The following is a 44025-nucleotide window of genomic DNA, read 5'->3' on the forward strand; positions in this document are numbered from 1 at the left end:
GCGTCGGCGTCGTCCTGCCGAACCAGCCCTCGGCGAAGCACCGCGAGGCCTACGCCTGCGACATCACCTACGGAACGAACAACGAGTTCGGTTTCGACTACCTGCGCGACAACATGGCCCACTCCAAGGAGGGCCTCGTCCAGCGCGGGCACAACTTCGCCATCGTCGACGAGGTCGACTCGATCCTCATCGACGAGGCGCGCACGCCGCTGATCATCTCGGGCCCGGCGGAGCACTCCTCGCGCTGGTACACCGAGTTCGCCAAGATCATCGCGCGACTCAAGCGCGACGACGACTACGACGTCGACGAGGGCAAGCGCACCATCGCGATCAGCGAGTCCGGCGTCGCCAAGGTCGAGGACCGTCTCGGCGTGGAGAACCTCTACGAGGCCGGCAACACGCCCCTGGTCGGGTACCTGAACAACGCGATCAAGGCCAAGGAACTCTTCAAGAAGGACAAGGACTACATCGTCCGCGACGGCGAGGTCCTCATCGTCGACGAGTTCACCGGCCGCATCCTGGCCGGGCGCCGCTACAACGAGGGCATGCACCAGGCCATCGAGGCCAAAGAGGGCGTGCAGATCAAGCAGGAGAACCAGACCCTCGCGACGGTCACCCTGCAGAACTACTTCCGTCTCTACGACAAGCTGTCGGGCATGACGGGTACGGCCACCACGGAGGCCGGCGAGTTCAACAAGGTCTACAACGTGGGCGTCGTGGAGATCCCGACGCACCGCTCGATGGTCCGCGACGACCGCTCCGACGTCATCTACAAGACCGAGACGGCGAAGTTCGACGCCGTCATCGAGGACATCGCCGAGCGTCACGAGCTGGGCCAGCCGGTGCTGGTCGGCACGGTCAGCGTCGAGAACAGCGAGCTGCTGGCGTCGATGCTCACCAAGCGCGGCATCGCCCACGCCGTCCTCAACGCGAAGTACCACGCGCGTGAGGCCGAGATCGTCGCCCAGGCCGGCCGGAAGGGCGCGGTCACGGTCGCGACGAACATGGCCGGCCGCGGTACCGACATCCTGCTCGGCGGCAACCCCGAGTTCCTGGCCGCGGCCGAGCTGCGTCAGCGCGGGGTCAGCGAGGACGACGAGGAGAAGTACGCCAAGGAGTGGGACGAGGCCCTCGGCAAGTGGACCGAGGAGTGCGACATGGAGGGCGAGGAGGTCGTCGACATCGGCGGTCTGTACGTCCTGGGCACCGAGCGCCACGAGTCGCGCCGTATCGACAACCAGCTTCGCGGTCGCGCCGGACGTCAGGGCGACCCGGGCGAGTCGCGCTTCTACCTGTCCCTCGAAGACGACCTGATGCGCCGGATCAACGCCGCGGCCGTGCAGGCGGTCATGAACCGCCTGAACATCCCCGACGACGTGCCGATCGAGTCGAAGATGGTCACGCGCCTCATCCGTAACGCGCAGAGCCAGATCGAGCAGCAGAACGCCGAGCAGCGCAAGAACGTCCTCAAGTACGACGAGGTCATGAACAAGCAGCGCACGGTGATCTACGACGAGCGCCGCCTCGTGCTCAACGGCGAGGACGTCAACGACCAGGTCACGAACATGATCGACGACGTGGTCACCGCCTACGTGCGGGGCGCCACGTCCGACGGCTACGCCGAGGACTGGGACATGGAGGAGCTGGGCAAGGCCCTCAAGCTGCTCTACCCGGCCGGGATCGACTTCGAGAAGTACGACGAGGAGGACGGGCGCGACGACCTCGACGCCGACGGCCTGCTCGAAACGGTCCTCGAAGACGCCCACGAGGCCTACGCCAAGCGCGAGGAGACGATCGGCGAGGAGGTCATGCGCGACCTGGAGCGCCGGGTCCTCCTGCAGGTCATCGACCGCAAGTGGCGTGAGCACCTCTACGAGATGGACTACCTCAAAGAGGGCATCAACCTGCGCGCCTACGCGCAGCGCGACCCGGTCGTGGAGTACCAGCGCGAGGGCTTCGACCTCTTCACCGCGATGCTCGACGGCATCAAGGAGGAGACGGCCCGCTTCCTGTTCAACATCGAGGTCAAGGTCGAGGAAGCCGACGAGGAGGCCGACGAGGCCACCGCGGCGAAGGTCGGCGCCGGCCCGCAGGTCGGCGTGAAGGCCAAGGACATCGCCGCCGAGGCCAAGCGCAAGCCCTCGCCGCGCGTCCAGGTCAAGGGCCTGACCGAGCCGCGCAAGCCCGAGCGTCTCCAGTACTCCTCGCCGACGATCGACGGTGAGGCCGGTTCGGGCGGTGTGCAGATCGAGTCCGACACCCCGGCCGCGCTCGGTGGTGGCGGCACCCGCAAGAAGGGCCCGTCCTCGACGACCGCGACCGGCGGCAAGCAGGCCGCGTCCGGGCAGAAGGTCGGCTCCGGTCCGTCGCGCAACGGGCCGTGCCCGTGCGGCTCGGGCAAGAAGTACAAGCGCTGCCACGGCGCCCCCGGCGGGGAGTAGACGGCGGCGAGCGTGTCGTGAAAGGCGCCCCGGCTTCGGCCGAGGCGCCTTTTCGCGTGCCGCGCTCAGGCGACGGCGATCGCCTCGATTTCGAGGAGCCATTCCTCGGCGTAGATGTCGGTGATGATGATCGTGAGGGCCGGCCGGTGCTCGCCGAGGACCTCGGCGCGGATCTCGCCGTTGAGGGCCCGGTAGCGGCGGTCGGACAGGTAGATCGTGACCTTCGCGAGGTCGGCGACGCCCATGTCGGCCTCGGCGAGGACGGCCAGGACGTTGCGCCAGGTCATCCGGCACTGCTCGGCGAAGTCGGTGGGGACGACGCCGTCCTCGTCGCCCCACGGCACCTGGCCGCTGACGAAGACCACGCGCCGCGGGTTCTCGACGAGGGTGCCGTGGGTGTAGTTGCCCGTGGCGGCGGGGAGGACGGCGGGATCGAGGTTGGTGATCACGTGGGCTCCAGGGGTGCGTGGGGCCCGGCGACGTGCATGACGGTGTAGTACACGCACTCGACCGGGCCGTCGTTGGCGAAGGCGTGGGTCCGGTCGCCCGCGTAGTACAGCGAGTCGCCCGCCCGGAGCCGGTGGGGAGTGCCGCCGACGGTCACCGTCAGCTCGCCCGACTCCACCGCGATGTACTCGCGCGAACCCGTGGCGTGCGCGGTGAACTCACCGACCTCGACCCCGGGCGGCACGAGCGTCCGGATGAACTCGAACTCCACCCCCGCGAGGTTCGGCGAGAGGACCCGCCGCTCCCACCCGCTCGCCGCGACGATCACCGGCTGATCGGCCCGGGCGACGTGCACGACGCGCTCACCCTGGTCCTCGCCGAGCAGACGCGAGACGGTGGCGCCCAGGGCCGTCGCGACACGGGCCAGCACGAGCACCGTCGGCGCCTTCGCGCCCCGCTCGATCTCGGAGATCATGCTGCGGCTGACCCCGCTCGCCTCGGCGAGCGCGTCGAGACTCAGACCGCGCTCGCGTCGCCGCGCGCGCAGGCGCGAACCGAGGGCGTCGAGAAGTTCGTTCTCCACGGCTTCCACTATAGCGTCGGCTTCTCCATTATCGAGGAGGCTGGAGCGCGATCTGGTAGAGGATGAACCCGCGGTTGTCCGCGACCTTGTCGTACAGCGCCCGGGCCGTCGCGTTCGTCTCGTGCGTCGACCAGTACACGCGGCTGCACTCGCGCTCGCGCGCCCAGTCCGCGACGGCCGCGATGAGCGCCCGTGCCACGCCCTTGCCGCGCGCCTCGGGCGCGGTGAACAGGTCCTGGAGGTAGCAGACGTCGGCGGCGGTCGTGCTCGGGTGGACCAGGAAGTGGGTGATCCCGACGAGCTTCCCGTCGGCCTTCGCGCCGAGGGCGTGCATGCGGGTGTCGGCCTGGAACTCCGTCCAGGCGCGGTCGAACAGCGCCTCCGGTACCTCGGGGCGGCCGTAGAAGGCGTTGTAGCCGGCGAACAGTTCCCGCCAGGCGGTGCGGTCGTCGGGGGTGAGCCTGCCGATCGTGATCATGGGGGGATGGTGCCACGGCGGCCCGGATCCCGTCATCGGGATCCGGGCCGCCGGGTCGGTACTCAGACGAGCTGACGGTGCCTATGTTCAGACGAGCTGACTATGCCCACGTTCAGACAAGCTGACGGTGCCTATGTTCAGACAAGCTGAAAGCGCGTGCACCACCACTGCCCGCCGCGCAGTTCCTGCGCGGCGGCGAGGGCCCGGTCGCGCCGGGCTCCCCGCAGGACGGCGACGATCTCGACGCGCTCGCTGGTGCGCATCCGCACCGAGGACAGCCGGGCCGAGCCCGGCCGGTCGCCGTCGCTCGCGAGGAGCGTGCGGACCTGCGTGAACTCCTGGTAGGCGGTCTCGCTCATCAGTTGACGCAGCACTTCGGGCCCGCAGCGGGCGCCGAGCACGGCGGTGGACACCTCGACGAAGCGTTGTGCGGCCTTCCACACCGACTTCTGCACCGTCGGCGGACCGTGGCCGGGGCTGCGCCCCAAGGCCTTGGGCACGGGTGGGGCGTCGGAGGCGGGGTAGGCGGCCACGGCGGCGTCGTAGCTGTTCTCGGTCGCGAACGCGCCGTACAGCCCGATGACCCGCGGGCCCTCAAGGGGCCAGTCGGCGGTTGAGACAACGGTCAAGGTGTGCCTCCACGGTTTGTATAGATTGTTTCGGCGTTTTCGTGTAAACGCCAGTCCTGTCACACGAAAGACGCGAAAGTTACTCGGGAGTAATACTCTAAGTGTCGGCACCATCACGGTCAACGAACATTACGCGCGTGTCGCCGACCTCGGCTGTTAGAACGCGGCCACGCCCCCCGAGATACGTACTGACGGACCGAAAGGTTCAATGATCGGTGTGACCCGCATCTACCTGCCCGCGACGGCCGCCGACCTCGCCGAGCTGAACGCCACCGGCGTCCTCCCGGTCGGTGACGCCTACACCGTCACCGACGGCCTGCGCGCCGAACTCGCCGACGGAGCCGGGGAGGCCGACGACGAGTCCTGCGAGTACACCGCGCTCACCTCGGCCGCCTACGCCTCGCTCTTCCGCATCGCCGAACACACCGGCACCGCCCGCAGGCGCGTCGTCGTGGCCGCCGACGTCCCACCCGGCACGGTGCGCGGGGTCGAACTCGCCCTCGTCGAGGTCACCACGCCGGTCGAGCTCGCCGCCGTCGCCGCCGTGCACGTCGACGCCGACGTGCCCGAGGTGACGCGACTCGTCACCGAAGCCGCGGCGGCGATCGCGGCGGATGAGGACGCCGAGGCTACGGCCGATTCTTTGGACGGGCACGATCTGGAGTGGTACGCCCCTTCTGAGCTGGGCGACCTCGTCGATTCGCTGAGTTAGCCGGTTTCGCCGGCTCCTCGGCGACCGGCTTGCCCTCAACGGTGGCTTCCTCACCGACGGTGGCCTTCTCCTCGGCGCTCGCCTTCTTCGCGGGCCCACCGGATCTCGCCGTGCCGTTCTTGGTGTTCCCGCCTTTGCCCGCGACGGTCTTCTTCGCCGTGGTCTTGCGGGGCGCGGGCACACCGCGAGCGGGTTTCCCCTTCCCCTTCGTGACGATCATGTCGTCCTTCGGGGTGAGCAGCCCGACCGCCAGCAGCGAGGTCATCGCCCCGGCGAACAGGACCGCGAGCGCGCCGTTGAACTGCGCCTCGCTGGCCAGCCCGACGCTGGTCTCGTCGAGCACACTGAGCTGTCCGGCGAAGGACAGCAGCTGGTTGCCGACGACCCACATGAACAGTTCGGCCATCAGTGCGAACAGACCGGGCAGCGCCCCGGCGAAGACGTGTCCGAGCAGGGTCAGCCTCGCCCGGCGCTTGCGCAGGTAGAAGTGCACGACGAGGCCCACGACGAACCCGGCGAGCAGCGAGGTGCTCAGCCCGTACCAGCCGTAGGCGTTGAACTGGTCCCGCGCGGTCGTCCCGGCGTTGAGCAGGTCGAGGATCCCGTCCTGCACGGAGCGGTACCCGCGGATGAACCAGACCACCAGCAGCGCGACACCACCGAGGAGGCCCGCGGCGACCATGATCTGGGGTCGCATGGCCGAGATCAGCCCGCCGACGATGGCCGTGACGCCGATGACCCCGCCGACGAGCGCGGCCACGCCGACCTTGTCGGCGAAGGTCCAGAACACCAGCCCGCCGGCGATGACGCCGACGAGGAAACCGCCGGCGGCACCGATCACGTAACGGGCCTGCCTGGCCGCCCAGGTACCGGGCCGCGACTCCAGCCACCACAGCAGGATCGTGCCGCAGACCGCGCCGGCGAAGGTGCTGCCGACGAGGATCCCGGAAAGGTAGATGACCAGCTGCACGACGCCCTGGGGGTCGTCGACGACGACCAGGCGCAGGAGTTTGCGCAGGCCGTCGAGCTGGAGGCCCACCCACAGGGCGGCGACGATCGCGAGCGCGCTGAGCGTCGTGCCACCGGGAAGCGGGGGAGCGGGGGCCTTCTGCGGGGACTTCACGGACCGTTCTTTCGTGCTAGCCACGCACGTCAGGGTACGGGGACTCACAGTCTCGCCTCGCTCCGCACCGAGAACCGAGCACGCGTGGCAGCATGAGCACTGCCAGAAGATCCCCGACAACGCCGTCGAACCGCGAGGAGAAGCAGCAATGGACGCCCTGTTTGAGGTGCCGACTCCGCGTAACGAGCCGGTGGGCACGTACGCGCCGGGCAGCGCCGAGGCCGCGAGCCTTCAGGCGAAGCTGGCCGAACTGGCCGCCGTCAAGCACGAGCTCACGATCACCGTCGACGGCGAGCAGCGCGCCGCCGGTGGCGACCCGATCGAGGTCGTGCAGCCGCACAACCACCAGCACGTCCTGGGCGTCACGCACAACTCCACCGACGCCGACGTGGCCGACGCCGTCGCCGCCGCGAAGAAGGCCGCGCCCGCCTGGCGCGCCCTGTCCTACGCCGACCGGGCCGCGATCTTCCTGCGCGCCGCCGAGCTCATCGCCGGTCCCTTCCGCGACACCCTCAACGGCGCCACGATGCTCGGCCAGTCGAAGACGGTCCAGCAGGCCGAGATCGACTCCGCCTGCGAGCTCATCGACTTCCTGCGCTTCAACGTGGCCTTCGGTGAGCAGATCATCGCCGACCAGCCGCGCTCCTCGCCCGGCGTGTGGAACCGCTTCGACCACCGCCCCCTCGAAGGCTTCGTCCTCGCGATCACGCCCTTCAACTTCACCGCCATCGCCGGGAACCTGCCCAGCGCACCGGCGCTGATGGGCAACACCGTCGTGTGGAAGCCGTCGCCGACGCAGCAGCTCGCCGCCCACTACGTCATGCGCGTGTTCGAGGCCGCCGGGCTGCCCCCGGGCGTCATCAACATGGTGACCGGCGACGGGCAGGCCGTCTCCCGCGTCGCGATGGTCGATCCCGACCTCGCCGGCGTCCACTTCACCGGCTCGACGGCCGTGTTCCAGCACCTGTGGCGCACCATCGGGGAGAATATCTCCAACTACCGCGCCTACCCGCGCCTGGTCGGCGAGACCGGCGGCAAGGACTTCGTCATCGCGCACACCAGCGCCGACGCCGACGCGCTGGTCACCGCCCTGGTCCGGGGCGCCTTCGAGTACCAGGGCCAGAAGTGCTCGGCTGCCTCGCGCGCCTACATCCCGCGCTCGCTGTGGAACTCCGGGGTCCGCGACCGGCTCGCCGACGTCGCCGGTTCACTGACTTACGGCGACGTCACCGACTTCGCCAACTTCGGCGGCGCGGTCATCGACCGTCGCGCGTTCGACAAGCACACCGCGGTCTTCGACCGGATCCGCAACGACGCCACCTGCACCGTGCTGACCGGCGCGACGGCCGACGACTCCGTCGGGTTCTTCGTCCGCCCAACCGTGGTGGAGTCGACGAACCCCGACCACGAGCTGTTCAACACCGAGTACTTCGGGCCGATCCTGGGCGTGCACGTCTTCGACGACGGCGACTTCGACTCCGTCGTCGCGCAGGCCGCCGACGCCGCCCCCTACGCCCTGACCGGGGCCGTCTTCGCCGACGACCGCGCGGTCCTGGCGCGGGCGGGCGACGCGCTGCGCTTCTCGGCGGGCAACTTCTACCTCAACGACAAGCCGACCGGCGCCGTCGTCGGGCAGCAGCCCTTCGGTGGGGCGCGCGCGTCGGGCACCAACGACAAGGCCGGTTCCTGGCAGAACCTGATCCGCTGGGTGTCGCCGCGGACGATGAAGGAGACCTTCGTCCCGCCGACCGACCACCGCTACCCGCACATGGGGTAGAGCTCGCACGTGCGGAGGCGGGTGGCGTTCGCGCCGCCCGCCTTCTTCGTGCCCCGGTCACGCGCTCGTTCGTCCCCGCGACGACCGTCACCGAGACGCGCTACCGTGATCTCGTGACCGATGCACCCACCACCCCCCGGTTCGGCGAGCAGGGCGGCGTACTGACCTACGGCAGCTACCTGCGCATCCCGCAACTCCTCGACCAGCAGCACCCCGCCTCCGACCCCGAGGCGCACGACGAGCTGCTGTTCATCACGATCCACCAGGTCTACGAGTTGTGGTTCAAGCTGCTCCTGCACGAGCTTGACGACGCGCGCGACCAGATGCTCAAGGGCGACGCCTACGTCCCCCGGGTGCGTCTGACCCGCTGCCACGCGATCCTGCGCGTCCTGGTCGGGCAGGTCGACGTGATCGACACGATGACGCCGCAGGACTTCCTGCAGTTCCGCAACCGGCTCGCGCCGGCCTCGGGTTTCCAGTCGGTCCAGTTCCGCGAGGTCGAGTTCATCTCCGGCATGAAGGACCCCGGGTACCTCAAGCGCTTCCGCGGCCTCACCGACGACGAGCGCGCCAGGCTGACCGCCCGCCTGGAGGAGCCGTCGCTGTGGGACGGGTTCCTCACCGCCATGCGCCACGCCGGGTTCAAGACCGACACCGAGGACCAGCGCGTCCAGGCGTACCGGACCATCGCGGGCGACCGCGCGGCCCACGGGCAGCTGTGGGACCTCGCCGAGGCCCTCGTCGACCACGACCAGCTCCTGTCCATGTGGCGCGCCCGGCACGTGCTCATGGCCGAACGCCAGATCGGCACGAAACCCGGCACCGGGGGCAGCGCGGGCGGCGCCTACCTGAGGTCGAGGGTCGAGCTGCGGTGCTACCCGGAACTGTGGGAACTGCGGAGCATGCTCTAGCCGCGCGGGGGCTCACTCCCCCCTTCGTGCCACCCTCTCCGCCGCCGCGGGCGTCCCGCCCTCCGTCGCCATACCGTGGACCGGTCGGCGGGACAGACCAGACGCACCCACCCCGCCGTCGGAACCGGGGAGACACCATGACCGAGCGGCTGGCCGACAGGTACGTCCTTGAGACCGAGCTCGCGCGCGGAGCCGCCGGCACCGTCTACCGTGCGGTCGACACCGCCACCGGCGAGAAGGTCGCCGTCAAGGTCCTCCGGCACGAGGCCGCGGCCGAACCCGGCGTCGTCTCCGCCTTCCTCGACGAGGCCGAGGTCCTCGCCGAGATCGACCACCCCGGCATCGTCCGCCCCCGCGACTTCGTCGCCACCGACGAGGTCATGGCCCTCGTCATGGACCTCGTCGAAGGCGTCGACCTGCGCCGCCAGATCCGCGAACGCGGACCGCTGCGTCCCGCCCAGGCCGCGAGGATCGTCAGCCAGCTCGCCGCCGCGCTCGCCGCCATCCACGCCGTCGGGATCGTCCACGGCGACGTGAAGCCGGGCAACGTGCTCGTCCCCTTCGCGGGCGGATCGGTGCGTCTGGCCGATTTCGGCGTCGCGCACCGCAGCACCGCCGAATACGGCCCCACGCACGGCACTCCCGAGTACGTCGCGCCCGAGATCATCGACGGTGCGGGCAGCTCCGGAAAGGCCGACGTCTACGGCATCGGCCTGATCCTCTACGAGATGCTGTCCGGCCGCAGCCCTTACCGCGGCGGCCCGGTCGACGTGGTCCTCAAACGTCACCGGGAATGCGCGCCGGCGCCATTCCCGAACTGCCCGCCGCAGTTGTGGTCGCTGATCCTGGCGTGCACACAGGTCGACCCCGAACTGCGTCCCGACGCCGCCGATCTGCCCTCCCGCGTGCAGCTGGCGATGCCGTCGCTTGAGACCCTTCCGCCGCTTCCCGTGATGCCGGCCGACCTCCCCACGTACCAATCCCGACAGGTGGGCACGAACCGTCCAGAGGGGACGGTCCCGCCGGTCGAGATGAGCTATCCGGAACCCGCCGCGGCGACCTCCGTGATGCAGATCGCAGCGACCACTTCCAGTGTGGAGGACAGCGCGGCGCGTGAGCGGCGAAACCGCCGGGTCCTCATTGGAGCCGGCGTGGGGGCCGTGGTGGCTCTGGCGACTCTTGGTGCGTATGTCCTTTTCGGAGGGAACTCCGGCGACGGCCCGGGCGATCCTGGGCAGCAACCGGCCGCGGTCACCTCCGAGAATCCCGAGATCCCTTCTCCCACAACGGATCCGACCGATCCGGAGACGGACTCGGCGCCCTCGCAGGATCCGACACTGGGGCCGGAAACGGACTCTACAGAGGACGACACGCCGACTGATCCCGGTGATGGCAATGACAATGGTGAAATTCCGTTGGTCCCGGGTCAAGAGCAACTTGGGTCACCGTTGCCGCAGTTCCCCTGATTTCCGTTCCCTCGCGGCAAATCGACGGTCACTCGACAGTGGACCGAGCGTCACCGCAGTTCAGCGTACGAGTGAGACGGTGCACATTGGATCACCCAAATGTCAACCTCCGAGATGGGGCTATGGCATTCTTGATCACATGGCGAAAAAGAATGTGAATGCCACTGCCGCGGCGCTGCTCGGACTACTGCACGACGGCCCGATGACCGGTGGTCAACTCATCGCGGAGGCCAACCGCCGTCTCGGTCCGTTCTGGAGCATGACGCGCAGCCAGGTTTACCGCGAACTCCCGGCCTTGGCCGAGGAGGGCTACGTGAAGGTCGGCAAGCCCGGCCCGCGGGCCAGTGTTCCGTACAAGATCACCGCTACCGGCAAGAAGGCGTTCACCCGTTGGCTCGGTGAGGAGACCGGCTTCGAGCAGCTCCGCAACCCCGTCGCCCTGCGCACGGCGTTCTCCGAGCACTTGTCCCCCGGTGACATCAAGTCGATGTACGAGTCGGCGACCGAGTACCACAAGGCAGCTTTGAACGACGTCCGCGCCGAGGCCAAGGAGCGCGGCGACGACCCGCACGCCGCCGCCGCGCTGGAGTTCGCCGTCGGCTACCACAAGGCCGCCCTCGCGTGGCTCAAGTCGGTCTCCTAGAAGACGCCTTCGAAGATCATGGTTTGCGGTGGGCGTAGGGTTGACGGTTGTGACCAGCCATGATCTGACCGCCGAACTCCGCGATCTGGACTCGACACTGCGGACGGTCGAGTCGGTGCTCGACCTCGACGCCCTGGCCAAGGAGAAGACCGAGCTGGAGTCCATCGCGGCCGAGCCAGGCCTGTGGGACACCCCTGACAAGGCTCAGAAGGTCACGTCACGGCTCTCGTACGTGCAAGGCGAACTGAACCGCGTCACGGGTCTGCGGCACAGGCTCGAAGACGCCGAAGTGCTCCTGGAACTGGCCGCCGACGAAAGCGACGAAGGGACGCTGTCGGAGGCCCGTCAGGAGATCGCGAATCTGCGCAAGCTCGTCGACGAGTTGGAGGTTCGTACCCTCCTGTCCGGCCCGTACGACGAGCGCGAAGCCTTGGTCACCGTCCGCTCCGGCGCGGGTGGTGCCGACGCCAGCGACTTCGCCGAACAGCTCATGCGGATGTATCTGCGCTGGGCCGAACGGCACAAATATCCCACCGAGGTCTACGACGTCTCATACGCGGAGGAGGCGGGCATCAAGTCCGCCACCTTCGCGATCAAGGCGCCCTATATCTACGGGACCCTCTCGGTCGAGCAGGGCACGCACCGGATGGTGCGGATCTCGAAGTACGACAACCAGGGCCGCCGCCAGACCGCCTTCGCGGCCGTGGAGGTCGTGCCGGTCGTCGAGACCACCGACCAGATCGAGGTTCCCGACGACGAGATCCGCGTCGACGTCTACCGCGCCTCCGGTCCCGGCGGGCAGGGCGTCAACACCACCGACTCGGCGGTCCGCATCACGCACCTGCCGACCGGTCTGGTCGCCTCCTGCCAGAACGAGCGCAGCCAGCTCCAGAACAAGGCCAGCGCGATGGCCGTCCTTATGGCCAAACTCCTCCAGCGCAAGCGCGCCGAGGAGGAGGCCGAGATCAACGAGCTGCGAGGTGACGTCACGGCGTCGTGGGGCGACCAGATGCGCACCTACGTGCAGCACCCGTACCAGATGGTGAAGGATCTGCGAACGGGTTGGGAGACCAACCAACCGGACAGTGTTCTCGACGGCGATATCGACGGTCTCATCGAAGCGGGCATCCGCTGGCGCAAACAGCGCGAAACGGCCGAAGCGGCCGAAGCGGGGACCAAGGATTGAGCCCTTTTCGGCCGAAAGGCTGAACGCGCCCTAGGAAGTACGAGCCTGTTTGCAGATATCCCCAAGGGGTGTGGTGCCGCTCGCAGGTGGCGCGCGTAGACTCTCGACCCGTGATTCGCCTTGAGCACGTGACCAAGAAGTACGCGCGGGCCAGTAGGCCGTCGATCGAGGACATCAACGTCTCGATCGACAAGGGTGAGTTCGTCTTCTTCATCGGCCCGACGGGTGCCGGCAAGTCGACGATCATCAAGCTGCTGCTCCGTGAGGAGACGCCCAACAAGGGCAAGATCTGGGTCAACGACAAGGAGGTCGTCGGCATGCGCTCGTGGCGGGTGCCGGCCTTCCGTCGGTCGCTCGGCTGCGTCTTCCAGGACTTCCGGCTGCTGCCGACCCGGACCGCCGCGGAGAACGTGGCGTTCGCGCTTGAGGTCATCGGCAAGTCCAAGGCCGTCGCCCGTCGCGTCGTCCCCGAGGTTCTCGAACTCGTCGGTCTGGGCGGTAAAGAGCACCGCTACCCCCACGAGTTGTCCGGTGGTGAGCAGCAGCGCGTGGCCATCGCGCGCGCGTTCGTCAACCGCCCACTGGTGCTCCTCGCCGACGAGCCGACCGGAAACCTCGACCCCGACACATCCGTGGAGATCATGCGGCTGCTGGACCGGATCAACCGGACCGGCACCACGATCGTCATGGTCACCCACGACTCGAACATCGTGAACCAGATGCGCCGCCGCGTCATCGAGATGGAGGGCGGTCACGTCGTCCGTGACCAGTCCCGCGGCGTCTACGGCTGACGGTCGAGGCAGGAGAATAGAGAAGCGATGCGCGCGAAATATGTCCTGTCCGAAGTACTGGTCGGCCTGTGGCGCAATGTCACGATGACCATCGCCATGATCGTCACCATGGCGGTCTCGCTGGCGATGCTCGGAGCGAGCCTCCTGTTGTACTTCCAGGTGAGCGACATGGAGGAGTACTACTACACCAAGCTTGAGGTGTCGATCTTCTTCGACAAGGACGCCACCCAGGCCCAGATGGACGCCATCGGCGCCGAGGTCGACGCCGACCCGCTGATCGCGGAGTGGGACTTCGAGACCAAGGACGAGGCCTACAAGCGCTTCCAGGAGATGTTCAAGGAAGCGCCCGACCTGGTCAACGCCGCCCAGCCCGAGTCGCTGCCGGCGTCGTACCGCGTCAAGCCCGTCGACCCGGACAACTCCCAAGCCCTGATCGAGAAGTACAAGGGCAAGGAAGCCGTCGCCAACGTCGTCGACCAGCGCAAGGTCCTGGAGAAGATCTTCGAGATCTTCGGCGGCATGCAGAAGCTCGCCCTCGTCATCGCGATCGTGCAGGGGCTGGCGGCCCTGCTCCTGGTGGCCAACACCATCCAGGTCGCGGCCTTCTCGAAACGGCGGGAGGTGGCGATCATGAAACTGGTCGGTGCCTCGAACTGGTTCGTCCAGGCGCCCTTCGTCCTTGAGGCGGTGTTCGCCGGCATCATCGGCGCCATCCTGGCCTACCTGACGCTCATCGGGGTGAAGATCTTCATCATCGACGGGACCTTCAAGAGCCTGTTCCAAAGCACGGTCCTGACACCGATCCCATGGTCGAACGTGCACCTCATGTTCCCGATCCTGGCGGGCATCGCCGGGGTGGTCAGCGCCGTCACGGGCTGGGTCACCCTGAGATTCCAGATCAAGGTCTAGTCCGGCCGAACGGACACAAAAGACGGTGGCCCGCGCGTGCAGCGCGGGCCACCGTCTTTTGTGCATAGCGGATAAATCCACATCAGACCGGCCAATGCGAGTAAGTTGTGGCACATGCGTCACCGTTGGTTTACCGGAGCCACCGCCACCGTCGCCATCGGACTGTTGCTGCTGACCGCCGGGTCGGCGCACGCGGATCCCGCCGACGACAAGGCGCGTGTCGACCGCGAGCTCGCCAAGGCCGAGGCCGCCCTCGAAGGAGCCACCGAACGGGCTCAGGAGGCCGTCAAGGCGCTCGCGGAGGTGAAGGGCAGACTGCCCGGGGCCAAGGACGCTCTGGCCGAGGCGGAGGGGATCCTGGCCGCCGCGCGCATCGCCGCCGAGGCCGCCACGGAGAAGGCCGAGGCCGCCCAGGTGGTCTACGAGAAGGCCAGCGACAAGATGGCCGCCGCCGACCAGGCCGTCGACGACGCCCAGGAAACCGTCGGCGACAGCGTGTCGGCCGCCTACCAGGGCCTCGGGGTGGTCGCCTTCAGCAGCGTCCTCAACGCCCGCAGCCCGGGCGAGGTCGTCGACCGGCTCACCTACGTCGACAAGCTCGCCGACAGCCAGGACGAGGCCCTCGACGAGGTGCTCAAGGCCGGCCTGGTCGCCAAGGAGCGCCAGAACGAGACCCTGGTCGCCAAACAGGAGGCCGACGACGCCCGCGAGGCCGCCGAGGACGCCGTCGCGGCCGCCGAGACGCGCGCCGCCGAGGCCGAGGCCTACCAGGCCGCCCTGAGCGAGCTGTACCGCACGCGTGACGCGGCCGCCGCCGTCGCCGAGGAAGAACGCGACGAGAGCCTCGCGCGTTATGACCGTCTCGAAGAGGAGAGCGAGCGCATCGAGCGCATGCTCCAAGCCGCCGCGTCGTCCAACAACGGCAACGGCAACGGGAGTGGTTCCGGCGACAACGGCAACGACGACGGCCCGCCGCCGTCCTCGCACGGCGCGCGCCTGTCGATGCCGGTCAGCGGCTGGAAGTCCTCCGACTTCGGGATGCGCTATGACCCGTACTACAACGTGTGGCAGCTGCACGCGGGCATGGACCTCGCCGCGGGTGGCGGGGCGCCGATCCGCGCGGCGGCGGGCGGCCGTGTCGTGCAGGCCGGGTGGAACGGCGGCTACGGCAACTACACCTGCATCTACCACGGCAAGGGCATCTCGACCTGCTACGCCCACCAGTCGTCGATCGGGGTGTGGGTCGGGCAGCACGTCAAGCGCGGCGAGTACATCGGCAGCGTCGGCACGACCGGCGCCTCGACCGGCAACCACCTGCACTTCGAGGTCCGGGTCAACGGCAGTCCGGTCAACCCGGACGGCTGGCTGCCCGGCTGCCTGTGCTTAACGGCGGTCCCGCGTTATCCGATCGCCGGTGATCGACGGTTTGGATAGGATGTCGGGATGCCAAGGGAGAAGGGCCAGAAGGTCATCGCGTCCAACAAGAAGGCCCGTCACGACTACACGATCCTCGACACCTACGAGGCGGGGCTGGTGCTCACCGGCACCGAGGTGAAGTCGCTGCGGGCGGGTCGCGCCTCCCTGGTCGACGCCTTCGGGGACATCCGCAACGGCGAGTTGTTCCTGCACAACGCGCACATCCCGACGTACGTGGAAGGCACCTGGAACAACCACACGCCCCGGCGGCCCCGGAAGCTCCTGCTGCACCGCGGCGAGCTCGACAAGCTGATCGGGAAGGTGCACGAGAGCGGACTCACGCTCATTCCCCTGTCGCTGTACTTTAAGGACGGCTGGGCCAAGGTCGAGATCGGCCTCGCCAAGGGTAAGAAGAGCTACGACAAGCGGCAGGACATCGCCAAGCGCGACGCCGACCGCGAGATCGCCCGTGCCATGGGCCGTCGCGGCAAGGGAATGACCGACTAGGCAACCCCCGCCGGTCCCCGGCGCATCGAAGAGTGTGTGCGCATCAGGGAAGTGTGGAGTCTATGAGCGGTGCCCGCCGTAGGTGGACCTTCGGAAGCTGGCCGTCCATCATCACGGTCTTCACCGTGCTCACCGTGGTGTTCCTCGCCGTCTGGCTGATCAGTCAGAGCAGTGCCGGAGCACCCCGGCCGGAGGGCAACGACGACTTTCCCGTCGTGCCCGACTACATCGGGCCGACGCCGGATCCGCGCGAGTCCGACGCCGAGGGTTCGCTGTCGCCCGCCTCGCCTTCCCCGTCGCCGTCCTCGAAGTCGCCGACGCCTCCGCCGCCGCCTCCGGAGGAGCCGGATCCGGAGCCGTTGCGGGCGGACGTGTCGACGGGCGATCCGGACTGGCTCGGTGAGGTCGACAGCACGGTCGTCGTGGCCAACCCCAACGACGAGGACGTCGACGGTTGGACCGTCGTCATCGTCCTTTCCGACGGCATGACGGTCATCGACGCCGAAGGCGCGACCTACTCGGTCGACGGGCAGAAGGTGACGTTCAAGCCGGACGGAAACGCCGTCGTCCCGGGTGGCGGGGACATCGAGTTCTACTTCAGCGGCCACGGGTCCGACGACAGCTCGAACGACGTGCGCTCCTGCCGGATCAACGGCCACCGCTGCTGAGGACTTGACGGCGGCGCCGTCGCATGATCCACTCTTCGGCAGCGTCGCAGTGCACCCGGCATATTGTCCGCCGAGGGCGCGGAGGCGCGGTACGCAAGGAATCCCACGTGTCCCACACCGACCACAATGGACGCCTGTCCGCTTTCGGCGGCCAGCTCGTCGCCGTGCACATCTGGCTCCGCGAGGAGCTCGCCGCGCTGCGCGAGGGCATCGGCTCATATCTCGACGGCGGTGAACGCCCCCGTGAGCTGGGCCTCCACTGCCTGACCTTCTGCTCTGTCCTGACCCGGCACCACTCCGAGGAGGACGGCGAGGTCTTCGGCGCCGTCGCCGCCGAGTTCCCCGAGCTGGCACCGGTTCTCGACGAGCTGCGCGCCGACCACGTCATGGTCGCCGCGACCCTCACCTCGGTGCGGGAGCTCGTGGAGCGCCTGGACGGCGAGACCGGAACCGATGGGGCCGAAGGGATCGAGCGCGAGCTCGACACCCTCGCGGCCCTGCTGGAGACGCACTTCCTCTACGAGGAGAAGAAGATCGCCGAGGCCCTCGACCGGCTCGGCGCCGGCGGTCTGCCCGCCGACGCCATCTCCCGCGTCCTGCCGGAGACCTGAGCTCAGGCCGGCCGCGGGCGCAGGGCGGCGCAGTCGCAGCCGGGATCGTCGGGCAGCGAGCCGAGCAGGGCCGCCAGGACCGCCCGGAGCCGGTCGACGTTGCGCGCGAAGGCCGCGAAGACCTCCTCCTGCGTCACGCCCGCGCCCGCCTCGACACCGGCGTCGTAGTCGGTGACCAGGCACAGCGGGATGTAGCAGAGGCCCAGCTCGCGGGCCAGGACGACCTCGGGGTGCGCGGTCATGCCGACGATCGACCAGCCCTGGGCGGAGTACCAGACCGATTCGGCGCGGGTCGAGAAGCGCGGGCCCTGGATGACGACCTGCGTGCCGCCGTCGACGGCCGGCCAGCCGGCCGCGGCGGCGGCCTCGACGGCGCTGCGGCGGCCGGTGGGGCAGTAGGGGTCGGCGAAGGAGGCATGGGCCACCCCGGGGCCGTCGAAGTAGGTCTGCTCGCGGCCGGTGGTGCGGTCGACGAGCTGGTCGGGGACGACGAGGCTGCCGGGCGGCAGGTCGGCGCGCAGGCTCCCGACGGCGCCGACGCCGATGACCCGGCGGACGCCCTGGGCCTGGAGGGCGAAGAGGTTGGCCCGGTAGGGGACCTTGTGCGGCGGGTGCTCGTGGCCGCGTCCGTGCCGGGGCAGGAACACGACCTCGCGGTCGCCGTAGACGCCGGTGGTGAGCCGGTCGCTGGGGTCGCCGTAGGGCGTTTCCCGGCTCTTCTCGGCGGGCGTGTCGAGCAGCGAGTACAGGCCGGAGCCGCCGATGACGCCGATGGGCGCGCGGGGTGTGGTCGACTGGTTCACGCCGCCCAGACTACGGACCGGGACGTGCCCGATTCCTTACGAATCCCTGACGGCCCGCCGATTCGGGGGTGGCGGCCGTTGAGCCGCAACTAGCGTGCGGGGCATGCGGGTACTGGTCACCGGCGGTGCCGGGTTCATCGGTTCACACATCGTGGGCGCGTTGCGGGACGGCGGGCACGAGGTCGTCGTGCTCGACGCGCTGCTCCCGACGGCGCACGCCTCGCGGCCGGAGTTGGGCGACGGCGGGCGGTGGGAACGGGCTTCGGCCGGCGAAGGAGGAGCGGGGCGACCGAGCGGCCACAACCGTGGCGCCCGACCCGAACCGCCCGGTGGCGTGGCCTGGCTGCACGGCGATGTCCGCGACCGCGCGACCGTCGACAACGCGCTGGAGGGTGTGGACGCCGTTTGCCACCAGGCCGCGATGGTCGGCCTCGGCAAGGACTTCACCGACGCGCCCGACTACGTCTCCTGCAACGAGTTCGGCACCGCCGTGCTGCTGGCGGGCATGGCCGCGGCGGGCGTCGAACGCCTCGTGCTCGCCGGATCCATGGTCGTCTACGGCGAAGGCGCCTACCGCTGCGCCGAGCACGGGCCGGTGCGCCCGGCCCCGCGCGCGAAGGCCGACCTCGACGCGGGCCGTTTCGAACCGCCGTGCCCCGACTGCGGGCGGTCCCTCGCTCCCGGCCTCGTCGGCGAGGACGCCCCGGTCGACCCGCGCAACGTCTACGCGGCCACGAAGGTCGCCCAGGAGCACCTGTCGTCGGCGTGGGCGCGCATGACCGGCGGCACCGCCGTGTCGCTGCGCTACCACAACGTCTACGGGCCCGGCATGCCTCGCGACACCCCCTACGCGGGCGTCGCGTCCTTCTTCCGCTCCTCCCTCGCCAAAGGCGAACCCCCGCGCGTGTTCGAGGACGGACGGCAGCGGCGCGACTTCGTGCACGTCCGCGATGTCGCCGCCGCCAACCTCGCCGCCGTGACCGGCGCGCCCGTCCCGCCCGGCGGCTTCGCCGCCTACAACGTCGCCAGCGGCGGCCCGCGGACCGTCGGCGAGCTCGCCACCGAACTGGCGCGGGCCTGCGCCGGCCCGGCGCCGGTCGTGACGGGCGAATACCGGCTCGGCGACGTGCGGCACGTGACCGCCTCGATCGAACGGATCGGCGCGGAACTCGGCTGGGCGCCCCGGGTCGGCTTCGCCGAGGGCATCGACGAGTTCGCCACGGCGGACCCGCGGGAAGGGGCCGCGGTATGAGCCGGGTCGACATCGTCCTGCCCTGCCTCGACGAGGCCGAGGCCCTCCCGTGGGTCCTGGCCCGCGTCCCCGACGGCTACCGCGCGATCGTGGTCGACAACGGGTCCACCGACGGCTCGGCCGGGATCGCCGCCGGGCTGGGCGCCACCGTCGTCACCGAGACCCGCCGCGGTTTCGGCGCCGCCTGCCACGCGGGCCTGTCGGCGGCGACCGCGCCCATCGTGTGCTTCTGCGACTGCGACGCCTCCCTCGACCCCGGTCTCCTGTCCCGCGTCGTCGACCCCGTCGAGGAGGGCACCGCCGACCTCGTCCTCGGCCGCCGCCGCCCCACCGGCCCTGGCGCGTGGCCCGCCCACGCCCGCGTCGGCAACGTCGTGCTGTCCCGCATGATCCGCAAACGCACCGGCGTCCCCCTCCACGACCTCGGCCCCATGCGCGCGGCCCGCCGCACCGCCCTCCTCGACCTCGGCCTCACCGACCGCCGCTCCGGCTACCCCCTCGAAATGGTCGTCAAGGCCGCCGACGCGGGCTGGCGCATCGGCGAGGTCGACGTCCCCTACCTGCCCCGCGCCGGTAGGTCGAAGGTGACCGGCACCTGGAAGGGCACCTGGCACGCCGTGCGCGACATGCGGGCGGTCCTGCGGTGACGACCCTCATCGTCATCGCCAAGGCGCCCGTCCCCGGACGCGTCAAGACCAGGCTCACCCCGCCGTACACGCCGACCGAGGCCGCGTCGCTCGCCGAGGCCGCGCTCGCCGACACCCTCACCACCGTCGCCGCGCTGCCCGTCGCGCGCCGGATCCTCTACCTCGACGGCGCCCCCGGCACGTGGCTCCCGAGCGGCTTCGACGTCGTCCCGCAATGCGGCGGCGGCCTCGACGAACGCCTCGCCGGCGCCTTCCGCCTCCCCGGCGGACCCGCGCTGCTCATCGGCATGGACACACCCCAGGTCACCGCCGCCGACCTCGCGCCCGCGCTCGCCGACGATGCCTGGGAACGCCACGACGCCTACTTCGGGCCCGCCGCCGACGGCGGCTTCTGGGCGCTGGGCCTCGCCCGCCCCGAACCTTCGCTGCTCCTGGGCGTGCCCATGTCGACCGGCACGACCGGCCGCGAACAACGCGCCCGGCTCACCGGCGCCGGACTCTCCATCGGGGACCTGGGGACGCTGCGGGACGTCGACACGGCCGCCGACGTGGCCGCGGTCGCGGCCCTCGCGCCGAGCGGGCGCTTCGCGTCCCGCGCGATCGACCTGGGAGCGGTGATCGCGTGACCCTCACCTCCGTCACGGCGTCCGTCACCGCCTGGGGCGACGACCTCTACGGCACCGCCCTCCGCACCGGCCACGGCCCGCTCTTCCTGCGCAGGGCCGACGGCTGGCTCCTCCCGCTCGACGTCGAACGCTGGTGCGCCCGCGTCGACGACACCGACCTGTCGGTCCTGCGACGCTGCTCCGGGCCGGTCCTCGACGTCGGTTGCGGCCCCGGTCGCTTCGTCGCCGCCCTCGACGAGCGCGGCACCCCCGCCCTGGGCATCGACCTCAGCCCCGACGCCGTCGCCCGGACCGTCGACGGCGGCGGCAGCGCCGAATGCCGTTCGGTCTTCGACCCCCTGCCCGGCGAGGGCACGTGGGGGACCGTCCTGCTCATGGACGGCAACATCGGCATCGGCGGCGACCCGGCCGCGCTCCTGCGCCGCACCGCGCGCCTGGTCCGGCCCGGCGGGCTCCTGCTCGCCGAGGTCGCGCCGGTCGACGTCGACGAACGGCTCAGCGTGCGCGTCGACAACGGGCGCGGCGAGCGCGGCCACGACTTCCCGTGGGCCCGCGTGGGCGCGCCCGCGTTGCGGCGGCTCGCCGAAGGGACCGGCTGGACGCCCGGCGAGTGGTGGACCGGAGGGGACCGCGCCTTCCTGGCGCTGCGTTGCCCGCGTCCCCGCTCGATCGCGCGGATCCGTCCCCGGAATGGGAAGTCCCGGGCCGTCCCGCTGTTCATGCGCCGGCGGTGGACTCCGTGAAGCTGTGGACGGTGCTCGCCGGCGCGCTGGTCTGCGGGGTCGCGGCGGCGACGGCGGCCGGGATCGGCGGCACGACGCAGATCGCGCCCATGTTCGCCTGGTACGTCGTGGCGTGGGTGTTGTTCGCGGTGGCGGTCTGGGCGCTCGGGCGCGTGCCCGCCCGGCACGCGGTCGTGCTCGTCCTGGCCGGGGGCGCGCTCGTCGGCGCGGCGGGCCTGCTCGCGCAGCCGCGCACCAGCGACGACGCCTACCGCTACGTGTGGGACGGGCGCGTGCAGGCCGCGGGCCTGTCGCCGTACGACCGCACGCCCGCCGACCCGTCGCTGACGCACCTGCGCGACGACCTGCTCTTCCCGCCGGGTGGGGACTGCACCGGCATGTGGGACGCCGGTGACGTGTGCACCCGCGTCAACCGGCCGACCGTGCACACCATCTACCCGCCGGTCGCCGAGGGCTACTTCCTGGTCGTGCACGCCCTGTCGCCGGGCGTCGACGGGATCACCGCCCTGCAGGCCGGCGGATGGCTGCTCGCGATGGGCACGACGGTGGTCCTGCTCCGCGCGGGACGCGGCCGATGGGCGGCGCTGTGGGCGTGGTGCCCCGCCGTCGCGCTCGAAGCGGTGAACAACGCCCACGTCGACGCCCTCGCCGCGCTGCTCACCGTCGCGGCCTTCGCCGTCGTCGCCCGCAGGACGCTCGCCGGGGGAGCGTTGCTCGGCGCGGGCATCGCCGCCAAACTCCTGCCCGCCGTCACGATCCCCGGGCTGCTGTCCGGTGCCCTGCGCGGCTTCCGGCCGCGGTGGCGGGCCCTCGTGCCCGTCGGCGTCGCGCTGGCGACCGTCGCCGCGACCTACGTCCCCTACGTGCTGCTGTCGCGCGGTTCGGTCCTCGGGTACCTCGGCGGCTACGTCGACGAGGAGGGCTACGAGGACTCCGGCGGCGGCCGCTACGCCCTGATCCGCCTGCTCCTGCCCGGCCCGTGGGAAACCCCGGCCGTGCTGCTCGGCGTCACCCTCGCCGTCCTGCTCGCCATGGCCGTCGCGATCGCGGTGCACGGCGACCCGGCGCGACCATGGCGAGGCGCGCTCGCCTTCACCGGCGCCGCCTTCCTGCTCATGACACCCGGCTACGCCTGGTACGCGCTCCTCCTCATCGGCCTCACCGCCCTCGACGGCCGCTGGGAATGGCTCGCCGCGGCCGCCGCGTCGGCGGTCACCTACGTGCCCGGCCAGTACGCCCACACCGAGACCGCCGCTTACGCCGTGGCCGCCGTCATCGTCGTCGCCGGCGCGCTCGCCCGCCGTGGATACTTGCCGCGTGTCCCGCAAACCCCGTCTCGTGGCCACCGACCTCGACGGGACGCTGCTGCGCAGTGACGGCAGTGTCTCCGCCTACACCCTCGACGTCCTCGACCGGGCCCGCCGGGCCGGGATCGAGATCCTCGCCGTCACCGCGCGATCTCCGCTGGGCATCGACGCGATCGCCGTCGACAGCGGCCTGACCGGCAACGCCATCGTCAGCAACGGATCGGTCCTCTACGACATCGGCGAGCGGCGGGTCCTGTCGTCGTCGACGATCGCGGCCGCCGACGCCCGCGAGGCCGCCGAGGAGGCTCTCACGGTCATGCCCGACGCGGGCTTCGCCGTCACGACCGGCCTGAAGATGGTCGCCGACCCGCTGTACGGGGCCATCACCAAGCTGTTCCACACCCGCCGGATCGTCGAGGTCCTCGACGAGCTGTGGGAGACCGAGCACATCGTGCGGCTCTACATGCACAGCCGCACCCTCGACACCGACGGCATGTTCGAGCGCGTCGCCGGGCTCGGCGCGAGCTGGGTGCACGCCGGCGGCGCCTCGATGCTGGAGTTCGGCGCGCCCGGGGTGTCGAAGGCCAGCGCCCTGCGCGCCTACTGCGAGGCCAGGGGCATCGCCGCCGAGGAGGTCGCCGCCTTCGGTGACATGCCCAGCGACCTGGAGATGCTGACCTGGGCCGGGCGCCCGCACGCCGTCGCCAACGCCCACCCGAGCGTCCTCGCCGCCGTGACCGGTCGCGCGCCCGCCAACGACGACGACGGCGTGGCGCGGGTCGTCGAAGGGCTGCTGTAGCTCAGCGTTCACGGTCACTGAACTTCATCGACACACCCCTATTCACCTGGACGGATACGGTGAAGTCCCACGCTTCGCCTATTCGAAACGGGGCGGTTCATGCTGCACCTGAGCGCACCGGCCGTGTCCCCACCGCCGCCCACCCTTCCCGCGCCCGCGGACTTCGGGGCTTTAACCGCACCCACGCGGCCCCTGCGGGTATTGCAGGTCACCGACAACTACACGCCCAACCGGGACGGTGTCACCACCTCCGTGGTGAGTCTCGCGCAGGGACTCACCGCCCTCGGCCACGAGGTCGCGGTCCTGGCACCCCGCGCGCGAGGCACCTACCCGACGCCCGGGACCCGCACCTACCTGGCACCGGCGATCCGCGCCGTCGGCGACTACCACCTGAGCTGGGCGACGCCCCGCTCGGTCGGGGCCGTCGCGAAGGACTTCGGCGCCGACCTCGTGCACGTCCACACCCTCGGGCCGCTCGGGCTCGCGGCGGCGACGTACTCCCGGCGCAACGGTGCCGCCTGCGTGCTCACCTGGCACACCGACCTGCTCGCCTACTGCAGCGTGTACCCCGCGATCAACCTCGCGATCCCGCTGTCGCACATCGCGTGGAGTTTCCCGCGTGAACTGCCCCGGGCCTGGCGCTCCACCCGGCGCTCCGTCGGCGCCGCGCTGCGCGGCCGCGGGCAGACCGAGGCGAACCGGCGGACCCTCGCCGAGGCCCTCGCCTACTTCGACCACGTCATCGCCCCCTCCCGCAAAGCCGCCGGGACGCTGCCCTGCGGGCGCGGCGACCAGGCCGTGCACGTCGTGCCCTCCGCCGAGACCGCCGTCGAAGGAGCGCCCGAACCCGCCGCCGCCGCACTCGTCGCGACACTGGCCGGACGGCCCGTCGTGGCCTTCGTCGGGAGACTGTCGGGCGAGAAGAACTTCGAGACGCTGCTGCGTGCCGTGGCCCGCGACCTCCTGCCGCACTGCCCCGACGCGATCCTCCTCACCGTCGGCGACGGCCCCCTCCGCCGCGGCTTCGAGGCGCTCGCGGCCGAACTCGGGGTCGCCGACTCGGTCCTGTTCACCGGAGCCGTGCCGAACGCGGTCGTCCGCCAGGTACTGCCGCACTGCACGCTGCTGGCGCAGCCCTCGCTGACCGAGACGCAGGGCCTGGTCCTCGCCGAGGCCGCCGCGGCGGGCGTCCCCGCCGTCGTACTGGACCGGACCCTCGACGGCATCGTGGAGCACGGCGTCACCGGCTACGTCGCCGACGACGACGCCGACCTGGGCCGCCGCATGACCGAGCTCGTGCTGTCGCCGGAGACCCGCGACCGCATGGGCGCGCGAGCGCGAGCCGCGACCGAGGGCTACAGCTCGGAGCGCTTCGCCGAGCGGGTGCTCGGCGTCTACGGGGAGGTCGTCGGCGGCTGAGCGAGCCGCTCCCACAGCCGCTCCAGGAACACGACCTGGCCTTTCACGAGTTTCGCGGCGGCCGTGGCGCGGTCGAACCACGCCGCCCGGTCCACCTCGGGGAAGGACTCCGTCCGCCCCGACCGCGGCGGCCACTCCATGTCGAAGGTGCCCGGCGAGATCGCGTCGGCGTCGAAGTCGGCCTCCACGGCGAAGACCGTGAGGTACTTGCCGCTCGTCACGCGCGCCCTGCCGAGGTCGAGGTACTCGCCGTCGGGCGCCGGTGCGCCCAGCTCTTCGGCGAACTCGCGCCGGGCGGCCGCGATCGGCGTCTCGTCCTCGTCGTACTCGCCCTTGGGGATCGACCAGCCGCCCTCGTCCTTCTTCGCCCAGAAGGGCCCGCCCATGTGGGCGATGAGGACCTCGACGTCCTCACCCGCCCGGCGGTGGAGCAGGATCCCGGCGCTGAGTCTCGGCATGGCTCACGACTCTAGTCGGCCGAGGTCGCGACGCCCTCCATCGCCACCATCAGCAGCCGGTCGAGTCGCGCACTCGAATCCGGCGCGTACTCGCTTGCCCAGACCAGGCCCGCGACGAGGGCGAGCAGCTCGTTCGCGGTCAGGTCGGCGCGCACCGCGCCCGCCTCCTGCGCGCTCGCGAGGAGGCGGCCGCCGGCGTCCCGCATCGATTTGCAGGAGGCGTGCAGTTGCGACTCCTCGTCGCGCAGGGCCACCAGGACCGACTCGGGGAGCCCGCGGATCGTGCGCTGCCCGACGGCGAGTTCGCGCAGCCAGGCCATGAGGGCCGGGAGCGGCGGGGTCCCGGCCAGTTCGGCGGCGTGGGCGGTGAGGCGGTCGAAGTCGTCGCGGAGGAGGGCTTCGAGGAGTGCCTCGCGGGCGGGGAAGTGGCGGTAGAGGGTGCCGATGCCGACTCCGGCGCGGCGGGCGACGTCGCGCAGGGACGCGTCGGTGCCGTGCTCGGCGAAGGCCTCCCGGGCGGCGTCGAGCAGTACCTGGGCGTTGCGTCGGGCGTCAGCGCGCGCGGGCATGTGTCCTCACTCACCTTGCTAACCGGAGCGGTGCTCCGCTAAGTTCGGAGCACCGCTCCACTTCCGTGCAGAATAGCAAGGAGAAGGACATGCGAACCATCCTCGTCACCGGCGCCACCGGTCAGCAGGGCAACGCCGCCGCCCGCCACCTGCTCAAGAACGGCTGGCACGTCCGCGCACTCGTCCGCGACCCCGCGCGCGCCACCGAACTCGCCGCGGCGGGCGCCGAACTCGTCGTCGGCGACATGACCGACCGCGACGCCCTCGACGCCGCCACCGCGGGCGCCCACGGCGTCTTCAGTGTCCAGCCGGCGAACTTCGGCGAGGAGGTCGTCGACGAGGTCTCGATGGGCGTCAACGTCGCCGACGCCGCCGAGGCCGCCGGAGTCGAGCACCTGGTCTACACCTCCGTCGGCGGAGCCGACCGCGTCGTCGGTGACGGCCCCTGGCACACCAAGACGCGCATCGAGGCCCACATCGCCGGACTGGGGATCCCGACGACGGTCCTGCGCCCGGTGATGTTCATGGAGAACCACGCGCACCCCGTCATCGGCGTCCGGGGCCCCCGCGCCGTCATCCGCCTCATCCCCGAGACGGCGAGGGTCCAGCTCATCGCCGTCGACGACATCGGCGCCTTCGCCGCCCTGGCCTTCGCCGACCCCGACCGCCACGCGGGCAAGGCCTACGAACTCGCCGGCGACGAACTCACCCGCGACGACCTCGCCGCCGCGATCACGACGGCGGCGGGCCCCATCGACCTCTCGCCGCACACGCCGGAGACCCTGGCGGCCATGGGCGCCGCCTCCAGTATCCCCACGGGCGAGAGCTTCGCGGGCTGGCGTGCCGACATCCCCGCACTCCGCGAGATCCACCCGGGCATGCTCCGCTTCACGCAGTGGCTGGAGACGGAGGGGGCGGCGGGGTTGCGGGGATAGCGGGAGGGGTGGGGTGAGGCCTCCACCGTAGGGCGTCGCCGGTGAACGTGAGTCCTGTCGTTGTGGACAACTACTCCGTTGTGGAAAACCGGGCGGAACCGGCCGTGAACCCGTGACCCCCGTCTGCGCGCGGCATACGGGGCGGCGTGCGGCGGCACGGGGGCGGCCGGTAGTGAGCGGTGCGCGGTGGCGGGTGAGCGGCGAACGGCGAAAGCTTCGATACCGCCCCCATCCCGCAGCGGCAAGCGGGCCGAAGGCCCGGAGGCGAGGAGCCGCATCGCGAGCGCAGCGAGCCGACCAGCCCGGTGAGCCGACAAAAACAGACCGCCCCTCGCGGGGCGGTCTGTTCACAAGGGCTGTCGCGTCCCCGGCCTAACGGGGTCGCGCTGGTGGAGCTGCCGGGAATTGAACCCGGGTCCTTCATCGCTTCGACAGGGCTTCTCCGTGCGCAGCTCGCTGTGTCTTTCCTCAAGCCCCACCGATCACGCGAGCAAGTCGGTGTGACGGGCTCCAGCCACTGTCCTTTTCGGGTTCAGGCCCTGTGGCCAGTCCTGACGCCCTAGCGTTCTAAATGATGCCGGCAAACCGGGACGAACGCGGCTCCCGGGCCGGCACCTTCACTGTCGCTTAGGCAGCGAGAGCGAAGGAAGTGCGCTTAGAGTTGGCACTTGTTGGTTTCCGACACTGATTAACGAGACACTGTCGGCGATCCTCGGCACGCTTCCCCTGAATCGGCGTACAAAGTCGAAACCAGTCAGCCCCCTGTGTAGTTGTCCGCTAAGCGTAACGCCTCGGCCCCTGGCTCGCATTCCGGTTTCCCTTTGCCGCTTCCACCTGGACTTATGTCTCTCCACCGAGGTCTTGCACGTAGGCCTGGTAGAGCAGTTCGGTGCCCATCTCGCGGTGGCGGCTCATCTCGGCGACGAGTTCGGCGGACCACCGGCGGACCCATTCGGGGCGGGCGTGTTCGCTGCGGATGAGCAGCAGGTTGATGGCGGAGGCGAGCCGCGCGCTGTCGCGGCGGAGTTTCCCGACGCGGCGTTCGAGCCGGGGCGCGGCCTCGCAGAGTTCGCGGTAGAGGCCGGTGGGCCCCTCCGTGGTGGCGACGTGCGCGTAGAACGCGTCGCGCAGAGCGTAGACGCTCTGCCGCAGTCTGGAACGCCAGACCTCCTCGCCCGACGAGAATCTCCACTCGCGGGTGTCGGATGCCGCGTATCGCTCCAGCTGTTGAATGTTGTCGAGGTAGTCGACGCCGTACTGGGGTGTCGCCGCCATGGCGCACCTCCTTCGGGGTGCCTACTGACCGACCGGCAAGCGGTCCACACCGTGGCGGGCTCACCGAGGCGATGCCACCCAGCCGGTGTCGGTCATCCGTCAGCGGGCTTCTATAGATGATCGGCCATGAGGCGGGACAATGTCCAGAGCTACCGCGTGGTCACCTGATGTCGTCACGCCTGCCCAGTACGGGCGTGGCCGCCGTGGCGCGTGGTGCGCCTGTGGCTTCACTCTTACGGCTCGGTGACATCGGCGCGGGTGGAACGCCGAAAACGCGGCTTCGCGCTTACGGTTGGGCCATGGCCGCCGATACCCGACATGTCCTCGTCGTCGACGATGATCCGACCGTGAGCGACGTGGTCCGCCGTTACCTGGAGCACGCGGGTCTTAGGGTGACGCTGGCCGCCGATGGTGTCGCGGGGCTGCAGGCGTTCCGGGAGGGCGCTCCGGACCTGGTGGTGCTGGATCTGATGCTTCCAGGTGTCGACGGCATCGAGGTCTGCCGTGTCCTGCGGTCCACTTCGGACGTTCCGGTGGTGATGCTGACGGCGCTCGGCGAGGAGGCCGACCGGGTCCTCGGTCTGCGGGTCGGCGCCGACGACTACGTCACGAAGCCCTTTTCGCCGCGTGAGCTGGTGCTGCGCGTCCAGTCGGTGCTGCGGCGGGCGGGCGCGGCGGCCCGGAGCGCGCCGGCCGAGGTCCTCACCGACGGGGGCCTCGTCGTCGACGCCGGCGCCCGAGTGGCCACTTTGGAGGGTGAGCCGCTCGCCCTGACGGTCCGCGAGTTCGACCTGCTCACCCATCTCCTGCGCCATCCCGGCCGCGCGTTCCGCCGCGCCGAACTCCTCGAAGAGGTCTGGGGCTGGAACTTCGGCGACCAGTCGACGGTGACCGTGCACGTCCGCCGCCTTCGCGAGAAGGTGGAGGCCGACCCCGCCGACCCCCGCCGCATCCGCACCGTCTGGGGTGTCGGCTACCGCTTCGAGCCCGTGGAGGCCACCGTTGCGTGACCTGATCCTCGTCGGCCTCATCGCCCTCGCCGGTTCGCTCGCCGTCGCGATCCCCGGTGCGCTCGTCCTGCGCCGCCTGCGCGGCCGCAGCGTGACCGCGCACGTCGGCGGGGTCCTCGCCGTCACCGTCCTGGCCGTCGCGGCGGGCGTGGTCAGCACGGCCCTGGCCATGTTCATCAGCGAGCACGACCTGACCGTCCTGCTCGTCGTCATCGCCGTGACCGGCGTCGTCAGCCTGTCGGTGGGCCTGTGGCTCGGCAGGCGCCTCACCGCCGAGGCGATGTGGGCCGCCGAGGCCCGGCAGCGCGAGCGGACCCTGGAGGCCGGGCGTCGCGACCTGGTCGCGTGGGTGAGCCACGACCTGCGCACGCCCCTCGCCGGGATGCGCGCGATGGCCGAGGCCCTCGAAGACGGTGTGGTCATCGACCAGGGCACGGTCGCCGACTTCCACCGGCGCATCCGGGTGGAATGCGACCGGATGGCCGCGCTCGTCGAGGACCTGTTCGAACTGTCGCGCATCAACGCCGGTGCCCTGCGCCTGACCATCGAGTCGCTCTCGCTGCGCGACGTGGTCTCCGACGTCGTCGCGACCGTCGCGCCCGTCGCCGAGGCGAAACGCGTGCGGCTCGTCGCCGTCGACAGCGCCTGGCCCGTCGTACGGGGCAGCGAGAAGGAGCTGTCCCGGGTCGTCGCCAACCTCCTGCGCAACGCCATCAGCAACACCCCCGCCGACGGCACGATCACCGTCACCGGCGGCGGCGACGGCGACGCCGGGTGGTTCGCCGTCACCGACTCCTGCGGCGGCATAGCCGAGCACGACCTCCCGCGGCTGTTCGAGGTCGCCTTCCGTGGTCAGAGTGCCCGCACGCCCGGCGAGACGCCCGGCGGCGGACTCGGTCTGGCGATCGTCCGCGGGCTCGTCGACGCCCACCACGGGGAGGTCTCCGTCGCGAACGTGACTCACGGATGCCGCTTCACAGTCAGGATCCCGGCCGCTACGGTGTGATCGTCACCGTCCGGTGTCGGTAGAGGTACTGTGCAGTGCCCGGTTCACCCGCTAACGTGCGTGGGGTAGGTACGGCGTACCGGGCGAAGGGAGGGAAACGGTGTCTGAGGAGACCGGAATGATCGACTACCGGACCGTCGCGTCCCTCTCCGGGCGCCTGCTCGTGGCGAGTCCGGTGCTCAAGGACCCGAACTTCGACCGCACCGTCGTGCTCCTCCTCGGGCACGAGCCGGACGGGGCCCTCGGCGTCGTCCTCAACCGCGCCACCGAGATGCCGGTGACCGATGTTCTCGAAGGCTGGGACGGACTGATCCCCGAACCGGCGGTCGTCTTCGAGGGCGGCCCGGTGCAGCCGGAGTCGGCGATCGCCGTCGCGCGTCTGCGGACCGACGTCAGCCAACCCGCCTGTTTCCGCACCTTCGCCGGGCGGCTCGGGACGCTCGACCTCGCCGCCGACCCGGAGCCGCTCGCCGACTCCATCGACGGCCTGCGGATCTTCGCCGGTTACGCCGGCTGGGGGCCGGGTCAGCTGGAGAACGAGATCGACGAGGGCGCGTGGCTGGTCTTCGACGTGCTCCCCGGCGACGCCTTCTCCCCGACGCCGGAGGAGCTGTGGCCGATGGTCTGGCGCCGCCAGGTCGGTCTGCTCGCGGCCGTCGCCTTCTACCCGGCAGACCCGGGGATGAACTAGAGTTTCCGTCGATCTTGTGAACATGCTCGGATCTGTTCGATTCTGAGCTGTCGCCGCAATGTGGACGGAGACCCCCGCCGTGTACACCCTCACGCAGATCCGCGCGGCCATCGACGCCGCCGAACCCACCCCGATCCTCGACGAGGTTGCCTTCCGCGCCGCCGCCGACCGTCCCGAACACACCGAACTGCTCGCCGGTGTCCGGGCCGAGGCCGCCCGCGAGGAGCCGCTGCCCGAACTGACCCACGAGCTGTACGGCCGCTACGTTCGCGACGGCGACCGGATGGCCTACGAACGCCGCTACTTCGCCCGCCGCGCGCGGCTGGTCGCGTGCGCGGCCGCCGCCCTCGTCGACCGGCGGCCCGAAGACCTCGCCCGCCTCGACGAGGTCCTCTGGCGGATCTGCGACGAGTACAGCTGGTGCCTGCCGGCGCACAAGCACCACGCCGACATCTTCGGCCGCACCCCCGACCTCGGCGTCGACCTCTTCGCCGCCGAGACCGCGCACACCCTCGCCGAGACCGTCGGGCTCCTGCGGACCGAACTGGCCCCGGAGACCGTCGCCCGCGTGGAGGGCGAGGTCCGCCGCCGGGTCCTGGCGCCCTGGCTCGACGACATCCGCCCGCAGCACTGGGAGACCATGACCAACAACTGGTCGGCGGTCTGCGCCGGTGCGGCCGGGATGGCCGCGCTGTGGCTCGACGACGGCGAACCCCGCCGCCTGACCGGTGTCGTGGACCGGATCCAGCGCGCGATGGAGGTCTTCCGCTCCGGCTTCGAAGCCGACGGCGGCTGCCCCGAGGGCCTGTCCTACTGGGTCTACGGATACGGCTACTTCGTCTACTTCGCCGAAGCCCTGCGTGCCCGCACCGGGCTCGACATGCTGCCCGAAACCCGTGCCGTCGCGGCGTTCCCGTCGGTCGTGGACTTCGGCGACGGCCGCTGCGTGAGCTTCTCCGACGGCGGCGAGGACGCCTACGTCCCGACCGGCCTCGCCTCCCTGCTGCACGAGAGGCTCGGCACGGTCGTGCCGGAGCTGACCGGCGTCACCGGCTTCGAGGTCGACCACTGCCACCGCTGGGGCCACCTCTCCCGCGATCTACTGTGGACGGACCCGGAGCTCATCGGCCGTCGCGGTCCCGACCGCCGCGACTACCTGCCCGACCTGGCGTGGGTCGTCGACAGGTCCACGGTGGACGGTGTACGGATCGGCTTCGCCGCCAAGGGGGGCCACAACGCCGAACCGCACAACCACAACGACCTCGGCCACTTCCTGCTGTACTGCGGCGGCGAGCAGCTGCTCGCCGACCTCGGCGCCGGCCTCTACGACAAGGCCTACTTCTCGCCGCGGCGCTACGACTCGATCTACCCGTCGGCCGAAGGTCACTCCGTCCCGGTCATCGGCGGCGCGATCCAGCAGGCGGGCCGCGAGCGGGAGGCCGTCGTCGTCGAGCACCGCGACACCGGCGAGGGCGTGCACCTCGAACTCGACCTGTCGGCCGCCTACGACATGGAAGGCTCCTTCACACGCGTCTTCGACTGGTGGTCGACCGGCGAACTGTCCATCAGGGACCGATTCAGCGCCACGGGCGTACCGCTGGTCGAGCGCTTCGTCAGCCGCGTCGAACCCGTCCTCGGCGACGGGATCATCGTCTGGCGCGGCAAACGGGGCCGGGTGACGCTGACCTACGAACCGGGGCACTTCACCGCCACGTCCGACCGGATCGACACCGTCGACCACCACCAGAACCCCGACACCGTCCACCGGCTCCACCTGACCGGGAAGACCGCCGCCGAGCACTCCCTGTCCATCACGCTGGAAGTGCTCGACTGAAGAATCACTGAGGAGTCTTGACAGCCCGGTGCCCGACATGGGAGACATGTGAACCACGGGATGTGTGATCCCGTGCGAACTCGACAGTCCATGGTGGACTTTCGCGGATCCCTTGGAGGCCAAGCATGTCCAGACCCACTCCACGCCGCCTCGCGTTACTTCTCAGCGCGCTCGCCCTCGTCCTCTTCGGTGCCTTCGCGGCGACCCCGGTACACGCCGCGCCGCCCGGAGACGGCGGGGGCGTCATCACGCCCGACATCGTCGGCGGCGGATACGCCACCACCGGCCGCCCGTGGATCGCGGCCCTGCACAGCAACGGTTCGTTCACCTGCACGTCGAGTCAGATCAGTGCGAGCTGGATCCTGACGGCCGCGCACTGCGTGCCCGGCAACTCCGGTTACTCGGTGCGGATCGGGTCGCTCAACCGCTCTTCGGGCGGCACCGTCCGCAACGTCGACAGCGTCGTGCGGCACCCCAACTTCAACTGGCCCGCCTACGACATCGCCCTGCTGCACCTGTCGCAGCCCTTCACCAACACCTATGCGCCGATGGCCAAGGTGTCCGGTGACTTCGCGGTGAACCAGGCCGCCACGATCTACGGCTGGGGTTCCGAACACGCCGACTGGAGCGGTCCGCTGCCCGAGCGGCTGAAGTTCGCCAACGGCAACGTGTCCAGCACGTCCTGCGCCAGCTCCGTGATGCCCGCGATCTGCACGCAGACCGACGGCTCCGTGGCCGGCGGCGACTCCGGCGGACCGGCGATCGTGCTGAGCCCGCGCACCGGGACCTACCTGCTCGCCGGGGTCTGCGCCGTCGGGCACAAGCCCGCGGGCTCGGGCTGGGCGGCCTACACGCCGATCTTCCGGCACTGGACCTGGATCTCCCAGACGACCGGACTGTGACGCCCCGATGGCGGCGGCGACCGCCCCCGGTCGCCGCCGCCATCCCTTGCGGCACAAGAGATCGCGGGATGGGACAACTCTTGACAAGCCGATCTGATCCCGGCAAAACTCAGCGGGCGACAAACCACCATTACCCCCTTAGGAGAAACATGTCCGTCACACCCCTTCTTCGGCGTCTCGGCTTACTTCTCTCGACCGTTCTCCTCGCCGTACTCGGCTCACTCGTGGCGACCCCGGCATCCGCCACGGCCCCCGACGGCGGCGTCATCACCCCCGACATCGTCGGGGGTGGAGTCGTCGAGGACACCAAACCCTGGATCGCCGCCCTGCACAGCAACGGCGGATTCACCTGCACCTCCACGCAGATCAGCGCGAGCTGGATCATCACCGCCGCGCACTGCGTGCCCAACGACACCGGCTACTCCGTGCGCATCGGGTCGCTGACGCGGTCCTCGGGCGGCACCGTCGTCGCCGTCGACCAGGTCATCCGGCACGAAGGCTTCGACTGGCCGACCCACGACATCGCGCTGCTGCACCTCGCGACACCGTTCGAGAACACCTACGTCGCCATGGCCGACGGCTCCGGCGACATCGCCCTCAACCAGAGCCTCACCCTCTACGGCTGGGGATCGGAGAACCCCGACTGGTCCGGTCCGCTGCCCGAGAACCTCAAGTACGCCGACGGTTACCTGTCCGCGACCGGCTGCCACAGCGACGCGGCACCCCTGCTGTGCACGCAGACCGACGGTTCGGTCGCCGGCGGCGACTCCGGCGGGCCCGTGTTCGTGCAGAGCCCGGCGACCGGCGACTACGTCCAGGCGGGCGTGTGCGCGCTCGGCTGGCAGCCGGCGGGCAACGGCCAGGCCGGATACACCTCGATCCCGTCGCATCGTGAGTGGATCACGCAGCACACGGGGGTGTGACGAGCACGTTGGAAGAGCGGGAAGGCCCGGCGTCAGGGGACGCCGGGCCTCGCGTCAGGTGATCGGGGGTCATGCCCGCGGAGCCGGCGCCGTCAGCGGGTCCACCGGCCGCCGGTCCGGGCCCTCCGCCGTTTCGAACCCGAAGCCCTCGCGCACCCAGTACTCGAAGCCCCCGATCATCTCCCGCACGTCCCATCCGCCCTCCGCGAACGCGAGCGCCGCCTTCGCCGCTCCGTTGCAGCCCGGGCCCCAGCAGTAGACGACCACCGGGCGGTCTCTCGGGATCAGGCCTTCGGCGCGGTGCCTGATCTTGCCCGTCGGGAGGTGCACGGCGCCGGGGATGTGGCCGGCGTTCCAGGATGCGATCGAGCGGGTGTCGACGATCGTGACCTCGTGCCGCTTCTCGACGGCGGTGTGGACGTCGCTCACGTCGGTCTCGAAGGCGAGTTTCGCCGCGAAGTGGGCTACGGCGGGGGCATTGGCCATCTGCGTCATGCCCACGATCATTCCCACGTCTCGGCTCCGCCGGAAGTGGCGTGAACGCCCATCACCGCTAAGATCACGCCATGTCGATCACGCGCCCTCACCGAGTCGCCGTCCTGGTCTCCGAAGGGATGGCGCCCTTCGAGTTCGGTTCGGTCGTCGAGGTCTTCGGACTGCCTCGGCCGGAGATCGCGGGCCCCTGGTACTCCCTCGACGTCTGCGCCGAGCGGCCCGGCGAGCCGATGCGCATGGTCGGCGGCTTCGACGTCGTCGCCGCGCACGGGCTCGACATCGCCGCCGCCGCCGACACGCTGATCGTCCCCGCGGTGCCCGACACGCGCACGGGGCCGTCCGCTGCCGTCGTCGACGCCGTCCGGGCCGCGCACGCCCGGGGCGCGCGCGTCGTCTCGATCTGCTCGGGCGCCTTCGCGCTCGCCGCCGCGGGGCTGCTCGACGGGCGCGAGGCGACCACGCACTGGCGGTACGCCGACCTGCTCGCCGAGCGCTTCCCCGCCGTGCGCGTCGACCCGGGGGTCCTCTACGTCGACCACGGTGACGTCCTGACCAGCGCCGGGAGTGCCGCAGGGCTCGACCTGTGCCTGCACCTGGTGCGCGGCGACCACGGCCCGTCGGTCGCCAACACCGTCGCGCGGCGGCTCGTCGTGCCGCCCCACCGCGAGGGCGGGCAGGCCCAGTTCATCGAGGCGCCGGTCGTCGACGAGGGCATCGCCGACGGCGTCTCGGCGGCCATGGGCTGGGCGCTGGCCAACCTCACCGAGGCCGTCACCGTCACCGACCTCGCCGCGCGTGCGCACATGGCCCCGCGGACCTTCATCCGCCATTTCACCCGCCGCACCGGGACCTCGCCGATGCGCTGGGTCATCGCGCAGCGCGTCGCGGCGAGCCTGCCCTTCCTGGAGGCCGGCGAGGCCCCGGTGACCAGGGTCGGCGCGCTCGTCGGCTTCGACAGCCCGGTCACCTTCCGGCACCATTTCACCCGCGCGATGCGGACCAGCCCGTCGGCCTATCGCCGCACGTTCCGGGCGGCCTGAACCGGCCCTCGGCGTAGGCTTGCGGCTCGAAGCGAAGGAGATGATCATCGATGGCGGAGTCGGAGAATCCCCGTCTGCGGCTCAATCCCGAACGGGAGACGGCGATCCTCGACGCGGTCCGCGCGCTGATCTCCGAGGTCGGTTACGACGCCATGCGCATCGACCAGGTCGCCGCCCGCGCGCACGCCAGCAAGGCGACCATCTACCGCCGCTGGACGGGCAAGGCCGACCTCGCCACGGCGGTCCTGCACCGCATGAATCCGCGCCCGCCGGAGCACGGCTCGACCGGTGACCTGCGCGCGGACCTGATCCGCGTGATGCACGACCACGTCGGCTCCAAGCACCACGACGAGGCCTTCCTCGCCGGGATCCACCCGGCCTTCCAGCGCGACGACGAGCTGCGCGGGATGGTCCGCGAACAGCTCGTCAAGCCTTTCCGTGACGCCGTCCACCAGGCCCTGACCTGGGCGGTGGAACGCGGGGAGCTGTCGCCGGGACTGCTGGAGAACCGGTTGCTGCCGGAGACGCTGCCCGCGATGTGCATGCGCCGGAAATGGCTCGACGTCGACCAGTCCGACGAGGATTTCTACGTCGAACTGATCGACACCCTGGTGCTGCCTTTGCTGCGCGGCCTCGATCAGCCCGTTGCCACCACCTCGGGCTGAGGCTCGGGAGCGGCCGCCTCCTTCGCGGGCGTGCGGATGAGGAGCACGACCGACAGCAGTGCCGCCGTCAGGAACGCCGCCGACCACGTGAACGCCGTGGTGTAGCCGTGCGTCGCCGCGGCGGCCGGGTCGCCGGGGCCGTTGGCCGCGACGTAGGTCGCCGTCGCCGAGATCGCGATCGTGTTCATGAGGGCGGCGCCGATCGAGCCGCCGATCTGCTGCGCGACGTTCGTCAGGGCCGAGGCCGAGCCGGTGTCCTCGGGGCGCACGCGCGTCTGGCTCAGGCCGATGATCTTGCCGAAGATGAGGCCGCCCCCGGAGCCGAGCAGGAGCATCGGCACCAGCAGCTCGGTGGCGAAGCCGCCGTCGGCGTCGACGCGGGTGAACAGGACCATCGCCGTGATCGCCAGGACGAAACCGGTGATGACGAGCGCGACGGGCCGGAAACGGTCCCCGACGCGGCCGATGACGACGGTGGAGACGAGGACCATCGTGCCGGTCATCGGGAGGTAGCCCAGGCCGGTCTGCAGCGGGCTGTACTCCTTGATGCCCTGCATGAAGTAGGTGGTCATGAGGAACATCCCGTAGTTCCCGGCGACCATGAGCGTGATGGCCAGCAGCGCGCCGGCCCGGGTGCGGTCGGCGAGGATCCGCAACGGCACCAGCGGCTGCCTCGCGCACGCCTGCCAGAGGACGAAGGCGATGAGCGCGACGGCCGCCGTGCCGAGAAGGCCGAGGATCTCGGGGGAGTCCCAGCCGGCGCTCTCGGCGCGGCCGAAGCCGAAGACGAGCGAGGCGAGCCCGACCGTGCCGAGGATCGTGCCCGGTACATCGAGCCGGGTGCGCCTGCCCGGAGGCACCGCGACGAGGACCCGCGACCCGGCGACGGCGGCGGCGATCGCGACGGGGACGTTGATGTACATGGTCCAGCGCCAGTCCAGGAACTCGGTGATCAGGCCGCCGATGAGCAGTCCGAAGGCACCGCCGGCCGCGCCGACGATGCCGTACATGCCGAAGGCCTTCCCGCGCTCGCGGACGTCGGTGAAGGTGAGGACGATCAGCGACATGATGGTGGGCGCGAGGACCGAGGCGAAGGCGCCCTGGAGGACGCGGCCGGTGAGCAGCATGCCGGGGCTCGTCGCCGCGCCGCCCAGCGCCGAGGCGGCGGCGAAGCCGAGGAGGCCGACGACGAAGGTACGTTTGCGGCCGAAGAGGTCGCCGAGGCGTCCGCCGAGCAGGAGCAGGCCGCCGAAGGTGAGCGTGTAGGCGGTGATGACCCATTGGCGGTCGCCGTCGGAGAGCCCGAGTTCGGCCTGCGCGGAGGGGAGGGCGATGTTGACGATGACGGCGTCGAGCATGAGGACGAGCTGGGCACCGGCGATGACGGCGAGCGCCCACCAGCGTCGTGGATCGGGCGTGGTCTGCGGCATGGGGCGTCCCTGGCGATGAGAGTTAGTGTACGAAACAGTTTCGTACACTAAGGCGGGAAACGCTTGCCCGGCAAGGGAAACGGGCACGGAGTGACGGGCGTCACGGCGCCTGCCCGTGCGTGGAATCAGGCCGCGCGGCGAAGGGTCGCCGGGGCGCGGGACCCGGCCGGCGGAGCCCGGGCTAACCCCACCCCGCCGCCCCGTACGCCGCACCCGAGCGCCACAGCGTCCACCCCTGCGCCGTGTACGGCACCGTCCCCTCCGGCGCCTCGCCGAGGGGGAACCAGCGCAGTCCGCCGCACTTGTGCGGCTCGGCGTTGACGGGCTCACCGAACCTCGCGGCGTCCAGCTCCACCGGGTAGAACAGCCCGATGCGGCCCTGTCCCTCCGGCGAGCGGACGTGCAGCAGCCGCGGCGGCGGCAGGTCGGCGGGAGTCAGCTTCAGCCCGAGTTCCTCCCAGGCCTCGCGGCACATCGCGACGTCGACCGCCTCGCCGTCCTCCAGCTTCCCCGAGGGGAAGTTCCACTGCCCGTCGCCGTAGCCCGTGTTCCGCCGCAGCGCGAGCAGAACCTCCTCACCGCGCGTGAGGATCAGGAAGACGTCGACGGGACTCGTGTACTTGGTCGGCATGTCCGCAGGTTAAAGGCGGGGTACGACAGGACAGTCACCGCAGCGGCCACCGCCGGGCAGCTTCAGGAACAGGCAGCACGTCCGCCGCACGCCGGGTGACCGGAACGCCCCCACCAGCGGCGGCCGCTCCAGCAGCCCGGCGAGTACCCGCGCTCCTTCCGGCCGCAGACCCGGCGGGAGGACCCGGACGGCGCCCGCGAGGGCCGAGGCCGCGTTCCCCGCGAGCAGGGTCGGCGCCAGGTCGGGGCGCAGCCGCGCGGCGAGGGGGAGAAGGTGCCGGTCGGCGAGTTCCCTTGCCAGACCGCCGGTCCCGTCGACGACGCTCGCGCCCGTCCCGAGCGCCAGTCGCAGCCCGCCTTCGGGCGTCTGGCGGACCAGCAGCGACTCGGGCGGCACGACGAGGGTGGCCCCCGCGACGACGGCGACGCCGAGGAACGGCGACAGCAGGCGCGCCACGTACCCCAGGTGCGTCACCGACAGCACGACCCGCCGCTCGCCCCCGAGCCGCGCCCGCACGCGCTCGGCGAGCTCGCCGAACGCGTCGCCCTCGTACAGCTCGGCGGCGGTGTGGTCGTGGGACGGCCAGGCGCCGGGCAGCCCGAAGAAGCCGCCGAGTCCGGCGACCCGATCCAACAGCGCCCTTAGATCCCGTTCCATCCGGTCCGTCCCGCACTCTCAGGTTCTCTCAGCTCCCGTGCGGGTAACCTCCGCGCAGAAGCGCGTTCATGTCTACCGGCGCACATCACAGCTGAAATCCTTCCGCGCCCGGCAGACGGTACGGCAAGCTGGACTGACGTGTCCGGCCCAGCCGGACTTCAGAAGGGACCAGCCCACCACCGCGATGGCCGCCCAGATCGCCGAACTGCTCAGCTCACCATGGATGTACGCCCTGGTGATGGTCTCGATCACCCTCGACGTGTTCGTGCCCTTCCTGCCCAGCGGCTCGCTCCTCATCGTCGCGGTCGTCTACGCGGGCAAGCACGACGGCACGGTCACCGAGATGCTCCTGCTGCTCGTCGGCGGCGCGGTGGCCTCCACCCTCGGCGACAACCTCGCCTACCGCGCCATCGAACCCGGCGCCGGCCCGGTCCACCGTTTCCTCGCGCGCATGCCGCGCGCCGCCAAGGTCAACGACCGTCTGCGCGACACCCTCCAGGCGCGCCCGATCAGCACCATGACCTTCGCGCGCCTCATCCCGACCGGCCGCACCCTCGCCACCGCCGTCGCCGCGACCGACCCCGACATGCCGCGTGCCCGCTTCCAGCTCGCCTCGGCCGTCGCCGCCGCGGTGTGGGCCGCCTACACCGTCGCCCTGGGATACCTCAACGCGTTGCTGTTCAACACGTCCTGGGTGAGCGTCGTGGTCGGCGTGGCCGCCGCCTTCGCGTTCGGCACGATCCTGGCCCGCAGCCGCCGGGCCGTCGCGCTGACCTCCTCGTAAGATCTGCGGGTGCGGATTCCCAGCAGCGACATCGACCGGCTTCGCGAGGCACTGGCCGCCGCGGGCTTCCATCCCGAAGGCGTTCGCGCCCGGCTCGGCGAGCGGGACACGGCCGCCTCCGAACGCGGTGATCACCGGGGCGCGCTGGCCGCGACGGCCGGACTCGACGCCCTCGACGTGTTCGTCCGCCTCTTCATGTGCGCCACGCCCGTGGCCGCGGCCCCCGTCGCCGCGGCCCTCGCACCCCTCGACGTCGCATCCGCCCTCGCGTGGGGCCTGCTCACGCGTGCGGGCGACGGCTACACCGCCGGGATGTCCCTGACCGTCCACGGCGACTTCCACGTCCTCGCCGACCTGCCCGCCGCGCCCGGCCGCGCCCTCGACAGCGAGCACGTCCTCGGCGTCGGCGGCGCCTCGTCCACCCTGACCGCGGCGACGCTGCGCGCGCCCGTCGGCAGTGCCCTCGACGTCGGCACCGGCTGCGGAGTCCAGGCCCTGCACCTCTCCGGCCACGCCGAGCGCGTCACCGCCACCGACCTGTCCGGGCGCGCCCTCGGCTTCGCCGCGGCCAACGCCCGCCTCAACGACCTCGACTGGGAACTGCTCCAGGGCGACATGCTCGCACCGGTCGCGGGCCGCCGCTTCGACCTCGTCGTGTCCAACCCGCCCTTCGTCATCGGCGCCGGAAGCGCGGCCTTCACCTACCGCGACTCCGGCCGCGAAGCCGACGGCGTCTGCGCCGAACTCGCCGCCGCCGCGCCCGCCCTCCTCAACCCCGGCGGCACCCTCCAGTTCCTCGCCAACTGGGTCCACGTCGAAGGCCAGGACTGGCGCGAACGCGTCGGCGGCTGGTTCGCCGGCACCGGCTGCGACGTGTGGGCGATCCAGCGCGACGTCACCGACCCCCTCGACTACGTCCGCGTCTGGCAGCGCGACGCCGCCGAGGCGCACGACCCGCACGCCCTGGCCGCCTGGCTCGACTGGTTCGAGGCGAGCAAGGTCGAAGGCGTCGGCTTCGGCATGATCACCGCGCGCCGCTCCGGCCGCGACGACCCGATCGTGCACTGCGACGACATCCGCCACCAGGTCACCTCGCCCTACGCCGACCGCATCGCCGACTGGTTCGGCCGCTACGACGTCATCGCCGGGCTCACCCCCGAACGGCTCCTCGCCGCCCGCCTCCGCCTCGCCGACGGCGTCGAACTGCGCCAGGACGCGACCCTCGGCGAAGACGGCTGGGAGGTCGGACGCCAGCTCCTCGCCCAGACCGCGGGCATGCGCTTCGTCGAAGAGGTCGACCCGCTGCTCGTCGCGTTCCTCGGCGGCTGCAACGGACTGGTCCCCGTCCGCACCCAGATCGCCCTGCTCGCCGCGGCCCACGAAGCGCCCGACGGCCTCCTCGCCGCCTCGCTCGCGCCGGTCATCACCCACTTCGTCCAGCGGGGTTTCCTCGACGTGAGGTAGCCCGGCTACGGAACACGCCCGGAAACCGTAGGTCGTTGACGGCGACGCGCCCGGCCAATACCCTCGACGCGACTGTCCGCCGACCCGGGGAGCGGCCGTGCGAGTGGGGACGACGACACGCGCGACCATGGCGGCGGTCCTGTTCACCGCCGTCCTCGTCACGGCACCCGCGCACGCGGCGGCCGTCGCGCTCGCCGACGGCCTCACCCTCACCGAGCACCGCCTCGACGGGCCCGTCGTCGTCTCCGTCATCACCGCCGACCTCGCCACGCCGGGTCTTGAAACCGTCTACCTCAACCCCGGCACGGTCAGCGCCACCGCGCCCCTGAGCGAACAGGCGCGCCTGGCGGGGGCGGTCGCCGCGGTCAACGGCGACTTCTTCGACCTCGGCCACACCGACGCCCCGCACGGCATCGGCGTCACCGGCGGCGGTTTCCTGCACGGCCGCGCGAAAGGCTGGAACGACACCGCCGTCGTCGGCGCCGACCGCCGCGGCCGCGTCGAGACGCTGCGGATGTCGGCGACCGCCACGCTGCCCACCGGCCCCGTCCAGGTGGGAAACCTCAACTCCGGCAACGTCGCCGACGGAGGCGTCGGCGCGTACACCCCCGCCTGGGGCGAGGCCGACCTCGGCGAGACCGTCAAAGGCGCCGACGAGGTCAGCGCCGTCCGGGTCGGCGCGGGCCTCGTCACCGAGACCGCCGACACCCCCGACGGCTGGCGGCCCGGCACCGACACCGTCCTCATCGGACGCGAGGCGGGAGCCGTGGCGCTCGCCGGACTCAAGGTCGGCGACCCGGTGACCCTCGACGTTCCCGCCCCGGACGCGTACACCGCCATCAGTGGCAACGAGGTCCTGAGGCGTGACGGTGAGACCGTCGCCCCCGACGGCTACTCCCCGAATCCCCGCACCGCCGTCGGCTTCTCCGCCGACGGTTCGCGCATGTGGCTGGTCACCGTCGACGGCCGCAGCGACGACAGCGTGGGCATGACCTACGTCGAGCTCGCGGGTTTCCTCGCCGGGCTCGGTGCCGCCGACGTGCTCAGTCTCGACGGCGGCGGCTCGTCGACGATGGTCGCCCGCCTCCCGGGCGCCGACGGGCTCAGCGTCCGCAACCACCCGTCGATGGGGTACGAACGCGATGTCCCCAACGGCATCGGCTTCCGCATCACCGACATCTAGGAGAGACCATGTTCCGGCACTTACGTCTGCTGCTCGTCGCGATCGTCAGCGCGATGGCCCTCGTCGTCTCGGCCACTCCGGCCGCGGCCTATCCGAACGCCTACTTTCACACGCAGAGCGCGGGGAACAGGGGCGCCGACGTCCTCACGATCCAGTACCTCCTCCAGCATCACGGGCAGTCCGTGACGGCCGACGGCGTCTTCGGTTCCGGCACGACGACGGCGGTCCGCGCGTTCCAGACGGCGAAGGGCCTGGGCGTCGACGGGATCGTCGGTCCGCAGACCTGGGCGGCCCTGGCACCGCAGATCCAGCAGGGTGCCTCGGGCGCCGCGGTGAAGGCGCTGCAGGTCCAGCTCAACGCCAAGCGGCGGCTGTCGCTCGCGGTGGACGGGACTTTCGGTGCGGCGCTGACGACGGCCGTGCGGGATTTCCAGAGCCACGCGGGCATTGGTGTCGACGGCGTCGTGGGTCCGACGACGTGGCGGAATCTGGGCTGGCACTACGACTATCCGGACTTCGGTGCGGGCATCTGCGATCAGAACCCCGACGGTAACGGCACGGCCAACTGGGGTACGGCCGCGGCGGTCGCGCAACTGGAGTCGGCGGTCCGCAGCTTCGCGACGACGGGCCAGGGCCAGGTTCCTCTGGGTGATGTGGGTTTCGAACACGGAGGCGCGATCAACGGCCATTCTTCCCACCGGGTGGGCCTGGACGCCGACATCTGGCCGATCCGCACGGACAACGGCCAGTGCACGGCGGGCCGGATCACCTGGCAGTCGCCGACGTACGACCGTGCGGCGACGAGGCAACTGGTACAGGCGATCCGCACAGCGGCACCGGGCCACGTGGCATTGATCTTCTTCAACGACCCAACCCTGATCAGCGAGGGCCTGACAACGCAATACGCGAACCACGACAACCATCTGCACGTGAGGTACTGCGAGAAGGTGGAGCCGAACTCACTGTACGACTGTTAGACGAACGAACGAGACGAACGAGCCCTTTCGCTTTGCGAGTCTCGAAGAGACTCGCAAAGCGAAAGGCGAGGACAAAGCCCCAAGCGTGGCGTCCCCCCGAAGCCCGGTCTTGATCTTCGCGTAGCGAGTCTCGAAGAGACTCGCTACGCGAGTTCCGGGTCCAGGGACGGAGTCCCTGGTGGGGTCTGGGGCGAAGCCCCAG

46 protein-coding genes and 1 other RNA gene (1 of these 47 only partly in view) are annotated in these 44025 nt (G+C 70.8%); 33 read left to right on the forward strand and 14 right to left on the reverse strand.

Translation table 11 applies throughout. From position 1 onward, the window contains the following. Positions 1-2441 carry the 3' portion of a preprotein translocase subunit SecA gene (secA, locus tag HNR73_RS36980; RefSeq protein WP_184792778.1) on the forward strand. The gene continues 451 nt to the left of window position 1, outside the view, so only the last 2441 of its 2892 coding nucleotides appear in the window; its start codon lies off the left edge, out of view; it ends in the stop codon at positions 2439-2441. Positions 2442-2506: 65 nt separating this feature from the next. Here secA and HNR73_RS36985 read toward each other — a convergent pair whose 3' ends face one another. The 4 genes from HNR73_RS36985 to HNR73_RS37000 all read right to left on the reverse strand — a co-directional run bounded on the left by HNR73_RS36985 (position 2507) and on the right by HNR73_RS37000 (position 4578). Then, a complete protein-coding gene (locus tag HNR73_RS36985; protein WP_184792736.1) occupies positions 2507-2890 on the reverse strand; it encodes a RidA family protein in 384 nt (127 codons plus the stop codon). Next, positions 2887-3471: a helix-turn-helix domain-containing protein gene (locus HNR73_RS36990; protein ID WP_184792737.1), complete on the reverse strand. Its 585-nt coding sequence runs from the start codon at positions 3469-3471 to the stop codon at positions 2887-2889. The genes HNR73_RS36985 and HNR73_RS36990 overlap by 4 nt, the downstream gene beginning before the upstream one ends. A gap of 28 nt (positions 3472-3499) precedes the next feature. Next, positions 3500-3949 (reverse strand): GNAT family N-acetyltransferase, encoded by a 450-nt coding sequence (locus HNR73_RS36995; RefSeq protein WP_184792738.1) that lies wholly within the window; start codon positions 3947-3949, stop codon positions 3500-3502. A gap of 137 nt (positions 3950-4086) precedes the next feature. Then, entirely contained in the window at positions 4087-4578 is a 492-nt protein-coding gene (locus HNR73_RS37000) for an Rv3235 family protein (RefSeq protein WP_184792739.1), read from the reverse strand. 217 nt (positions 4579-4795) lie between these two features. Here HNR73_RS37000 and HNR73_RS37005 point away from each other — a divergent pair, with 217 nt between their 5' ends. Then, the gene (locus tag HNR73_RS37005; RefSeq protein ID WP_184792740.1) at positions 4796-5290 is read left to right on the forward strand and encodes a DUF6912 family protein; all 495 of its coding nucleotides are present in this window, start codon (positions 4796-4798) and stop codon (positions 5288-5290) included. Here the strand turns inward: HNR73_RS37005 and HNR73_RS37010 are convergent. Further along, positions 5208-6437, reverse strand: a complete 1230-nt coding sequence (locus HNR73_RS37010) for a hypothetical protein (RefSeq protein WP_184792741.1) — start codon at positions 6435-6437, stop codon at positions 5208-5210. The genes HNR73_RS37005 and HNR73_RS37010 overlap by 83 nt on opposite strands. Positions 6438-6561: 124 nt before the next feature. Here HNR73_RS37010 and pruA point away from each other — a divergent pair, with 124 nt between their 5' ends. The 11 genes from pruA (at position 6562) to HNR73_RS37065 (ending at position 17298) form a co-directional block, all read left to right on the forward strand. Beyond that, positions 6562-8190, forward strand: a complete 1629-nt coding sequence (gene pruA / locus HNR73_RS37015; protein ID WP_184792742.1) for an L-glutamate gamma-semialdehyde dehydrogenase — start codon at positions 6562-6564, stop codon at positions 8188-8190. A gap of 113 nt (positions 8191-8303) precedes the next feature. Then, positions 8304-9101 (forward strand): tryptophan 2,3-dioxygenase, encoded by a 798-nt coding sequence (locus tag HNR73_RS37020; RefSeq protein WP_184792743.1) that lies wholly within the window; start codon positions 8304-8306, stop codon positions 9099-9101. 137 nt (positions 9102-9238) lie between these two features. Then, complete coding sequence (locus tag HNR73_RS37025) at positions 9239-10567, forward strand: serine/threonine-protein kinase (RefSeq protein WP_184792744.1); 1329 nt, start codon at positions 9239-9241, stop codon at positions 10565-10567. A 139-nt stretch (positions 10568-10706) separates the two neighbouring features. Beyond that, entirely contained in the window at positions 10707-11210 is a 504-nt protein-coding gene (locus tag HNR73_RS37030) for a PadR family transcriptional regulator (RefSeq protein WP_184792745.1), read from the forward strand. Between the two features lie 49 nt (positions 11211-11259). Further along, positions 11260-12396 carry a peptide chain release factor 2 gene (gene prfB, locus HNR73_RS37035; protein ID WP_184792746.1) on the forward strand — a complete coding sequence of 379 codons (1137 nt, stop codon included), beginning with the start codon at positions 11260-11262 and terminating at the stop codon, positions 12394-12396. A 110-nt stretch (positions 12397-12506) separates the two neighbouring features. After that, positions 12507-13187, forward strand: a complete 681-nt coding sequence (gene ftsE / locus HNR73_RS37040) for a cell division ATP-binding protein FtsE (RefSeq protein ID WP_184792747.1) — start codon at positions 12507-12509, stop codon at positions 13185-13187. Positions 13188-13214: 27 nt separating this feature from the next. After that, positions 13215-14096 carry a permease-like cell division protein FtsX gene (gene ftsX / locus HNR73_RS37045; RefSeq protein WP_184792748.1) on the forward strand — a complete coding sequence of 294 codons (882 nt, stop codon included), beginning with the start codon at positions 13215-13217 and terminating at the stop codon, positions 14094-14096. A gap of 114 nt (positions 14097-14210) precedes the next feature. After that, the gene (locus tag HNR73_RS37050) at positions 14211-15530 is read left to right on the forward strand and encodes a M23 family metallopeptidase (RefSeq protein WP_239122042.1); all 1320 of its coding nucleotides are present in this window, start codon (positions 14211-14213) and stop codon (positions 15528-15530) included. 9 nt (positions 15531-15539) lie between these two features. Further along, a complete protein-coding gene (gene smpB, locus HNR73_RS37055) occupies positions 15540-16019 on the forward strand; it encodes an SsrA-binding protein SmpB (protein ID WP_184792749.1) in 480 nt (159 codons plus the stop codon). Between the two features lie 62 nt (positions 16020-16081). Next, positions 16082-16687 (forward strand): cellulose binding domain-containing protein, encoded by a 606-nt coding sequence (locus HNR73_RS37060; RefSeq protein WP_184792750.1) that lies wholly within the window; start codon positions 16082-16084, stop codon positions 16685-16687. Between the two features lie 107 nt (positions 16688-16794). Then, on the forward strand, positions 16795-17298 hold the full coding sequence (locus tag HNR73_RS37065) for a hemerythrin domain-containing protein (RefSeq protein ID WP_203686006.1): 504 nt from the start codon (positions 16795-16797) through the stop codon (positions 17296-17298). A gap of 2 nt (positions 17299-17300) precedes the next feature. Here the strand turns inward: HNR73_RS37065 and HNR73_RS37070 are convergent, their stop codons facing one another. Continuing rightward, on the reverse strand, positions 17301-18101 hold the full coding sequence (locus tag HNR73_RS37070) for an S-methyl-5'-thioadenosine phosphorylase (protein ID WP_203686004.1): 801 nt from the start codon (positions 18099-18101) through the stop codon (positions 17301-17303). Between the two features lie 103 nt (positions 18102-18204). On the opposite strand from HNR73_RS37070, the gene HNR73_RS37075 reads away from it, so the two are divergent. The 7 genes from HNR73_RS37075 to HNR73_RS37100 all read left to right on the forward strand — a co-directional run bounded on the left by HNR73_RS37075 (position 18205) and on the right by HNR73_RS37100 (position 24894). Continuing rightward, positions 18205-19353 (forward strand): NAD-dependent epimerase/dehydratase family protein, encoded by a 1149-nt coding sequence (locus HNR73_RS37075; protein ID WP_184792752.1) that lies wholly within the window; start codon positions 18205-18207, stop codon positions 19351-19353. Next, positions 19350-20000, forward strand: coding sequence for a glycosyltransferase family 2 protein (locus HNR73_RS37080; RefSeq protein WP_184792753.1), 651 nt, complete (start codon positions 19350-19352; stop codon positions 19998-20000). The genes HNR73_RS37075 and HNR73_RS37080 overlap by 4 nt, the downstream gene beginning before the upstream one ends. Continuing rightward, positions 19997-20626: a TIGR04282 family arsenosugar biosynthesis glycosyltransferase gene (locus HNR73_RS39295; protein ID WP_203686002.1), complete on the forward strand. Its 630-nt coding sequence runs from the start codon at positions 19997-19999 to the stop codon at positions 20624-20626. The genes HNR73_RS37080 and HNR73_RS39295 overlap by 4 nt, the downstream gene beginning before the upstream one ends. Further along, positions 20623-21369, forward strand: coding sequence for a methyltransferase domain-containing protein (locus HNR73_RS39300; RefSeq protein ID WP_203685999.1), 747 nt, complete (start codon positions 20623-20625; stop codon positions 21367-21369). The genes HNR73_RS39295 and HNR73_RS39300 overlap by 4 nt, the downstream gene beginning before the upstream one ends. Beyond that, positions 21357-22745: a glycosyltransferase 87 family protein gene (locus HNR73_RS37090; RefSeq protein ID WP_203685997.1), complete on the forward strand. Its 1389-nt coding sequence runs from the start codon at positions 21357-21359 to the stop codon at positions 22743-22745. Before HNR73_RS39300 ends, HNR73_RS37090 begins: the two co-directional genes overlap by 13 nt. After that, a complete protein-coding gene (locus tag HNR73_RS37095) occupies positions 22687-23475 on the forward strand; it encodes an HAD family hydrolase (RefSeq protein WP_184792755.1) in 789 nt (262 codons plus the stop codon). The genes HNR73_RS37090 and HNR73_RS37095 overlap by 59 nt, the downstream gene beginning before the upstream one ends. A 99-nt stretch (positions 23476-23574) precedes the next feature. Further along, positions 23575-24894, forward strand: coding sequence for a glycosyltransferase (locus HNR73_RS37100; protein ID WP_184792756.1), 1320 nt, complete (start codon positions 23575-23577; stop codon positions 24892-24894). Here HNR73_RS37100 and HNR73_RS37105 read toward each other — a convergent pair. Continuing rightward, positions 24870-25352: an NUDIX hydrolase gene (locus tag HNR73_RS37105; protein WP_184792757.1), complete on the reverse strand. Its 483-nt coding sequence runs from the start codon at positions 25350-25352 to the stop codon at positions 24870-24872. The genes HNR73_RS37100 and HNR73_RS37105 overlap by 25 nt on opposite strands. 11 nt (positions 25353-25363) lie before the next feature. After that, positions 25364-25921 (reverse strand): TetR/AcrR family transcriptional regulator, encoded by a 558-nt coding sequence (locus tag HNR73_RS37110; protein ID WP_184792758.1) that lies wholly within the window; start codon positions 25919-25921, stop codon positions 25364-25366. Positions 25922-26010: 89 nt separating this feature from the next. On the opposite strand from HNR73_RS37110, the gene HNR73_RS37115 reads away from it, so the two are divergent. Beyond that, positions 26011-26856, forward strand: a complete 846-nt coding sequence (locus HNR73_RS37115) for an NmrA/HSCARG family protein (protein WP_184792759.1) — start codon at positions 26011-26013, stop codon at positions 26854-26856. 387 nt (positions 26857-27243) lie between these two features. On the opposite strand, the gene ssrA is transcribed toward HNR73_RS37115, so the two are convergent. Together ssrA and HNR73_RS37125 are read right to left on the reverse strand one after the other, a co-directional pair. Continuing rightward, positions 27244-27618, reverse strand: a transfer-messenger RNA (tmRNA) gene (gene ssrA, locus HNR73_RS37120). 78 nt (positions 27619-27696) lie between these two features. Beyond that, positions 27697-28131: a hypothetical protein gene (locus HNR73_RS37125; RefSeq protein WP_184792760.1), complete on the reverse strand. Its 435-nt coding sequence runs from the start codon at positions 28129-28131 to the stop codon at positions 27697-27699. Between the two features lie 299 nt (positions 28132-28430). On the opposite strand from HNR73_RS37125, the gene HNR73_RS37130 reads away from it, so the two are divergent. The 6 genes from HNR73_RS37130 to HNR73_RS37155 all read left to right on the forward strand — a co-directional run bounded on the left by HNR73_RS37130 (position 28431) and on the right by HNR73_RS37155 (position 34497). Continuing rightward, positions 28431-29141: a response regulator gene (locus HNR73_RS37130; RefSeq protein ID WP_184792761.1), complete on the forward strand. Its 711-nt coding sequence runs from the start codon at positions 28431-28433 to the stop codon at positions 29139-29141. Next, positions 29134-30147 carry a sensor histidine kinase gene (locus HNR73_RS37135; protein ID WP_184792762.1) on the forward strand — a complete coding sequence of 338 codons (1014 nt, stop codon included), beginning with the start codon at positions 29134-29136 and terminating at the stop codon, positions 30145-30147. Before HNR73_RS37130 ends, HNR73_RS37135 begins: the two co-directional genes overlap by 8 nt. Positions 30148-30247: 100 nt before the next feature. After that, entirely contained in the window at positions 30248-30838 is a 591-nt protein-coding gene (locus HNR73_RS37140; RefSeq protein ID WP_373316593.1) for a YqgE/AlgH family protein, read from the forward strand. Between the two features lie 79 nt (positions 30839-30917). After that, positions 30918-32672: a heparinase II/III family protein gene (locus HNR73_RS41095; protein ID WP_184792763.1), complete on the forward strand. Its 1755-nt coding sequence runs from the start codon at positions 30918-30920 to the stop codon at positions 32670-32672. Positions 32673-32797: 125 nt separating this feature from the next. Further along, entirely contained in the window at positions 32798-33574 is a 777-nt protein-coding gene (locus tag HNR73_RS37150) for a S1 family peptidase (protein WP_184792764.1), read from the forward strand. Between the two features lie 149 nt (positions 33575-33723). Further along, complete coding sequence (locus HNR73_RS37155; RefSeq protein WP_184792765.1) at positions 33724-34497, forward strand: S1 family peptidase; 774 nt, start codon at positions 33724-33726, stop codon at positions 34495-34497. Between the two features lie 69 nt (positions 34498-34566). Here the strand turns inward: HNR73_RS37155 and HNR73_RS37160 are convergent, their stop codons facing one another. Next, positions 34567-35004 (reverse strand): rhodanese-like domain-containing protein, encoded by a 438-nt coding sequence (locus HNR73_RS37160; RefSeq protein WP_239122046.1) that lies wholly within the window; start codon positions 35002-35004, stop codon positions 34567-34569. Between the two features lie 59 nt (positions 35005-35063). Here HNR73_RS37160 and HNR73_RS37165 point away from each other — a divergent pair, with 59 nt between their 5' ends. Then, a complete protein-coding gene (locus tag HNR73_RS37165) occupies positions 35064-36032 on the forward strand; it encodes a helix-turn-helix domain-containing protein (RefSeq protein WP_184792766.1) in 969 nt (322 codons plus the stop codon). 50 nt (positions 36033-36082) lie between these two features. Beyond that, complete coding sequence (locus HNR73_RS37170) at positions 36083-36697, forward strand: TetR/AcrR family transcriptional regulator (RefSeq protein ID WP_184792767.1); 615 nt, start codon at positions 36083-36085, stop codon at positions 36695-36697. On the opposite strand, the gene HNR73_RS37175 is transcribed toward HNR73_RS37170, so the two are convergent. The 3 genes from HNR73_RS37175 to HNR73_RS37185 form a co-directional block, all read right to left on the reverse strand. Further along, positions 36670-38127 carry a DHA2 family efflux MFS transporter permease subunit gene (locus HNR73_RS37175; RefSeq protein ID WP_184792768.1) on the reverse strand — a complete coding sequence of 486 codons (1458 nt, stop codon included), beginning with the start codon at positions 38125-38127 and terminating at the stop codon, positions 36670-36672. The two genes, HNR73_RS37170 and HNR73_RS37175, sit on opposite strands and share 28 nt — an antisense overlap. A gap of 181 nt (positions 38128-38308) precedes the next feature. Further along, positions 38309-38758, reverse strand: a complete 450-nt coding sequence (locus HNR73_RS37180) for an NUDIX domain-containing protein (protein WP_184792769.1) — start codon at positions 38756-38758, stop codon at positions 38309-38311. A 9-nt stretch (positions 38759-38767) separates the two neighbouring features. Next, positions 38768-39415, reverse strand: a complete 648-nt coding sequence (locus HNR73_RS37185; protein WP_184792770.1) for a (2Fe-2S)-binding protein — start codon at positions 39413-39415, stop codon at positions 38768-38770. A gap of 184 nt (positions 39416-39599) precedes the next feature. Between HNR73_RS37185 and HNR73_RS37190 the strand changes: the two genes are divergently transcribed. The 4 genes from HNR73_RS37190 to HNR73_RS37205 all read left to right on the forward strand — a co-directional run bounded on the left by HNR73_RS37190 (position 39600) and on the right by HNR73_RS37205 (position 43823). Further along, positions 39600-40199 (forward strand): DedA family protein, encoded by a 600-nt coding sequence (locus tag HNR73_RS37190; protein ID WP_184792771.1) that lies wholly within the window; start codon positions 39600-39602, stop codon positions 40197-40199. A gap of 9 nt (positions 40200-40208) precedes the next feature. Further along, entirely contained in the window at positions 40209-41663 is a 1455-nt protein-coding gene (locus HNR73_RS37195) for a DUF7782 domain-containing protein (RefSeq protein ID WP_184792772.1), read from the forward strand. A gap of 103 nt (positions 41664-41766) precedes the next feature. Continuing rightward, on the forward strand, positions 41767-42846 hold the full coding sequence (locus HNR73_RS41100; RefSeq protein ID WP_184792773.1) for a phosphodiester glycosidase family protein: 1080 nt from the start codon (positions 41767-41769) through the stop codon (positions 42844-42846). 53 nt (positions 42847-42899) lie between these two features. Then, positions 42900-43823, forward strand: coding sequence for a penicillin-insensitive murein endopeptidase (locus HNR73_RS37205; RefSeq protein ID WP_239122041.1), 924 nt, complete (start codon positions 42900-42902; stop codon positions 43821-43823). Positions 43824-44025: the final 202 nt, after the last annotated feature.

Origin of the sequence: Phytomonospora endophytica, assembly GCF_014202425.1 — a bacterium.
Taxonomy (GTDB): domain Bacteria; phylum Actinomycetota; class Actinomycetes; order Mycobacteriales; family Micromonosporaceae; genus Phytomonospora; species Phytomonospora endophytica.

Excerpts from the sequence above, each read along its gene's own strand:
- HNR73_RS37180 (WP_184792769.1), bottom strand. The coding sequence starts at position 38,758 with ATGCCGACCAAGTACACGAGTCCCGTCGACGTCTTCCTGATCCTCACG.
- HNR73_RS37030 (WP_184792745.1), top strand. The coding sequence starts at position 10,707 with ATGGCGAAAAAGAATGTGAATGCCACTGCCGCGGCGCTGCTCGGACTA.
- HNR73_RS37115 (WP_184792759.1), top strand. The coding sequence starts at position 26,011 with ATGCGAACCATCCTCGTCACCGGCGCCACCGGTCAGCAGGGCAACGCC.
- smpB (WP_184792749.1), top strand. The coding sequence starts at position 15,540 with ATGCCAAGGGAGAAGGGCCAGAAGGTCATCGCGTCCAACAAGAAGGCC.
- HNR73_RS36995 (WP_184792738.1), bottom strand. The coding sequence starts at position 3,949 with ATGATCACGATCGGCAGGCTCACCCCCGACGACCGCACCGCCTGGCGG.
- HNR73_RS37060 (WP_184792750.1), top strand. The coding sequence starts at position 16,082 with ATGAGCGGTGCCCGCCGTAGGTGGACCTTCGGAAGCTGGCCGTCCATC.
- HNR73_RS37050 (WP_239122042.1), top strand. The coding sequence starts at position 14,211 with ATGCGTCACCGTTGGTTTACCGGAGCCACCGCCACCGTCGCCATCGGA.
- HNR73_RS37150 (WP_184792764.1), top strand. The coding sequence starts at position 32,798 with ATGTCCAGACCCACTCCACGCCGCCTCGCGTTACTTCTCAGCGCGCTC.
- HNR73_RS37175 (WP_184792768.1), bottom strand. The coding sequence starts at position 38,127 with ATGCCGCAGACCACGCCCGATCCACGACGCTGGTGGGCGCTCGCCGTC.
- pruA (WP_184792742.1), top strand. The coding sequence starts at position 6,562 with ATGGACGCCCTGTTTGAGGTGCCGACTCCGCGTAACGAGCCGGTGGGC.
- HNR73_RS37110 (WP_184792758.1), bottom strand. The coding sequence starts at position 25,921 with ATGCCCGCGCGCGCTGACGCCCGACGCAACGCCCAGGTACTGCTCGAC.
- HNR73_RS37025 (WP_184792744.1), top strand. The coding sequence starts at position 9,239 with ATGACCGAGCGGCTGGCCGACAGGTACGTCCTTGAGACCGAGCTCGCG.
- HNR73_RS37170 (WP_184792767.1), top strand. The coding sequence starts at position 36,083 with ATGGCGGAGTCGGAGAATCCCCGTCTGCGGCTCAATCCCGAACGGGAG.
- HNR73_RS37190 (WP_184792771.1), top strand. The coding sequence starts at position 39,600 with ATGGCCGCCCAGATCGCCGAACTGCTCAGCTCACCATGGATGTACGCC.
- ftsX (WP_184792748.1), top strand. The coding sequence starts at position 13,215 with ATGCGCGCGAAATATGTCCTGTCCGAAGTACTGGTCGGCCTGTGGCGC.
- HNR73_RS37165 (WP_184792766.1), top strand. The coding sequence starts at position 35,064 with ATGTCGATCACGCGCCCTCACCGAGTCGCCGTCCTGGTCTCCGAAGGG.
- HNR73_RS37105 (WP_184792757.1), bottom strand. The coding sequence starts at position 25,352 with ATGCCGAGACTCAGCGCCGGGATCCTGCTCCACCGCCGGGCGGGTGAG.
- HNR73_RS37160 (WP_239122046.1), bottom strand. The coding sequence starts at position 35,004 with ATGATCGTGGGCATGACGCAGATGGCCAATGCCCCCGCCGTAGCCCAC.
- HNR73_RS37155 (WP_184792765.1), top strand. The coding sequence starts at position 33,724 with ATGTCCGTCACACCCCTTCTTCGGCGTCTCGGCTTACTTCTCTCGACC.
- HNR73_RS37205 (WP_239122041.1), top strand. The coding sequence starts at position 42,900 with ATGGCCCTCGTCGTCTCGGCCACTCCGGCCGCGGCCTATCCGAACGCC.
- HNR73_RS37130 (WP_184792761.1), top strand. The coding sequence starts at position 28,431 with ATGGCCGCCGATACCCGACATGTCCTCGTCGTCGACGATGATCCGACC.
- HNR73_RS37185 (WP_184792770.1), bottom strand. The coding sequence starts at position 39,415 with ATGGAACGGGATCTAAGGGCGCTGTTGGATCGGGTCGCCGGACTCGGC.
- HNR73_RS37075 (WP_184792752.1), top strand. The coding sequence starts at position 18,205 with ATGCGGGTACTGGTCACCGGCGGTGCCGGGTTCATCGGTTCACACATC.
- HNR73_RS37125 (WP_184792760.1), bottom strand. The coding sequence starts at position 28,131 with ATGGCGGCGACACCCCAGTACGGCGTCGACTACCTCGACAACATTCAA.
- HNR73_RS37100 (WP_184792756.1), top strand. The coding sequence starts at position 23,575 with ATGCTGCACCTGAGCGCACCGGCCGTGTCCCCACCGCCGCCCACCCTT.
- HNR73_RS37080 (WP_184792753.1), top strand. The coding sequence starts at position 19,350 with ATGAGCCGGGTCGACATCGTCCTGCCCTGCCTCGACGAGGCCGAGGCC.